We start from the raw sequence: 57,671 nt of genomic DNA on the forward strand, positions 1-57,671 counted from the left end.
CTCGAACCAGTGACCTTCGGGTTATGAGCCCGACGAGCTACCTACTGCTCTATCCCGCGATTTCTGGGTGCAAAAGTACAACCTTTTTTTTATATACCAAAATTTTTTAGGTATTATTTTTTACACTTTTCACTCTTCTATATATACTCTCTTGATTCTGTGCGCCATAGAGGTAATAAGTTCATACGAAATTGTCCCTGCCGATTCAGCTAATGTCTCAGCTGTATGGTCTTTATCAAATACAATTACCTCTCCTCCCTCTTCACAAGGGATATTAGTAACGTCTACCAATATCATATCCATACACACATTACCTATAATAGGCGCCTTCTTCCCATTGATAAATACAAAGCCTTTCCCCTTACCGTAAATACGGTTGATTCCATCAGCGTGACCTACTGGTATAGTGGCTGTTTTAGTAATATGGTCAGCAATGTAACCTCGATTATAGCCTAAACTATCACCTACTTGCAAAGTGTGTATTTGTGAGATAACACTTTTGAGAGTCATAATAGGCGTAAGATATTGTTGTAGCTGAGCGTCATTGGCAAAGCCGTACATTCCTATACCACAACGCACCATATCAAACTGAGCGTGGGCATAATTCAGTATACCTGAAGTATTACACTGGTGGTAAATTACTTTATGAGAGAAAGTTTTATTTATCTTTTCTTGAAAAGCAATAAAAGTCTTAATCTGATTTTCAGTAAACTCTTTCTCATTCATATCCTCTGAAGCCGCTAAATGAGAATAAGCCGTTTTCACTGTCACCGTAGTATTATTTTTTAACAAAGCAAGCTCTTGGTCTATTTCATTTAAATCAAATCCCAAGCGATTAAGCCCTGTGTTACATTTAAGATGCACAGGATATTTTACCAAATGGTGTTTCTCAGCATACTCCAAAAATAGCTTTGTAATACGCTGTGAATATAATGTCGGTTCTAATTTATATTTTACAATATCATCAAAATTAATAGGTTGTGGGTGTAACACCAATATAGGAAGTGTAATACCTGCTTCTCTCAAAGCTTTACCTTCGGAAGTGTAGGCAACTGCAAAGTAATTCGCCAATCCTTTCTTTTCCAAATGTAAAGCTATAGGCACCGAATTATTCCCATAAGAGAAAGCTTTTACCACTCCCAAAAACAAAGTTGTGGGTTTGAGTCGGCTTTTTAAGTAAAGAACGTTTTTTTCTAAGGCGGTAAGGTTGATTTGTAAAACGGTTTCTTCTGTTTTCATTTATTCTTCAATTTTTCTAACATTAATCTTGTTTGCTCTGAAAGTACTAATTTTCCTGAAATAGCTGCATTATTTATGAGCTCTTGTTCCCAATGCTCAGTGTGTTGCCAAGTGATGCGTTTCATTTCTGACAAAGCTACTGGGTTGGATTTCAGAAGCGTATCTATAAAATGGTCTATCGCTTCGTCCATATCTTTTGTATTTTCGAACACGCGAGCAATCAACCCTTTCTGTTGAGCCCAATAAGCACTTTTCCATTGGTCAGGAGCCATAAAAAGCTCGTTGAGCGTTGCTTGTCCAGCTTTACGTAAGATTGCAGGAGCAATCACAAAAGGACCTATGCCCAGTGAAAGTTCCGATAGCTTGATACTCGCTGTTTCGGTAGCAAACACATAGTCTAAGGTAGCGAGTAAGCCCACTCCTCCGCCAACAGCCTTGCCTTGAGCGCGCCCAATAATAAGTTTTTTACAGCGACGCATCGCCAAAAAAGATGCGCAAAGCCCTCAAAGAATCGTTTCCCTTCTTCTTCGTTGGTAACAGCTAAAAGCTCGTCAAAAGAAGCTCCTGCACAAAAAGCTCTATCACCTTCACTTTTGAGAAGTATAATGCTCACTTCTTCATTTTCAGAAAGCGCATCAATTTCTTTAGTAAGTCTGTTTAGCAACTCCAAAGGAAAGGAATTCGCATTAGGATGTCCAAAAGTAGTAACAGCCAGTTTTTTATCTATTTTCGTATACAACGAACCTTGCAATCTATCAGTCATTGTTATTATAAATTTATGGCAAAAGTATAACTTTTTTCGCAAATAGGTTTGGTAATTAGAAAAAATATTTTACCTTTGCGCTTGCAAACGGGGATGTAGCTCAGTTGGCTAGAGCGTTTGGCTGGCAGCCAAAAGGTCGTGGGTTCGAGCCCCATCTTCTCCACAAGCAAAAAAGATGATTAAAAGTAGAACTTTTAATCATCTTTTCTTTGTTTATTCTTCTTCTGTCTGCGAAGCTCACTCTGTTTATCTTTCGTCATTCCTTCGTTCATTGTTCATTTGCCCGTGTGGCTCGCACCGTCTTTTGTTCGTCTTTTGTTCGTCTTTTGTTCGTCTTTTGTTCGTCTTTTCTCTATCTGCCCGTGCGGCTCGCACCGTCTTTTATATAAGTTTTCTATAAGCTAAGCATACCTTATTCTGGCATTATTGACATTATCGACGTTATTAGTTTTTTCTCTCATTTCCTTATCAATACAAAAATCCGACTTATCGCTAAGTCGGATTTTTGTATAATGTAGGTAGTTATTAACCACCAAAGTCGTCGAAACGAATGTTTTCATCAGGCATACCAAAGTCTTGTCCCATTTTCTGAACGGCTTTGTTCATCATTGGAGGACCGCAGAAGTACAATTCTATATCTTCTGGAGCTTCGTGTTTGCTCAAATACTGTTCAATTACAGCGTTGTGAACAAATCCTAAGAAGCCATCGCCTTCAGGATCATTAATATCTTTCTTCACTTTCCAGTTGTCTTCAGGTAGTGGTTCAGAAAGTACAATAAAGAATCTAAAGTTAGGAAACTCGCGCTCCAATTCACGGAAATGTTCTACATAGAACAACTCGCGTTTTGAACGACCTCCGTACCAATAAGTAACTTTCCTATTAGTTTTTAAGGTTTTAAAAAGGTGATACAAGTGCGAACGCATAGGCGCCATACCAGCTCCTCCTCCTACATATAACATCTCAGCGTTAGAATCATTGATGAAGAACTCGCCATAAGGTCCTGAGATGGTTACCTTGTCACCTGGTTTACGTGAGAAGATATAAGAAGAAGCTACCCCAGGATTTACGTCCATCCATCCTCCTTTAGCTCTATCAAAAGGAGGCGTAGCGATACGCACATTCAACATTATACGGCGTCCCTCTGCTGGATAGGAAGCCATAGAGTAAGCACGCTCTGCCGGTTCTGGATTCTTCATTACAAGAGGCCATAACTTAAACTTATCCCACTCCATTCTGAACTTATCAGGCTCTCCTGGGTGTTCTTTAGGGTGTGCAGTGATGTCAATATCGGAATATTTCACTTCACAAGCAGGAATTTCAATCTGAATGTATCCTCCTGGTTTGTAGTCCATATCCTCTGGGAGTTCTACCACAAACTCTTTAATAAACGAAGCCACATTATAGTTGCTCACTACAGTAGCTTCCCATTTCTTGATACCAAACACTTGTTCTGGTACGCCTATTTGCATATCTTGTTTTACTTTCACTTGGCAAGCTAAACGCATACCTTCTTTGAGTTCCTTCTTTGTAAAGTGAGGCGTTTCTGTAGGAAGAGCCTCTCCTCCTCCCTCATACACGTGGCATTTACATTGTAAACAAGACCCCTTACCACCACAAGCTGATGGCAAGAAAATCTTCTCGTTACCCAAAGTAGAAAGCAATGAACCGCCGATAGGCACTTCAATTACTTTGTCTTTATTAATTGTAATTTTCACAGGTCCCGATGGGGTTAGTTTCTGTTTTACGTAAAGCAAAATAGCTACTAACAGCAGGATTATTACCAATAATCCTATTACCGTTACCGTAATAGTTGTTAATATTTCACTTGCTAATATCATTGCTTAAATCTTTTGTGTTATGAGCTAATTTATCAGTTTTAACTTCTTGTTGGATAGTAGTCTCTTGTTTAGGAGCTTCTTTAGCTTCCTTTTTGCTGCTACCACCTGTAAGCATACCTCCAAAACTCATAAAGCCGATAGCCATAAGCCCTGTAGTGATAAAGGTGATACCCAAGCCACGCAAGGGTGCAGGTACGTGTGAATAACGTATTTTCTCACGGATAGCTGCCAACGCTAAGATAGCGATAGCCCATCCCAATCCTGAACTGAACCCGTAGGCTACTGAAAGACCAAAAGAGTGAATAGTTTCCTCACGTGATTGCATAAAGAGTGACCCTCCCAAGATAGCACAGTTTACGGCTATCAAAGGCAAGAAAATACCCAACGAGTTATATAACGATGGAGAAAACTTCTCTACAATAATCTCTACCAACTGCACCATCGTAGCTACAGTGGCAATGAACAAGATATAGGTAAGGAAGCTCAAATCATAATTAGCATACTCTGGACCTAACCAAGCTAAAGCACCTTCTTTGAGGATATACTGGTTCAACAAGTAGTTCATAGGTACGGTAAGAGTCTGTACAAAAATAACAGCAGCTCCTAAGCCTATGGCAGTAGATACTTTTTTAGATACAGCCAAGTACGAACACATACCTAAGAAGGTAGCGAAAATCATATTCTCTACGAATACCGATTTAAAAATCAGTGTTAAATATTCTAACATTTTGTTTTCTTTTTAAATGATTAATGACTGTCTTCTATCAAAGCTTTATTACGTGAACGTTGTACCCACACTACTATACCGTAAGTTACTAATGCCATAGGCGCTAACAACATAAAACCGTTGTTTTCATAGCCCCAAGCATATACACCTGTTTTCTTAATAGGGTCTCCTAATACTTGGAAACCGAGCAAAGTGCCTGAACCTAATAGTTCACGGAAGAAGGCGACGATAAGCAAAGCGATAGAATAACCACCTGCATTACCAATAGCATCTAAGAACGATTTTCCTGGAGGATTTCCTAAGGCAAACGCCTCAAAGCGTCCCATCAAAATACAGTTAGTGATGATAAGCCCTACATATACCGATAGCTGTTTGCTAAGGTCGTACACATAGGCTTTCAGCACAAAGTCCACCACGATTACCAAAGCAGCTGCTACAATTAGCTGGGCGATGATACGGATTTTAGGTGGTATTACATTTCTAAGTAAAGAAATGGTTACGTTACCCATTACAAGTACAAAGGTAAAAGAAAGACTCATTACAATAGCGGCTCTCAATTGCGCTGTAATCGCTAAAGCTGAACAAATTCCTAATACTTGTACCGTTACGGGGTTGTTATCCCATAGAGGGTCGGTTACTAATTTTGTATCTTTTTTTGATAGTCCCATAGTCTCTTATTTGTTTAAACTTTTAATATAGGATATATAAGGCTCTATGCCATCGCGTATCATTGCTTGCACTCCATTACCAGTAAGGGTAGCACCTGCAATAGCATCTATTTTTCCATCTTCTTTACGTTTGTTTTCAGGGTCACCATTGCTTTTTGAAATTTGAATGCTTTGGAAATTACCAGCAGCATCTAAGAGGTGTTCCCCAATAAAGTCGTCCATAAAGAAACGTTCTTTGATATTAGCTCCCAAACCAGCAGTTTCTCCCTTGTGGTCAAAGAAAACGCCACGTACGATAAGGTCTTTATCTACGGCTATATATCCCCAAATAGCATCCCACAAACCACGTCCGTTTACGGGAATGATGTAGAGGGTAGTTCCATCTTTTTCACCTACATAAAGAGGCAAACCTTCGCGATGACCGTTAAAGTTGATAAGGTCGTTAGCACCTTCTACTTTTTCAGCGGTATTCCCTTTGATAAGGTATTGTTCTTTCACATAGTTAGGGAACTCTTTTTCAGCATCAGTTGTAGAAAGAAACTCTACTTTACCACCTCCGAGCTCACCTTGGTTGTGATTTACACCCATAGCATAGAGGATGTTCTGTTTCTTTTCTAACTTTTTATTGTTACTGATATCGCTGCTCAATGCTGACGAAATACCAGCGAGCAAAGCTCCTACGATTACCACCATTATAATGGCGAAAATCACTGTATACGAATTACTTTCTGTTTTTACTGCCATAATTTATGCGGTTTTAGTAACTGTTTTTAAACGTTTTTTACGACGAGATACATTAGCTTGTACTACGAAGTGGTCGATAGTAGGAGCCAATACGTTCATTAATAGGATAGCGAGCATTACCCCTTCAGGATAAGCAGGGTTGAAGCAACGGATAGCAATAGCAATGAAACCTGCTAAAAACCCGTAGATATACTTACCAGTATTCGTTTGTGCTGCTGTAACTGGGTCGGTAGCCATAAATACAGCTCCGAAAGCCAAACCTCCAATGAGCAAGTGTTGATAAGCTGGTACACTCCAAATAGTGTAGAACTGAGTACCTACCATACTTGGTGCTAAAGCATTGAAGATAGCGCCCATTACCCAAGCTCCTATAAACATACTAACCATCACACGCCAAGAAGCAATTTTAGTATAGATGAGGAATAAACCTGCTAAGAGGATAATGATAGTAGAAGTTTCACCTACTGAACCTGGGATAAACCCGAAAAGAAGGTCAGAATCGGTGTAGTGAATAGGGTGTCCTTGTGCCAAGTTACCCAAGATGGTTTCGCCTGAAACCGCATCTAAGTTTGCTCCAGAAGCAATTTCTTTAGAACGATCTAATACACCTGTTACCCATACTTTATCCCCTGTCATTGAAGTAGGATAAGCAAAGAATAAGAAGGCGCGAATGGTAAGTGCAGGGTTTAAGATATTCATACCTGTACCCCCGAATACCTCTTTACCGATGATTACTCCAAAAGCTACTGCTACAGCAAGCATCCAAAGAGGAATATCTACTGGAACGATAAGTGGCACCAACATACCGGTTACCAAGTATCCTTCCTCTACTTCGTGACCACGAATGGTAGCAAAGATAAACTCAATGCCCAACCCTACTACGTACGACACTACTACAAGAGGAAGTACTTTTATAAAACCAATACTAAAGTTTGTCCAATTCCAAAAATCTCCACTACAAAAAGCTAAGCCTTCAGCGGGGTGTGTTAAGTGACCAAAAGCCACTTCGTGCTGGTAACCTGTATTGAAAATACCAAAAATCAAACAAGGAATCAGTGCTAAAACCACCATAGTCATTGTTCGTTTTAAGTCGTCAACAGCCTTAATATGGGTACCTCCGTGGGTTACCTCATTAGGCGTATAGAGGAAAGTGTGGAGCGCGTTGAAAGTCGTCTCCATCTTCGTTCCTTTATACTTTTCTTTTAATGTATTTAATTTACTTTTTAAACTCATTTTCTTGATGATAAGTAATTATTCTTTTTTATTGATTTACGAATTAGTTTTAAAGCCCAATCGTAATGACTTGATGTTGCCGAAACTAAATAAGAACCTAACGAAGTCGTCTTTGTCCAAGGATATCTTTTCTTTGTAAAAAGTTCCTCATCAGTATGACTTTCTATAATATGAAAAACCTTACTATGTGAATCTTTAAACAGAGAAAACATTTTAGAAAACGGTACCTTTTGGCAACTCTTCCATATCTCTCGATTTAATTTAGGAGTGTCTTTCATAGTATAACCCTCTTTGGGTATTTTAGGTTTACCTCCTTTCATTCCTTCCTCATACCAAGATAAAAAAAGCAAATGCCAATGATATAAATGCCCGAGTACATCTCGGAGATTTCGATTCATTGTTCCCTTAGGAAACTCCTTTTCTCGTTTGTCTTCGGGAATAGTATCAATCAAAGAAATCAATTCATTGTAATTTCTTTCTGCTGATACTACAAGCCCTAATTTAGATTGCGGACGTGCCATAATGTTTAGATTTTACTTTTCAATAAGTCATAAACAGTTTTATCAATACTGAGATATTTTATAAAATCTTCGGTATCAAACTCTATCTTATCTTTCTTATTCTTTTTTGCTGTAGCGTTAGAAACTGAAAGATAATACTCATTAGCCGAGGTATACAAAGTAAAAACACTATGGTTAGTTCCTTTATCACCTCTTTGAATAACTGTAGAAAGTTGTTCCCAATTACCTTGTTCTGCTTGTTGTTTAAAGTCACTTACATTTTCTATATAAGAAAAAGCAGGTAATTCTTCTTCTTTAAACCACTCATCTGCAAGCTCGTTAAAAGGCTCTTTAGCTCTACCTACAGAGGCAACTATTCCCATAATCACAATTACTAAGAATTCAATTATCCAAATAATAGTAAGGAAAACTCCACTCACAGTATTCCCTTTTATAGCCCACGTCCCTTCTTCATTAATAAGTCCTATCAATCCAAAAAGGTCTGATGGATGCCCTAATAAGTACAGCAATTGTTCAATTTGCACATTACTTACGGCTACACCTATTTGCTTATTACCATACACTTCACTCGTATTAATAGCCAAATCAGCCCATACTACCCATTGAAGATAATAAGCAACAAGTGATGCTATGAGAGCAAACAAAATAGCTAAGCCATAATTACGTACTTTACCCAATCTAACTACTAAATAACCAACAGTAATGGCTATAGCAAAACCAAAACCAAATGTTACTAAGAAGTTAAGATATATAATTGGAATATACCATATTAAGTACGCATAGATGGTTGCTAATATAGGCAATGCTACTGTACATACTAATATGAAATACACAAATGATATAGGTGAAAACTTCCCTGAAGGTTTGTAATAATTAGACATATTTCAATTATTTAAAACTGTTTACTTACTTTTATATGAATTAACCTAATTCCGCCATCATTAAATCAAGTCCATCTCTGATAATTTGCTGATGTGGTTGTTTAGATACACATACAAATTCAGTAAGTGCAAAATCTTCTGGTGCTACTTCGTAAGCTCCTAAGTTTTCCAACTCGTCCAAATCCTTATACAAGCAGGCTTTGAGGAGTTGCATCGGATAAATATCCAACGGGAAAACCTCTTCGTACATACCTGTTACCACAAAAGCGCGTTGTTCACCATTGGTATTGGTATTGAGGTCGTACTTTTTCTTAGGGTTCAACCACGAGAAAGTAAGCGAACGTGTAAGCGAAATCTTGTTGGCTACTGGTTTTGCCCAACCGAACAAATCATAGTCATTTCCTTCCGGAATTGCTGTAATTTGGTCGTCGTAAAAACCTAAGAAGCCTGTTTCACTCACCTTAGTACCAGTAAGCACATCACCGCTGATAATACGAGTAGCAACCACGTCCTTTACTTGGTTACTTACTACCCCACTTATCTGAGCGCCAGCAAGGGCTGTAACGTAGTGAGGCTTCTCAATGCGTGAACCTGTAAGAGCTACTGTACGAGTGAGGTTTACTTTACCTGTTAAGAAAAGTTCTCCTATCACCACCAAGTCTTGAGGCGTTACTACCCATACCACTTCACCTTTGTTTATCGGACTGATTTGGGCAATTTGTGTGCTAACGTTCCCTGCTGGGTGAGGTCCTGACACATCGTGCACCACTATGCCCTTAAGGTTACGGAAAGGCGACAACGAGCTGTCTTTGAAAACAGACACGTGTATTTTCCCTGTGGTGAGTTTAGCTAAGGCAGTAAGAGCAGTTTGTAGTGCTTGCTCTTTTCCTTTGAGCACATAGTCGTAATCAGGAGCGAGCGGATTGGTTTTGCAAGCCGACACAAAGATAGCCTTAGGCTTCCCGTCGGGATTGGCAATCACGTCATAAGGGCGTTGTTTGATAAAAGGCCAGCAACCTGATGAAAGGAGGTGTGCCTTGATGTCTTCGCCCTGCATCTCTTCTACGTCTTTCTTCCCATAGTCTTTGAAGGTTTGTTCTTGACTGGGCGCAATGTGTATTTCCAACACTTTACGACGCTCACCTCGTACAATCTCCTTAATGGTACCACTTACCGGAGAAGGGAACAAAATACGCTCATCACTCTTTGAAAAGAATAGTGCTTCACCTGCTTTCACTTCATTACCCTCGCGCAGTAACAGCTTAGGAATAACACCATGAAAATCAATGGGTTTAATACCATACAAAGAGGTAAGCGGAAGCTGTTGTGTAGTCTTATCAGCTTCGCCTTCCAAGTGTATGTCTAACCCTTTTCGAATGCGGATGTCGTTTGACATATCTAAATAATATTAGTTAGTTTTATTAAATTAGGTGCAAATATACAAATTTATTTTTGATATAAAATAATCTACTCCTTTTTTTTAACTCAATATATCAAATTTACGTATAATATCTTTCTATTTCACAGCTAAAAAATAGTCCCTTATTTCATCTATAAACTTTTAAAATTCAATATTTAAACTACTATTCTTTACCTTTCTCTCTCCTAAAATCTTTATTCATAAAAAATACCCCTAAAAGTATCTAAACTTTTAGGGGTATTATATCTTTTTGATTAGTTATATAGCCGTTTGGCTTTCTCTACTTCTGCATTGCCGTAATAGCAGTGCAAACGTTCGCCAAAGGCGTTGTACAACCCTTACCTCCCATATTTAGGGTACATCTTCATTCGTGACATTTCAGGAGTAGGGGGATAAGGAACTATAAAATTTAAACGTACACAATCTTCATAACTTAAGTCATAACGCTTTAGTATTTTATAATCTCTACGCACCTCTTCCCAGCTATATTTATTTAAAGTATCTGAACTAAAAATAAATATAGAAAGGGTATCTTTAGGTAATTTCTTTAAAATTTCACCCCATTGAACCATACTTGTTTCGTAATGAGTTTTATTTAGTTTAGCCTCCTTTAATCTTTATATTTGTCTGTGGAAGTAGTGTATCAGGATAATATGTTTCTCCATCGGCAAAATAAATATTAATTGTTTTATCAGTGTTATTATGAATTTCTAAGTCATAAAATTTGTCGCATTGTAAATAGGTTAAAGATAATATTAGTGTAATTATTTTTTTCATAACATATTTCTCTATAAATTATTTTTTTCTTTTTCTTGGATATTTATTATCATCCCAAATTACTCTATTTCCATAATGTTTTCTAAAATACCTTTCAGCGTTTTTATTAGCATTCATCTCATACCAATCCTCTTTATGAGTTGAACTATTAGCCGTAGCGAGACTTGGTATCCCTACATTTATTAGATAGGTCAATCCCATTCTTTGGCTATCAATATAGTGTCCGTATTCGTGCATAAATAAGGGGTGAGTTAACACATATTCCGTAAAATCACCTTCTATTTTACCATTAATTCTCATTTTTATAAAACTTCCTATTGTAATTCCATAATCACTTCCTTCACTTTCTTCGTTAATAGAAAAAGTAGTGCCTCCTAAGTATTCTACTCTATCCACTTCGTTACTCATATTCATAAACTGAGAATAATTAGTGCCTATAGAAGTTTGTGGGTGCTCCCAAGTATGCCTGCTAATATCTTGTAAAAGCCCTCCCATAAAAGTTCGGTTTTCATCTATGTAGAAATTACCTAAATTTCTAATTGCCATCATATACTATTTGCCAGTTCATATCTCGAATATCTCTTAAACTTAGGACATATTTTCTATCATAAATATTATTCTGACTTAATTCCTGCCAAGAATATCGCTCAATAGTAGAAGCTTTCCAAATAAAAATCACATATTTATAATTTTTATTTAAGAAGTCACTCTGACGAATTTTTGTGCTATTCTCTGTATGATTAGGTCTCAAGTAGTTGTTCTTATAAACAGAAGCAAAATTTACTACATTTAATTCCTTATCTGTAGCCCTTATTTGTAGGTATATTCCTTCGGAAAAATTATTAACAATTAAAAGTTTTCCTAATACTTCTTTATCTATAGTATTTTCTACACACTCTATAAACAACAAAAGAATTAACCCAATTGAAAAAATTTTTTTTATAAACATTTTTTAATTTTAAGATTTTTCTATTCATACACAATTATCCAATTCATCTTGCGAAAGTCGTCTAGTGTCAAACTATATTTCTTATCATAGATATTATTTTGCTGTATTTCTTTCCAAGAGTAACGTTTTATAGTAGATTCCTTCCATATAAAAAATATAAATCTACAATTCTTTTCATCTTCATATACAGACACTTTATCTCCTCTAGATTTACTTTCTATAAATAATTCAGGATATAAATAAATTGAAGATGTTAAATATTCAGTATTACTTCCTTGAAAATATATCCGTTCAGAAGAATTATTAAATATGTAAAACTCTCCTAATTTATCATTCTTAAAGGGACAACCTAAAAATAGTATACATATAATTATTAACAATGTCTTTTCCATATCTAAAATACTAATTTTAATACTGTACTAATTACAATAGGGGTTAAAATAGGAACTGCTACATCCCAACCGGTAAAACGAGCTCCATCAATAGGATTCCCTTTACGTCCTTGGTAAGAAGATCCTAATCTTGGATTTATGTAGGGAGACCATTTTCCATTCACAAAAGATTCCTTATCAAAAAAGTCAGAACTTCCTTTCTTATATCCTTTTGCGCCAGAGCCATATAATCTATCAAAATGCTCTGCTCCCATTTTGCTGGCTTGTACCTCAAACCAACGTGTACTATGATCTGAACCTCCTATTTTTTGAGTACTTGCTAAACTTGTGGTGGCTATAATAGGCAAATATAAAGCACCAAAATATTGACTTTGTATATAATGTCCATATTCGTGCACAAATAAATGGTCTTTCCAATCAGCTTTAAAATTATCCGGTCCAAAAATATAGTTTCCAATAGTAAATGCTCTCCCTTCTGAATTTACGCCACTCAACGCTACAGCACCATCTAAATGAGTAACATTATCAACAAATCCCCAACGGTTAAGTTCTTGTCCTAAGAAGTTACCTGCAAGCGTATTTACAGCTCCCCAAGTCCACTTGTTCAATATCTGCCCAAAATCACCTGTAAACATACCTTTGTCTATTTCCCACGCTCTTTCCGTTTTTTCATAACTATAATGATGAAAATTAACTCCGTGAGTAAAAACATTTTCAACTGTTTCCCACATATGCGTAAAGATAGTTCCTAATAGAAACTCCCCATTCTCATCCACATACACCAGTGGGTTGTTCAAGCAATACCCATACCTATTAAAGTTTTGGGTATTAAAAGGGTCTTGTACATAGTTATCGGGTTGTAAGAAATGGTGTAACGCAGGGTCGTACAACCGTCCGTTCATATGGATAAGTCCTACCGTTTGTAGGTGTTCGTGTCCTGTAAAGCCACGGTCAACAGAGTGAGTTTGTCTAAGGTGTTGCCTGCGCTGTCTTCTACTTTTATGGGTTGTCCCCAAGCATCAAAGTGTCTTCTTTCAGCTATATTGCCGTCCTCATCGGTGAGCATTACTATAGAGCCTAAATAATCTCTATATAAGTAATAGAGTTTTTGGGTTTCACTATTTGAGATGAGTATAGCTTTTACCTCTCATATTTAGGATACATTTTCATTCGTGACATTGCAGGGGTAGGAGGATAATACACCTTATAATTCAAAAGTTCTAAATCTTGAATACTTAAATCATAACGTTTTAGTATTTTATAATCTCTACGCACCTCTTCCCAACTATATTTATTTAAAGTATCTGAACTAAAAATAAATATAGATAAGGTATCTTTAGGTAGCTCTTTAAAAATATCTCTCCATTTTCTCCGGCTATCTGTAGAAAAATATTTTTGAGGATCAATTCTTCTATTATATATATTACTATTAGGCAATAATGTATCTGGATAGAATGAGCCATATTTTCCTCCTGCTGTGATGTAATATGCTATATATTGATTATTAGTTTTATTATAAATATAAAGAGGATAAATAGTATCCATTGCAAGCTCACATCCTAAAAATAGAAGAACATAAGTCAAAATTAGTTTTTTAATATTATTTTTCTGTATCATTTTATCTTTTATATCTTGGATAATCTCTTTCATTCCAAATCACTCTATTTCCATAGTGCTTATTAAAATACCTTTCTACATTTTTATTAGCATTCATTTCATACCATCTAAAACTATGTGTATCTACTCCCTTCGGTTCTCCATCTATTTCTTCCGAAGTTCCCGCACTGATAAGACTTGGTAATCCTATATTTATTAGATAGGTCAATCCCATTCTTTGGCTATCAATATAGTGTCCGTATTCGTGCATACCTACCTGTTTTACTTCCCATATTTAGGGTACATCTTCATTTGTGACATTGCACGAGTAGGGGGATAAGGAACTATAAAATTTAAACGTACACAATCTTCATAACTTAAGTCATAACGTTTTAGTATTTTATAATCTCTCCGTACCTCTTCCCAGCTATATTTATTTAAGGTATCAGTACTAAAAATAAAAATTGATAAAGTATCTTTAGGGAGAAACTCTATTTCTTCTTTCCAATCAGCAGAAGCAAAATTAGTTGACTGGTTAAATTTTAATACTCTATGATTTTTCAATAAAGTAATTGATGTATCTGGATATACAAAATCAAAATCTCTTCTTGCTGGATAAATACTTATTGCACAATTGCTTTGATTTTTGATATACAAAGGATCTATTCTATCCATATAAGGCCACTCACAACTAAAGAGTAACAAAAATATAAATATAATATATACTGTTCTCATATTTTTTTCTTTTTAGGTTTTTTAGTTGGATATTTATCAAAAGGAGGTTCATATAAACTCCAATTTACTCTATTTCCATAATGTTTATTGAAATATTTATTAGCATTTTTATTAGCATTCATCTCATACCATCTATAGTTATGCTTATAAATTCCATCTTCTTTTTCATCACTCATTGCACTAAAAATACTTGGTATCCCTACATTTATTAGATAGGTCAACCCCATTCTTTGACTATCTATATAATGTCCGTATTCGTGCATAAATAAGGGGTGAGTTAGCACATATTCCGTAAAATCACCTTCTATTTTACCATTAATGTTTATATTTATAAAGTTTCCTATAGAAACTCCTTTTTCTTCTCCTTCTTTTTCAATAATACGAATGTTTTTGGGTTTTGTACCACATAAAGAAGTCGTATATAAGTAAACTACTTCTGATTTATACAATGCCATTGTATCTATTTTGCTATAATCAGTATTTTCAGGTAAAGGTCTTATTTTTCGTCTTGGTAAGCCATATTCACTTGTCTTCCCTATATACCAACAAGCAGTAGTAGAAAGAAATAAAATTAATAATATGATGATTTTTCTTACCATGATGTAAAAGGATTATAAGTTCTGTACTGATAAAAAGGTTTCCAATTTTGTATAAAAACTATTGTTGATTGTATTTTGCATTGATAGGAGTTAACCTTATACTCTTTTCGCACTCATTATTATTCCTAAAATAAAGAATACCATTATATTCTTCTAAAAGAATTTCTTTTGTTTTTCCTCCTCCTTGCGGAAATTTTATATACACATTTAAGATTAATCTCCCTTTCTGTACATAATAGTTTCCTCTACGATATTTTTTAGGAATATTCTTATACTTCCCATTATTGTCCAAGAAAAGGTATTGAATTGTCCCTGAAGAAGAGAATTTACAAAAAACACGATCGTACCCTGTTTTTATATAATTTATATTATAGATTTGAGTTGTATCTATCACTGAAAATATGTTTTCATTGATAACTATGTCATTACAATTTTTATCATAATTCATATTGTAATACCAACTCATCTTACAAGAAAAGAACCCTGCTAAAATAAACAAAAAAAATAATATGTATACTCTTCTTTTTACCATGATGTAAAAGGATTATAAGTTCTGTACTGATAAAAGGCTTCCTATTTTGGTGAAAAACTATTGTTGATTATATTTTGCAGTGATAGGAGTTAACCTTATACTCTTTTCGCACTCATCTTCATACCTAAAATATAGAACTCCATCACACACAGCTGTAAGGATTTTCTTCGTTCTTATTCCTCCTTGTGGGTATTTTACAAATGTTTTCAAGATTAAAAATCTATTTCCTATATAATAACTCCCTCTTTCATACTTTTTAGGAGTATTTTTATACCTATTTTCATTATCTAAGAAAAGAAATTGAATTTTTCCTGTGGAAGAAAATTTACAAAAACCACTATTATAACCAGTATTTAAATGCTCAATATTATAAATTTGAGTAGTATCTATCAAAGAAAAAATATTTTCTGTAATGATTATATCATTACAATTTTTATATCTACTTCTATTCATCATTTGGCAAGAAAAAGTATTTGCCAATACTGAGACGAAAAATAATATATAGAAAACCTTTCTTACCATGATCTAAATCCATTTCGTGTCCTATGCTGAAAATAACCTTTCCACTCCCAAGATTGCGTTTTAAATCCATTGTTGTAAATAAATCTATCTTATATATCGTGCCTCTTTTACATATTTATCATAGCTACCTCTTCCTTGTGCACTTGGTAAAGTGTGACTTAAAATTGTATCTCCTCTAATAGTTAATTCTTTTCTTGACCAAAAATTCCCTTGTGGGTGTTTATAGAAAATTTTCATTCTACATTGCCGCTTATTAATACAATATTTGCCTTCTGCCTTATCTTTGTGAGATAGATTATAAAGTAATACAACTCTACCTTCCTTATAAAATTTTAATGCAATTATATTTGAGCTTATATTATCAGTCTGTACGTAAATAGCTGTAGTGTCTATTATATGATATGTAGATTCATCACAACAATTTTTACCATAATTATTATGACCATCAAAAACAGAACAACTGTATATAGTTATCACAAATAAGCTATAAATTATCTTTTTTACCATGATGTAAACCCATTTTGTGTTCTATATTGGAAATAGTTATCCCATTTCCAAGAACAGTTTGTAAACCCAGCGTCTTTTATTATTCCGTGTATTGCCCTATCTTGTATAGCGTGCCTTACCTTTTCACTATTTACTCCTATATGATAATTACCATAGCCCAATGTTAAACTTCCTAATCTATATGATTCTCCTGTTTCAACAACAAATCCTCGTGGATATTTTCGTCCAAAAGAAGTCTTCCCCTCAACCCTAGGAAAATGCCCATTACTATCTGATAATCCGTGATCCTTTTCATATTGTAAATCTCTATATCCTGTAAACAAATTAAATCCAGCAGAAAATTCTCCAACAGATACATTCAAAGCTGCAGTTCTATAACTATCTCCTCGATCTCCTAATCTGAGATGTTTAATCCCTGCTCCCCCATCATTTTCATACATCATTCTAAAATCCCCACTTCTAAATCCTATCATCCCTGTTCTTTGTGAAAAATCACCTGACCAAGCATTAGTGCCTAAACTAACTCCGGTAGTACCATCATCCCAAGAGGCCATTATAGAATTGCGTACTTCTATAGCATTTTTGCCAAACCCATAATAATTATTATATGCCATTATTCCTACTCCTGCTGAAAAGCCCCAATTACCATCGTTATAGCCTACTGCAAAATTTGCTCCTATACCCGAAGCGTTGCCAAAAGCTACAGCCATAGATAAACTTATATTCCAATCTCCTATAGGAAAACTAACACTTGGTAACATTGAAGAGGCTGCTCCTGTAGCTATACCATTGGCAATAGATTCAGCCGTCAGCACTGCTGTTGATCCTAAAGCTCCCGTAATAGCACCTCCTACAGCACCTCCTAAAACCGATAGACCAAAATCTTTCCAAGACCAAGAATTATGAAAAGCAGCACTCATAGCATAACTAGAAGCACCTATAATAGCTCCAATAACAACAGCAGCCCAAAAGAACTCCCCATTCTCATCCACATACACCAGCGGGTTATTCAAGCAGTACCCATATCTATTAAAATTCTGGGTATTAAAAGGGTCTTGTACGTAGTTATCGGGTTGTAAGAAACGGTGTAGTGCAGGGTCGTACAACCGCCCGTTCATATGTATCAAGCCTACGGTTTGCAGGTGTTCGTGCCCTGTAAAGCCTCTATCTAATAGGGTGAGTTTGTCTAAGGAATTGCCTGCGCCGTCTTCTACTTTTATAGGTTGTCCCCAAGGGTCAAAATGGCGTCTTTCAGCTATATTGCCGTTCTCATCAGTGAGCATTACAATGCTTCCGAGATAGTCGCGGTGTAAGTAATAGAGTTTTTGGGCTTCACCATCCGAAATGAGTATCGCAGGGGCACTATAGGCATCACCGCCTAAGTAAAATACAAACTTGGTGCTGTTATCGGTCTTGTTACATACTATCTCTACACTACCGTCGTGGCTGTAGTGTTTTAGCATTGGGCGTTTGGCTTTTTCTACTTCGGCATTGCCATAATAGCAGTGTGAACGTTCGCCAAAAGCGTTATATTCATAGCTTATTCGCTCTTTATCCTTTACGTATATCTGCTCTGGGGCTTTGAAAGCGTTATACCTTACAGTGGGTAGCGGGTATTTTTCTAAATAGGTTTCGCCTGCTTCGTTGGTGGTGAGCTTTTGCTGTTGGTAGCCATTGCGCGTATATTCGTAGGTGCCCATCGCGCTATTTTCGGTAATGCGACCGCGTTCGTCGTATTGGTGGGTGGCATTGCCCCAGCGGGTGAGGCGGTCGGTGGGGTCATACGCAAATTCTTCCTTTTGGTTATAAAAACTATAAGTGCGATGATTCAGCAGTCCTCTTTGCGTATTAAAATCGTATTGCAATACATTTAGCGGAGTATCTTCCCGTTGTACAGTTTGCATTTTAGGGAAATGACTGTTGTACTGCAAATGCTCTTGGGTCTTCCCTTTGTAAAGGCTCAGCGGTTGTCCGTATTCGTTGCTTGCGCTCAGTTTCCAGAGGGTTGCTCCGCTTGGTGTTTTCATTTCTACCAAATCCCCATTCTCATAGCGGTATTGCACGGCACTGCTCACACGTTTGCCTGCCGTTTGGGCGGTAGTGGTTTCTTGTTGCACACGTCCAAAGCTGTCGTACGTGTAGTTTTTAGTAAATACCGCTTGGGGGTTGGTTTCGGTAGTTTGAACCAATTGTTTGAGTCCGTTATACTCATAGCGGTAACTGTCGTTATTGCCGTCTTTATTTTGGTTGTCTATTTGGGTAAGCAGTTTGTCAGCGTTATAGGTGTAGCGTATGCGCATATCGGTATACTCACCCGTAATATGTTTTTCACTCAGCCGGTCGGTACCTTGTGCATAGCTAAAGGTGGTCTTACCCTTAGGGGTCGTCTCTTCAGTGAGGTTGCCCCACGTGTCATATTGATAGGTGTAGCGCCCTGCTGAGGGGTCAGTGAGACTTGTTTTGCGTCCCCAGCCGTCTTGGGTTATCTTTTGTATGGCACCTCCATAGTCGGCTGTTTTTAGGCTACCGTTGGCAAAGTAGGTATAGCGCACAGTACCCCCCGTATCTTGGTGTTCTATAATATTACCTTGGGCATCGCGAGTGCTTATCACTTGTTGCTGTCCGTCATCAACGGTTGTTTTGAGTTTATCGTAGGTAAAGCGGGTTATTTTACCTTCGGGACTCGTAATAGTGGTAGGTCGCCCATACACATCGTATTCTGTCCTCTTCACCTTTTGAAAAGCACCTCCTGCAAGGTGAGGTGTGCTTACAGCTACTTGTTGCCCTATACCGTCGTACTCGTAGCTAACCGCATAGTGGTTGTTAAAAGCATCGTTACTTTCTTTTTCTAACAACCAGCCTAAAGTATTATAGCTCTCTGCACTGTAAGCGCCTTCTTCGTTTTCGGTAATGTTCTTAAAAATACCTCCGTCAAAGCTATAGCGCATCGTGGTTTTCTTGCCTAAGAAATTCGTGGTTTGGGTAGGTCTGCCCCAAAGGTCATAGGCATAAAGAGTACTTTGTCCCAGTGGTGTCGTTTCGCTTTCCAGCAGACCTCTATCGTTATAGCTAAACTTGGTTACCTGTCCTTCGTGATCGGTATGAGCCGTTACAAAACGGTGGCTTGGGTCATAGGTATAGCGTTCGGTGCGTTGTTGTCCGTCTTCAGCGGTGGCAGTTTGTTCAGTTACGTTGCCGTACTCGTCATAACCATAAGAAGTAGTGCGCCAACCCGTACCATTACCTTTGGTTTTATGGGTAGTGAGCAAGCCTTTGTCATAAGCAAAAGTTTCAGCGGTGCTAAAACTATCGCCTGCCAAGGTGGTGGTCGTCTCTTTCTGTTGAGGTAAGCCTGAAAAATACGGACTCTCACTCTTTGGCAAATAGCTTATGTGTGTACTTTGGCTATAGCCGTCCGTTTGGGTGCGTTGTTCCGTGAGGTTACCGTCCGCATCATAACTAAAATTATTGGTAGTGGTCAGTCCCGAAAGTTTATCTTCGGTAGTCTGCTGGGTAAGTTGTAGTTTAAAGACCTTGTTAGGACTGAGGGCATCAGTATATTGGTAGGTAGTTGTTTGGATATTATTACTATCTTTATCAGTAATAAAATCTCTACTTTCTTTGATATATTCTCTCAATATAGCCCCTCTTAAATGAGGATTCATTTCTTTATATGAAAAAAGTATTCTTTCAGCATCTTTATTAATCCAGTCTGTACTTTTTATTTCAGAAAATCCTAAAAACCCTAATCCCCCAAGATGAGTTATTGCATTAGAGTAACTAAAATATCGTTCTGTCTTTTTTACAATTCCTCTTCGTTCCAATTTAGAAACTAAATTTACAGAGCGCATATTAGTAATAGCTAAGAATGGATAAGTCTCACTTTCTTTTTTAGTTATATAAACAGAAGGTAAGTATTGGTCGTTAAGAAAAGAAGATGCAATAGGTTGATAAGAAATAACCTCTTTTATTCCTCCTTTATGAATTTTTCTTAATAACATATCTTCTCTATTATTTTCTTGTAACTGAAATGTTTCTATTCTATTAGTTGAAAATAAAGAGATATCCATTACTCTATTACGCTCATCTATATTTGAAAATATAAGATAACTATGTCTACTTTCCCCTAATTGTTTTGTCTGACTTTTATCAAAATAGAAATGTTGTTTGTTTTGTTGATTCGTATATAATGTTATGGAACGATCATTGTCAAAGAACCCCCATAATCTTGGTCAAGTTCTGAATAATACTCTACAATATCCGTTTTTCCATCATTATTAATATCTATTGGAATGTAAGTATAATTATAATGGAGTAAGTATTTTCCTCTATTTATAGTAATTGATTTCCTAAAAGTTATACCAATATCTTTGACAGTAGATTCAAAAAAATCTCCCTTCCCTTTATTATAAAGTATTTCAAAAACAGAACTTTCATCAGCTGTAGGAAGTAAAAAATCTATTTTACCATCTCCATTAAAATCACCCATTATAGGGCGTTGTGTATCTGTAAAAATATTAGTACTTCTATGTTTATATAATAACTGCAACTGATAAGAATCATTCATTTCATATACAAAAATACCCCCTTTCACTATGAAAATAAGATCTGTTTTCCCATTCCCATTTGTATCCGCAGTCCATACTAAATCACTTTTGGGAATATATAACTGCCCTACTCGCTTGATATAATCATTTTTTGTTTTATCTATATCAATCCAATATATCCCTCCCATTACCTCATCATAATTACAAGTACAAAGGGGGCCATCCCATCCGGGTTTTCTTTCTATACGAGAAGTACATAACTTAATAGGGTGTTCAATTACTATTATATCTGTAAGTCCATCTCCATTAAAATCACCTGATACAATTTTGTTCTCCTTATTTATAAGATCTTTCTTCGTAGGAGGAATATTAGGGCGCAAACGATTAAAATTATCACAAAATTGTTCTTCATTCCAATAAGTTGGAAGTTCCCATTCTTTTGAAAATAGAAAAGATATTTTCTTTTCCTCTTTCTTATATCTATAAATTTTGAAAATTACTTTATCCAATGTTTGCTGTGTAGTTATAAAGTCTTGTCCATTATGTAATGAACCACTTTCTGTGAGCAACTGTGCTGGAAAAAGTTCTCCAAATTGAGGAATATAAGCTTCCTGTCCATTTATAGTAGTGTTATTTTTTCTAAAATCATCAAAGAAGAAAAGTTTTTTATAAGCATCAGTACCCGTGGTGTGATAAGTGATAAAATCAGAGTAATTATCCCCATTAAGATCTAAAGTTACAACATTCCATGTTGTATTGATAATATTTTCTAAATTAGTAGTGTTATAACTCGAAGAAATCTCTGGAAAATCTTTACTTGAAACAGTATAGACAAACGCTAAAGGGGCATATTTCTCTCCATTTAAACTTTCTGTTATAAAAGCTAGGCGATCATAGTGTAAACTAGTAGTATTATATTTAAGTTCATAGTTTCTATAAGGAATATTATTATCAGTTACATTAATAGTTGATAATATTTTTCCATTTATAAATTTTAGACCTCCTACGTATGCTACTTCAGGACGTGTACGGTCGTCATAATTAAATTCAATCTTTGCATTATTACCGTATTCAATATGCTTAATACGAAGATAATTATTTTCTATTGTATAAAAATATTCTATCCTTACCCCTTGCGCATTCTCCCAAGAACTTATCGCATACTCCATAGGTGATTGGCTATTGTTTTCCTTGCCATAATACGCCTTAGAGCCATCAGGGTAAAGTACCTCAAAGTAATCAGGACCAAAAGCTGCGTTCTTGCTCTTGCCCACTGCCTTAATACGTACTTGCGAGAAAGTTTCAGTCTGGTACACCGCTCCACTCTCGCCGTGCTTGCCTTCTTTCAGTATCAATCGCTGTCCGTCCAAAGCAAACTGGTCTGTTTCCGTAAGGTTTACTTCGGTAATTTTACCATTGTGATACATCGTGCTTCCTACTCTGCTTATCACCGAAAGCCCCGCTAAGTGCCAACCGTAACCTGCAATGCCGTTACCACTCTGGCTGTTGTAGGTCAGTGCCAAGGTAGGAGCAACGCCCTTAATCCCTTGAGGCACCGCAATAGGCACGGTATACACTGCAGCTCCTGTGCCTGATACACTCAGTTCACCCGTAGTCAAGCCCACAGTATTACCTCCGCCATCTCGTGCTGCTATATTCCCCGAAGGAAGTGCCGTTTCAGTAGGAGGGTCAACAGGCTCTGCGTAAAATGAAGTGCGTTCAATAGCCTGCAAAGGATAACTCTCTTGAGCTACACTGCCAAGAGTATAACAAACAGATAGTAATAATAACAACTTTTTCATATGTCTAATCGTTTATAACTTAATATTAACCATTAATCATTAATCATTAACCATTAATCATTAACCATTAATCATTAACCATTAATCATTAACCATTAATCATTAACCATTAATATCATTGTTTCACCACCTTAAATACCTTCCTACTGCCGTCAGAAAACGTAGCTACCAAAAAGTAATACCCCACCGACCAAGTCGATACATTGATGTGAAAAGGCTCATTCGCAGGAATTTGATCTGTCCTATACATCATCTTGCCGTCTACCGAAAACACAACAAGTTGCGTCAGCACTCCATTTTCACTGTGATGCCAATACACCGCCAAGTTATCAGTTACAGGGTTAGGGGCTCCTTGCAGAGTAATTTTAGAAGAATTATCAGTCTCTGAAGATTTCAAAGCCTCAGGCAGTTCGTCAAAGAGCTCCTCATCGGTAGCGTCGTCTTTGCCGTTGAGGCACAAAAGCGCACTGCGCTGGTTACCCGCGCTGTCGTACTGAAAACAGTACTCTTTTTGAGCATAGATACTAAGGGTACCTAAAAAGAAGATAAGATACTTTAGCATTGTCCAACAGGTTTTGGTTATATGACCGCAAAGGTCAGAACTATTTTTGAATAATGCAAGTTTTTTTACGTTTTTTTTCACTTTGCATTCTAATAGTAACGTTTCCCCTAATATATTAATCCTTTTGGCTATCTCACCTCCAAAGATTCTCAACATCTCTCCGAGCCTCTCCTAGAACTCCAAGCAAACCCATACCCTCATTTCCCCATTTGCTCATTTTCCCATTTCCTCATTTCCCCATTTCCTCATTTCCCCATTTCCTCATTTCCCCATTTCCTCATTTCCCCATTTCCTCATTTCCTCATTTCCTAATTCTCTAATTTCCTCATTTCCAAATTCTCTAATTTTCCCCGCCCGTGCGGATCGCACCTAAAATCTTTATTCATAAAAAATACCCCTAAAAGTATCTAAACTTTTAGGGGTATTATATTTTTTTAATTAACATCTGCTCAATATAACAAATATTATTTTCTATTACCTGCCGTGCTACAGCGTTCTGAGGCACAACATCACCTCCTTACATCAAACTTACATTAGTTTAATGGAATCTCGTGTCTAATTTTATATATTCTAAGAACTCCTTTCTTACCTCAGGGTCTTTAAATTTACCACCAAACTCAGCAGTAACCGTACTGCTATCAATATCTTCTATACCGCGAGAGTTCACACATAGGTGTTTGGCATCTATAATACAAGCCACATCTTCGGTACCGAGAGCGCGTTGCATCTCTTGTACTATTTGCATCGTAAGGCGTTCCTGCACTTGTGGACGTTTCGCATAGTACTCTACAATACGATTCATCTTCGAAAGCCCTAACACTTTACCGTTAGAAATATAGCCCACGTGAGCACGCCCCACAATAGGTAACAAGTGGTGTTCACAAGTGGAATACACTACAATATTCTTCTCTACCAACATCTCACCATAATGGTAAGAGTTCTCGAAAGTAGACATCGAAGGTTTGTGCTCTGGTAATAAACCTCCAAAAATCTCTTTTACAAACATCTTAGCTACACGTCTGGGAGTGCCTTTCAAACTATCATCGGTTAAATCCATTCCCAAAGTATGCAAAATGGCACGTACGTGAGTTTCTATTTCTGCTATCTTTTCGGTTTCACTCATCTGAAAAGCATCTGCTCTAAGTGGTGTAACTGCCGAAGTTGCTATATGGTTATCTCCTAATATATCTTCTTCTTGATTCTTATTCATTGTTCTTTATCTTATGAAAGTGCAAAAGTACTAATTATTACTCAAAGGTTAAAACTTTTTTGTGCTTTACATCTTGGTTGGTAATTGCCAAACGTATCACTTCTTCCATATCCGTTACATAATGAAAAGTAAGTCCTTTAAGGTATTCTTGTTTGATTTCCAAGATGTCTTTCTCGTTGTCTTTGCACAAAATATATTCTTTAATACCTGCGCGTTTCCCTGCCAAAATCTTCTCTTTGAGTCCACCTACCGGTAGTACCTTTCCACGCAAAGTAATCTCTCCGGTCATTGCCAAGTGTTTTTTCACTCTCTTTTGAGTAAAGAGCGACATTAGTGAGGTAAGCATCGCAATACCCGCACTCGGACCATCTTTAGGGGTTGCCCCTTCGGGTACGTGTATATGCACATCGTAACTATCAAAGAGTTTCACATTGAGGTTATAGTGTTCAGCATTGGCTTTTAGGTATTCCAAAGCAATAGTAGCCGATTCTTTCATCACCTGACCTAAATTACCCGTGATATTAAGCACCCCCTTACCTTTCGATAAGGCAGATTCTATAAACAGAATATCTCCTCCTACACTCGTCCACGCCAATCCAGTAACTACGCCAGCTACCTCGTTATCTTCGTATTTATCGCGTTCTAAGCGGGCAGGTCCCAATATTTTTTCTATGGTCTCTATGGTAAGTTTAGGGTCATAGGCTTCTTCCATTGCTAAGTTTTTAGCTCCGTAGCGCACTACTTTCGCTATTTCTTTTTCCAAAGCGCGTACCCCCGATTCGCGAGTATAACCTTCCACAATACGTTCTATTTCCTTTTTGCCCAATTGCAAGTCGGTAGTTTTCATACCGTGTTCTTTGAGTTGCTTAGGTAATAAGTGGCGTTTAGCTATCTCGGTCTTTTCCTCTATGGTATAACCCGTTACGTTGATGAGTTCCATACGGTCTAGCAAAGCAGGCTGAACGGTCGAAAGGTCGTTCGCAGTAGCGATAAACATCACCTTAGAAAGGTCGTAACCCATCTCGAGGAAGTTGTCGTAAAACTCCTTGTTTTGTTCAGGGTCGAGCACTTCTAGCATAGCCGAAGAAGGATCGCCTTGGTAACTATTGTTTCCTAATTTATCTATCTCATCTAATACAAATACAGGATTAGAAGTCTTAGCTTTTTTAAGTTGTTGCAAAATACGCCCCGGCATCGCCCCGATATAGGTTTTGCGGTGACCGCGTATCTCTGCCTCATCGTGCAAACCTCCTAACGACATACGCACGTACTCACGGCTCAACGCTTTGGCAATAGAGCGCCCTAAGGAGGTCTTCCCTACCCCAGGAGGTCCATAAAAGCACAAGATAGGCGACTTCATATCATTGCGCAGTTTGAGTACCGCCAAATACTCTATAATACGGCGTTTCACCTCTTCTAATCCGTAGTGTTCCTTATCGAGAATTTTCTGAGCGCGTTTTAGGTCAAAGTTGTCTTTAGAATACTCATTCCAAGGCAATTCCAATAATACTTCTAAGTAATTACGCTGAATGCCATAATCTGGACTATTAGGATTGGTACGTTGCAATTTGCTCAGTTCCTTTTCAAAGAGCTCTTTTATCTTGTCGTCCCATTTCTTGGTTTTAGCTTTCTTTTTCAGCTCTTCCATCTCTTGCTCGTACGACACGCCTCCTAATTCTTCCTGAATGGTGCGCATCTGCTGGTGCAAGAAGTATTCACGCTGTTGCTGGTCGATATCAATACGCGTTTTCGACTGTACTTCGTTACGCAAGGTAAGGCGTTGCAAGTCGATATTCAAATATTTTAAGATAGCCGTAGCGCGCTCTTTTAGTTCGTCAATTTCCAATACGCCTTGCTTTTCCAAAACGGTAGCATTCATATTGGACGATATAAAGTTAATCAGGAACGATGTGCTCTCTATATTCCTAATAGCAAAAGCCGCTTCCGAAGGGATATTCGGATTTTCTTGTACAATCTTGATAGAGAGGTCTTTCACAGCTTCAATAGTCGCTTCAAACTCCTTATCGTTCGCATCGGGTTTCACATCCGGCATCTCTTTTATCATCGCTTTGATATACGGCTTTTCTTCTACAATACTCTCTATTTCGAAGCGCTTTTTACCCTGAATGATAATAGTTACATTGCCGTCGGGCATTTTCAACACTCTGAGAATACGGGCTACCGTACCAAAACGGAAGAGGTCTTTGCCCTCAGGTATTTCGGTCTTCTCGTCTAATTGAGCTACAACACCAATGGTCTTAGTAGTAGCATATGCCTCGTTGATAAGGTGAATAGACGCATCTCTCCCCGCACTGATAGGCACTACTACTCCTGGAAATAGCACAGTGTTTTTCAAGGGAAGAATAGGTAACACGTGTGGTATGCGTTCGCGTTCTATCTCTTCTTCGTCTTCCAAAGTAAGAAGCGGAATGAACTCTGTATCTTCGTCTATATGTTCAGCCAAAAGGCTGTCAAAATTTCCTATATTCATATTTAGATCGTTACTATATGCCATTTTGTCAGTAGTTGCTTGTCTATATAAATATTCTCATTATATCTATACAGTTTAAAATCAATTTCTTATATACTACAAAATGTACATTGCTTCCTATGTATTACAATAGGTGTGCCATAAAAATTGCCTCCTTCTTACTTTCTTCTTTACTCCGTTTTTACCGTCACACTGTCACGTCCTAAGATTCTACACCACCCCATTTTCTCATTTTCAAATTTGCTAATTCTCTAATTTCTCTCCCCCTTTTCCGTCCCTACATTCCCACTTTTCCGTCGCTCTCTACTCGTCACTACACCCCCTCTCCTTGGGAGAAGTCTCCGAATAGGAGAGTATGTGAACGGGGTGAGGATTCCTTTTCTTTCGCCTCGAAACTCCGTTTTTAACATTTTTTGCATTGTTGTATGATATTATGAATCAACTATTTATACACCCTTTCTATACCAATCGTCCAAGATTCGTATAAGCTTCCTATAAGCTCTCTATAAGCTAACCCACCCATCTAATAGCCTTTTTTCATCAAAATTCCTCTTAACCTTCTTCCGAATCTCTCCGTTTTCTTCCGAAAGTTCAGAACCTCTCTAAGATTCTCCGAAAACTCCAACTGACCTCTCTCCCCTTTTCACAAGGCGTAGCCTTGATTTTGTTTAAAATTTGTTTAATTTCTGAGGCACAGCCTCATTCCTCTAACTCAAGCTCGCGTCTCATTTCCTCATTTTCCAATTCTCTCATTTTCCAATTCTCTAATTACCCCCGCCTGTACGGCTCGTACTACCCTACTTCATCATAAAACTCCTCTCTAAGTTTTCACGGTGGTTAGGGTGCGCTATCGCAATCAATGCCTTAGCCCTTTCACATAAATTCTTGCCAAAGAGCTCAGCCACACCATATTCAGTAACGATATACTGTACGTGAGCACGAGTGGTTACCACACCTGCCCCTTGTTTGAGAAAAGGCACAATCTTGCTCTCTCCTTTGTTTGTGGTCGAAGGAAACGCAATGATTGATTTACCTCCTTCACTAAGCATTGCACCTCTTACAAAGTCTATCTGTCCGCCAAATCCTGAATAAATAGTCGTTCCAATAGAATCAGCACACACCTGCCCCGTAAGATCCACCTCTATTGCTGAATTGATAGATATCATTTTCGGGTTCTGACGTATCACTGACACCTCATTAGTGTACGAAGCTTCAGCTATTTCCACTGATGGATTTTTGTCAATAAAATCATACAACTCTTTTGTACCCATCACAAACGAAGCTATAATCTTGCCTTTGTCTATCTTCTTTTCATAACCATTAATCACGCCCTTTTTCACCAAATCAAGCACTCCTTCTGTGAGCAGTTCTGTATGAATACCTAAGTTTTTTAGGTGTCCCATCTCTCCCAAAGTAGCATTAGGAATGTTACCAATACCCAATTGCAATGTACTACCGTCCTCAATAAGAGGTACAATATGTCGGGCTATTTGTTTTTCAATAGTATCAGGTTCTGTAAGATGCAATGAGAAGATAGGAGCATCGTGTTCTACTAAGAAGTCTATTTCATCAATATGTAGAAGGGCATCACCGTAAGTACGAGGCATTTGCTTGTTTACTTTTGCAATCACATATTTTGCATTGCGTATCGCCGATTTACAAGCCTCTACACTCACGCCCATAGAACAAAAACCAAACTTATCAGGAGGCGATACTTGTATAAGCACTACATCCACTTTAACGTGCTTCCTATCAAATAATAAAGGCATATCACTTAAAAAAATAGGGGTATAGGAACCATTCCCATTTTTTATAATATCTCGCACATTCCTTGATAGAAAAAAAGAATTTACATAAAAGCTATCCTTGTATTTAGGGTCAGCATAAGGAGCGTCTCCCTCAATGTGAATGTGCCCTATACTTACATTGCGTAGTTCTGATGCACGCTCTACAAGAGCATCTACAAGTATTTCAGGTACAGCAGCGCCTCCGTGAATATAAACAAAGTCACCACTCTTTACAACCTTTAAGGCTTCTTGAGCAGTCGTAATTTTTGCCATTTAAAATAATATTAGTTAATGGCTCAAAAGTACTACATTAAATCCAATTGGCAAAATAATTAGTAATATAATTTTTTTTAGTACCTTTGTCCCCAATTTTAAAAACGAAGTATTATGTATCCACCTGAATTGGTAAAACCAATGATAGAAGAACTAACAGCGGTTGGTTTTGAAGAATTAAAAACAGCTGAGGCTGTAAGAGAAGCATTGAAAAGAGCAGGTACTACCCTCGTAGTAGTAAACTCTGTATGCGGTTGTGCTGCCCGTAATGCGCGCCCTGCAGTAATCTACAGCTTGCAAAACGCTAAGAAACCCGACCATCTTACCACTGTTTTTGCTGGGGTCGATAGAGAGGCTACTGAAGAAGCTCGTAACTTTATGCTTCCTTTTCCTCCCTCCTCTCCTAGTATAGCTCTGTTTAAAGATGGTGAATTAGTGCATATGTTGGAACGCCATCACATCGAAGGTAGAATGGCTGAAGCTATCGCTGAAAATCTCCAACAAGCCTATAATGAATTTTGTTAATCAATTTTTATTTCCAAAAAATCCTTTTGTGATACCAAAGATATCACAAAAGGATTTTTTAATACTGATTAGGAATACGCTCTGCCCCTTCAATAATAAAGTCGGTTAAGCGTTGTAAGTAGATATTAATTTGCGGGTCAGTTACATTAAACAGCAATACAATTACCACTTGCTCATTTGGGTATACTGATAGCCAACCGTAACCTCCCACTCCCATTCCTGTGTGACCAAAATAATCACGTCCATTCCAGTCTCGTTGGTTTTGCCAACCTATACCATAACTCACCTCAGTATCATCAAAAGTACATTGCTTTTTTAACATCTCGTTTTCTATAGGCTGAGAAAGAAAATTATGGCGCTCTATAGCAATTCCCATTTTAGCAATATCGTTAGAAGTAGAAAGAAAGCCTCCTCCTGCCAGCTTAAAGTAGTTATTCACATCAGGAGCTTTGATGAGTCCTCCTTTTTTAGACCTTGAATAAGGTGTAGCCTCATCTTTAATTATTTTCCCTCTATCAGGGAAAGTGCGCCACATATTCAAAGGCTTAAACACTTCCTCTTTAGCCACATTCTCAAACTTCTCATTCAAACACTTTTCTATAGCCAATGAAATCAAATTTATACCGTAGCTACTATACAAAAACTTTGTTCCTGGTGCCGACTGTAATATGTCATCTTTAAATAAATTCACTCCCTGTTCAATACTGTAAGCTTTATTTAAAGTATATTCATTAGCCCTATAAGTGCGTATGCCTGCTAAGTGTCCTGCAAGTTGTTTCACGGTAAAATCAAAAGGCTTTTGCGGGTAATCAGGTATATATTCATAAATTGAAGTATTCCAGTCAAACTTCTTTTGTTCTTGCAGTCTAGCCAATACCATTCCTGTAATAGCTTTCGACATACTCGCTACCCTAAATAGCGTATTCTTAGGGTCAATAGTTGTCTTTTTAGTAATATCAGCATATCCATAACCTCTTTGCCATATTATTTTTCCTTGTTTGGCTACAGTTACAGAGGCTCCTGGTATAATTTGTTCTTGTATTAGGTATTGTAATATTTTCTCAGCTTCAGTACGTGCATCGTCAAACGAGATTACTTCAGAAGGATTTCTTTTAAATACATCTACATCTTGAAGCTTCTTTTGTGCAAATAATGAATTAAAAAATGAAATAATAGTGCTAAACAAAACAATAAGTATTAGTTTTTTCATAAATTATTAACAAATGCTATTTTTTCATTATTTCAGCTACCTTCTCCCCTATTTTAGCAGGCGAATCTACTACGTGAACACCACATTCGCGTAAAATACGTTTTTTAGCTTCAGCAGTATCATCAGCACCTCCTACTATAGCCCCGGCGTGTCCCATTGTTCTTCCTTTGGGAGCTGTTTCACCTGCTATAAAACTAACCACAGGCTTTTTATTGCCATTGGCTTTTATCCATCGGGCTGCTTCTGGCTCTAACTGTCCTCCTATTTCACCTATCATCACAATACAATGAGTCTCTGGGTCATTCATCAATAATTCTACAGCCTCCTTAGTAGTAGTACCAATAATAGGGTCTCCTCCAATACCAATAGCTGTGGTAATCCCTAATCCTTGCCTTACAATTTGGTCAGCTGCCTCATAGGTAAGTGTCCCTGATTTCGAAACTATCCCCACGTGTCCTTTCTTAAAGATAAAACCTGGCATAATGCCTACTTTTGCTTCTTCAGGCGTAATCACTCCCGGACAGTTAGGACCTACCAAACGGCAATCTCTATTCTTTATGTAGGCTGCTACTTTCACCATATCAGCTACCGGAATCCCTTCTGTAATAGTAATAATTACTTTTATCCCTGCATCAGCAGCTTCCATAATAGCATCAGCAGCAAAAGCGGGTGGCACAAAAATAATAGATACATCAGCTCCTGTTGCCTTCACAGCATCGGCTACCGTATTAAACACTGGCTTTCCTAAATGTGTTTGACCTCCTTTATTAGGGGTAATTCCTCCTACCACATTAGTGCCGTATGCAATCATTTGTTCAGCGTGAAAAGTACCTTCGCTTCCTGTGAAACCTTGTACTATTACTTTTGAATTCTTATTAACTAATACACTCATTGCAATTATTTTTTTGTTTTCTTATAGCAAAGATAAATAAAACTTCTATACTTTCAAAATCTTTCGTAAAGAAATCGATTATTATTTTACCTTCTTCTTTTTATTACATTAATTATCAATCTATTGCATTATTACTTTTTTCATCTATTCCTATAACAAAAAAGGGCTACCCTCATAGGCAACCCTTTTGTAATATGCTGTCCTCAACACTCGTTATGCGAGCATTGTTACAGGATTCTCAATATAAGCTTTGAGTGTTTGTAAGAATTGAGCTCCAGTAGCCCCGTCGATAGTACGGTGGTCGCAAGCAAGAGTTACTTGCATAGTGTGACCTACTACTATTTGTCCGTTTTTCACTACAGGTTTCTCAACAATAGCTCCTACTGAAAGAATAGCAGAGTTAGGCTGATTGATGATAGAAGTAAATACATCTACCCCAAACATACCCAAGTTAGACACGGTGAAAGTGCTTCCTTCCATTTCGGCAGGAGTAAGTTTCTTGTTGCGTGCCTTACCAGCCAAGTCTTTTACCAAGGCGCCTATTTGAGTAAGCGTTAAAGTATCTGTAAACTTGATAACAGGCACTACCAAGCCATCTTCAATAGCTACAGCCACCCCTACATTCACGTGTTTGTTGTAAAGGGTTGTATCACCTTTCCAAGAAGTATTTACTTGAGGGTGTTTTTTAAGTGCCATTGCGCAGGCTTTCACTACCATATCGTTGAAAGATATTTTGGTGTCTGGCAAATTGTTGATTTGAGCGCGAGATTCCATCGCGTTATCCATATCAATTTCTATTGCCAAATAGTAGTGAGGTGCAGTGAATTTAGATTCTGCCAAACGTTTCGCAATCGTTTTGCGCATTTGTGAGTTTTTCACCTCTTCTGTTACTTCCACTCCCACAGGAATTACAGTTGGGATAGCTGCGCTAGCGGTTGCAGGTGTAGCCGTAGTAGCCGTAGCAACCTTAGCACTTGGTGTAAAGTTTTCTACGTCTTTCTTCACAATACGTCCGTTTTCACCTGTTCCTTTCACCTCAGTAAGGTTAATACCTTTATCTTGTGCTATTTTCTTAGCCAAAGGAGAAGCAAATACGCGGTCATTTGCATTAGCTACTGAAGTAGTAGCTGGTGTGGCTGTTTCAGCCGGTTTGCTTTCAGCCTTAGGAGTTGCAGGAGCCGAAGTTGAAGCTCCCCCAGCTTTTACGGCTGCCAAAACTGCGTTTACATCAGTCCCCGCAGGACCTATAATCGCCAATAATGAATCTACTGCTGCACTTTCTCCTTCTTTTAAACCTATATACAATAAAGTACCTGCATAGAATGATTCAAACTCCATTGTAGCCTTATCGGTTTCAATTTCAGCTAAGATATCACCTTCTTTTACAGTATCACCTACCTTTTTGAGCCAAGAAGCCACAGTACCTTCCGTCATTGTATCACTGAGTCGAGGCATTGTTACCACTTCTACTCCTGCTGGTATAGTAGCACCAGCAACAGGAGCCGTAGTTACCTCAGCAACAGGTTTTGCTTCTTCAGCTTTAGGAGTCGATGCTTGAGCTCCTCCAGCTATAAGTGCCGAAATATCTTCACCCTCTTTACCTATGATAGCCAATAAGGTATCTACTTTAGCACTTTCTCCTTCTTTTAAACCTATATACAATAAGGTTCCTGTATGGAATGATTCAAATTCCATCGTAGCTTTATCCGTCTCGATTTCTGCTAAGATATCGCCTTCATTTACTTTATCGCCTACTTTTTTAAGCCACTTTGCTACAACACCCTCTTCCATAGTGTCGCTCAAGCGTGGCATAGTAATAATTTCTGCCATTTATGTTGTTATATTTAATTAGTGTTTCCTTTTTATTATAATCTACTGGGCAAGAAAGGGTAATTTTCTTGGTCGTAAACCACATCATACATAATATGTGTTTCTGGATAAGGTGATTCTTCTGCAAATTTCTCACACTCAGCCACACGTTCTTTCACACGTTCGTCGATAGCTTCTAACTCAGCATCGGTAGCATATTTCTTCTCTTTGATAACCGCAAGTACATTGGTGATTGGGTCTTGTTTTTTGTACTCTTCCACCTCTTCTTTAGTACGGTAATGTTGCGCATCCGACATTGAGTGTCCACGATAACGATAAGTACGAATGTCAAGCAAAGTCGGTCCTTCTCCACGGCGAGCGCGTTCTACTGCTTCATACACCGCTTCGGCTACTGTTTCAGGGTGCATACCATCTACGGGTTGGCAAGGCATTTGGTAACCCAACCCGAGCTTCCAAATATCCACGTGGTTAGCAGTTCTTTCCACCGATGTACCCATTGCGTAATGATTGTTTTCTACAATAAAAACCACAGGCAATTTCCACAACATAGCCAAGTTCATTGTTTCGTGGAAAGCCCCTTGACGCACCGCACCATCACCCATAAAGGTAAGTGTAACTGCCTCTCTATTGAAGTACTTATCAGCGAAAGCCAAACCAGCCCCCAATGCAATCTGTCCTCCTACGATACCGTGACCACCATAGAAGTGGTGTTCTTTCGAAAAGATGTGCATAGAGCCTCCTAATCCAAGAGAAGTACCTGTACCTTTACCGTACAATTCAGCCATAATACGTTTAGGGTCTACACCCAAACCTATGGGATGTACGTGGCAACGGTAAGAAGTAATCATTTTGTCTTTGGTAGGGTCAATAGCGTGCAAACAACCTGCAGCCACCGCTTCTTGACCGTTGTATAGGTGCAAGAACCCCCTTACTTTTTGTTGAATATAAACTGCAGCGAGTTTATCTTCAAATTTCCTCCAAAAAAGCATATCCTCGTACCATTTTAGGTACACTTCTTTATCAAATTTTTTCATTGGTTTTTTGATGTATATAAAAGTCTATTAGTATTCTTACAATAGTATATTTTCTATTATGTTCCGCTATGAGTCCCTCTTAAATTGACTCTTCCTTCGTCTTTTCTTTATCTGCCCGTGCGGCTCGCACCGTCTTTTGTTCGTCTTTTGTTCGTCTTTCCTTCGTCTTTCCTTCGTCCTTTGTTCGCCTTTCCTTCGTCTTTTGTTCGTCCTTCCTTCGTCTTTTGTTCGTCCTTCCTTCGTCTTTTGTTCGTCCTTCCTTCGTCTTTTGTTCGTCTTTCCTTTATCTGCCTGTGTGGCTCGCACCGTCATTTGTCCGTCTTAGCTTCAAATAGCCTTCGATTTTCAAACTTATTCCCTTCTTATAAAAACTTTTTACACTTCATTTCTCATTTGCTAATTCTCAAATTTGCTAATTTGCTAATTACGACTGCCCTTGTGGCTCGCACCGTCATTAATTTGGTATTATTGGCATTTTTGGCATTATGGTATTAAACTTTTCAGCTTTTACCTCTTAGCTTTCTGAGCAGTTTTAAATCACTTTCTAAAAATATTTGCAAAGGTGCAAAAAAAATATCACCTAACCAAAAAATATTCAAAAAAAATTTTATACCTTTGTCCCATTAATTCAAATTTTAAATATAATGAAGATAAAATTAACTTCCGCACTTTTGTTATTGATAACGATTATTTCGTGTAAATCAACTACAAACAATCAAGGAGAGAGTACTACTAATTATGAGGTAATTCCACTACCCGAAATGATTACCACTCCCCAAGCTGATGCCGATAAACCTTTCGTACTTACGGCTGATACCAAAATCACCTATCCAGAAGGTGATGCTTCTTTACAGCAGTACGCTGGATTCTTGCAAGAGTATATCAAAAAACAAGCAGGAATTGAAGTGAATATCGCTCCTAATCAAAACAATGAGACCAACACTATTGCCTTGTTGCAAAATTACCAAAACAACAACAAAGAGGCTTACCAAGTAGTGGTGAATGCCAAGAACATTACTGTAAATGGAGCTTCTAAAGCGGGTACTTTCTATGGAGTACAACTCTTGAGAAAATCCATTCCGGTACAAAAAGTAGGCAAAGTCATCTTCCCTGCCAAAGAAATAACCGATAAACCCTATTTCGCTTATCGTGGTGCACATTTAGATAGTGCCCGTCACTTTTTTAATGCCGACTCTGTGCGCATTTATATCGATATGTTAGCACTCCACAATATCAATAAATTCCACTGGCATCTCACCGATGATCAAGGTTGGCGTTTTGAATCTAAAAAATACCCCGAACTTACTGTGGTAGGAAGCACTCGTAGCCAAACTATGGTAAACAAACAGTGGGACACCTTCGATGGTAAACCTCACGGAGGCTTCTATACTCAGCAAGAAATGAAAGACATTGTAAAATATGCCGCCGACCGCAATATTACCGTTATTCCTGAGATAGACCTCCCAGGTCATATGGTTGCTGCTTTGGCTACTTATCCACAATTAGGCTGTACAGGAGGCCCTTATAAAGTAAGAGAAACTTGGGGCATAGCCGAAGATGTACTTTGTGCTGGCAACCCCGAAACTTATGATTTCATTAAAAATATATTAGAAGAAGTAACTGAAGTATTCCCTTCAGAATATATCCATATAGGAGGTGACGAATGTCCTAAAGATAGCTGGAAGAAATGTCCTAAATGCCAAGCTAAGATAAAAGAGTTAGGTATTAAAGGTGATGCTAAACACACAGCCGAAGAATACTTACAAAGTCACATAATTACATTCGCCGAAGATGTATTAGCTAAAAAAGGTCGCAAAATCATTGGTTGGGACGAAATCCTTGAAGGAGGTTTAGCTCCTAATGCTACTGTAATGTCTTGGAGAGGTATCGGGGGCGCTATAGAAGCAGCCAAGTCTAATCACGATGCTATTATGACCCCTGTTTCTTATTGCTACTTCGATTATTATCAAACAGATAAAACCGATAAAGAACCTCTTGCTATTGGTGGTTATGTACCAGTAGAACGCGTTTACTCTTTCAATCCTTACCCCGATGCACTTAATAAAGAGCAACAAAAACACATCTTAGGAGTACAAGCCAATGTTTGGACAGAGTATATCAAGACTTTCAAACACGTACAATATATGGTATTGCCTCGTTTTGCAGCCTTAGCCGAAGTACAATGGGAAGACCCTGCAAAACCTAAAGACTACAATCAGTTTTTACAACGCTTAATGCGCTTACTTCCTATCTACCAGTTAGAAGGTTATAACTATGCTAAACACATATTCGATCTTCGTGCCGAAGTAAAACCTGAGGTAGGTGATATACAAGTAACACTCTCTTGTTTACAAGACACTCCTATCTATTACACTACCGATGGGAGTGAACCTACTAAAAGTTCTAACGTGTATAAAGAACCTTTAAAACTCACTCAAGATACACATCTAAAAGCTAAAGTATTCGGTCAGGAAACCGAAAGTAGCTTCGAACAACAGTTCCTTTTCAACAAAGCAACCGTACGCCCTATTGAGTTCCTCAGTAAACCTAGTCAAAACTATACTTTTGGGGGCGCTATTACCTTAGTTGATGGTAGAAAAGGGGGTACTAATTCACGCTCTGGAGAATGGTTAGGTTTTAGTGAAGCACCTTGTGAAGTGGTGATTACCCTAAAAGAAAACACTCCTGTAAAAGAAGTGCGCTTCAATGCTTTTATTGAAACAGGTGATTGGATTTACCCTCCAACCAGCTTTGAAGTATGGGGTTCTAAGGACGGTAAAAGCTATAATTTACTCGCTAAAGAAAACTATGCGCTTCCTAATAAAGCTCTCAAAGAAATAAAAACTTACTCTCTTTCTTTCCCTGAAAAAGAAGTAACCTATCTAAAAGTGAAGATAAATGGAGTAAACAAAATTCCTGCTTTCCATCAAGGAGCAGCTGGTAAACCTGGCTTCCTCTTCATCGATGAAATTCAAGTATTGTAATAGGCTTACATAACAATAAACAAAAAGCTATCTAATAGTTCTTATTAGATAGCTTTTTTATATCTCAATATGAGGGTATTTCTTTTTAAAAATCTCTATTTTCTGTCGTAATTGTATTTGAAACTGCTGATAACTCTCTGTTTTAGGGTTAAACGGATGATGTTGCAACCCTTTCTGTATGGCATCTATTTGTTTCATATCTGCCTGAGTAGCCTTATCTATATAGGTTTCTACTAAGCGTTCCCAAATATAGTCTATAGCCATTTCCGATGGGTGTACCATATCATTAGCGTAAAAGCGGTAATCGCGAAGTTCATCTAAAAGCAACTCATAGGCTGGAAAATAAATGCACTCCTCTGATGAAAGTACCGAATAAAGTGCTACCAACAAATGTGCTTTGCTCACTTGGTTTTCTAAAAAACCATCTTTCAAGTGTCGTACAGGCGAAATAGTAAAAACACATTGCAAGTCCTTATTCACCTTCTTCAACAGTGTTATAATATGGGTAAGGCTCTCCCCTATCTCTTCTACTGATAATAGTCGTTTTGAGAAGTGTTGTTGAGGCACTTTATGACAATTCGCCACTATCTTATCAGTACTGTTATAGATGTATACCCAAGCTGTACCAAGAGTGATAAAACAGAAATCGGCTTTTTGTAATGTGTTATAAAGTGCTGTTTGTTGTATATTGGCAAGATGAACAGCTTCCTCTAAGCTCGGTTTACTCATATCCGAATGAAAGTCGAAACTGTGCCAAAGTTCATTGTGCAAAAAGAAATCTTCATCCTCATAAGGAGTGTGTTCTATTCCTCTGTTAAGCACATTTTCAATAGCTAAGGGGTGAAAGAGTATCCCAAAAGGGTTTACCGTAACAGGAATTTTATAATAACTAAACTTCTGCGCCATATTCACAGCAAAGCAAGAACCTATACTCAGTATCTGTGAGTGATAAGTAATGCTTTTAGTAGTCTTGGGTATGGGCACAATAGTTCTAAATTCCATAACGATAAAATAATTAAACGTTACTCCTTTCTAAATCCAACAAAAATTGCTTCCTCTCGATTCCACTAGCATAGCCTGTAAGTGTCCCGTCTGAACCTATAACACGATGACAAGGAATAACGATTGAAATACGGTTTTTCCCATTGGCATTAGCAACCGCTCTCACACCTTTCGTATTCCCCACAGCCGTAGCCTGTTCTTTATACGAACGCACTTCCCCATACGGAATAGTTTGTAACACTTTCCATACTTCCTCTTGAAAAGAAGTCCCCACCAAAGCCAGTGGCAAACTAAACTCTTTACGCTTTTTGGCAAAGTACTCTTTCAATTGTTTCTCCAACTCCGATAACAACAAACTATCCTCATCTACTTGTGTTGCCCCGTAATGCTTTACGAGTATTTCTTGGTCTTTAAGCCAGTTTTTACTATCAACAAAGTCAAGCATACAAATTGCCTCATCAGTAGCTATGGCAAGCATCTCACCTATGGGGGTGTTAATTCTCTTTTTGTATAGTTTCACCATTTTGTTCTTCTTCATTGATAGCTTCTGTGTTATTAGGGTCGTATTCCGTTTCTTCTAAATCTTTAGACCTTTTGCCTAAACCTATTTTAGGGTTTTCTTGTGTTCCCGTTACTTTTATAGGAATTCCAATAATCCCCAAGGGTGGTAAGCCCAAACGCATCTTAAAGTTCAACCTACCGTCAAAGCTACTCTGCCCTTCTATACGTAGTCTAAACCCTGAAACCCTAAACTTAAACCGCTCTACCGTGATAAGATTATTCTTTATACTACTCTTGATGTCAATAGTCGAAAGATTAGCATCTCTCAGTCCGTCTGTCCCTGTTCTATCACTGATAACATTAAAAAGCTTAAACCCTTTTAGTTGCACGTTCTTCACCGATAGCACTCCTCCTCCTTTTATTGAAGGATAAATAGGTGACATCTCATCATTCAGCTTCCCTTCTACGGCGTAATCCAATGAAATAATACCTTTGGCGTCTTTTGCCATTGCCACCATTTCTCTGAACATCTTCACTTCTTTGTAGGCTCTTTGCACGTCAAAGTCTTTGGCTTTAATCTTAAAACTAAAATTAGCACGTTTAGGTGTTTCATCTGCGTATTTAGCTTTTATTTGTGTAGAAACTCCTATAATATTAAAACTGACGTTTTGCAGAGCTAAGGTTCCTCTATTAAGCTGAGTATTACCTCTCAAATTGTGAATAGTAAGCCCCTGTAAAGCTACATTTTTAAGATTGGCTTTCAAGTTAAAGTTAAAGAGCTTAGGTACAATCACCACCCCCTTTTCAGTTGGAGTATCATTGGTAACCGTCGCTTCCTTCGCTTCTTTTGTTTCTTGAGCAGGGGCAGAAGTATACATAAACTCATCTACATCAAGATAGTTAGAGCTTACCGTAAAGTTTCCTTTCAGCACTTGGTTGTTTGATAGGAAGAAGTTAATAGCGTTGCTCATCTGTCCGTTCATCAAAAAGTCCGATTTCCCATAGGTGGCACGGAAGTCAGTAAAGTGCATATTGTCTTGATTGAAGCGAAAGACTCCTTGCTGAATGATAAACGGTTTAGGCAAGTATTGTGTAGTGGTTTTGATATTACGCAGTTCTATCACTCCCTTATTGTGCAAAAGATGATAACGCCCGTTAGTAGCATCGCTCTGAGTGCCTTGTAAAGTAAGGTCGGCTTTGGCATAACCTTGTAATTCCAAGCCTTTTTGTGAGAATACTTTATAAATTTTGGCTATGTCTAACTCTCCTTTGGCTTGTATATCATATCGGATATCGTCGAAATTCTCCATCGATAAATTCACCGTAAAAGGCTTTCCTTCAAACAAGAACGTCGCAGGAGACAAATTTACTGCCAAAGTTTTCATCGAGCCATCAGTGTCCTCAATATTCCCTTTGAAGTGAATATCAGTAACCGGATTAGGGTAGTAAGGCGTCTTTACATAACCATCGGAGAACTCCAAAAGCCCTTTCGTGATAGGGAACAATCGTTGTTCAGGAGCATAAGTACCCTTACTCTTCACGTTTGCCAAGAGCATTCCTTTCAGTTGGAAGTCCTTCATATCCATCAAGTGCATCACATTCTCCACATTGATGTTTGCTCTCACCTTAGCATCAATTACAGGAGGTTTTATTCCATCAAGACTTACAATGCCGGAGAAGTTCTGCTTACCTATATCAAAGTAAACCGAATCGAGCTTTACTGCCACTTTATCTACGTTTAGCGAAGGCAATCTCGTTTCTATGTTCAAGTACACATTTTCAGCCGGAGCTGGTACTCCCTCATAGCCTACATAACCATCTCTTACCTTCATTTTTAGATAAATATCGGGACTCAAATTCTGTGAGGCTATATATTGCCCTTTCATCGAAAAGAATATATCGGTCTTTCCTTTAAGGGTGGCTTTCTTATGCCATTGTGTAAATTGGGGAGGCAAAGCGGTAAAGAAGTCGTCAAGATTGCTATCCTTAGATTGTATTTCTAAGTCAATATCATACCCATTGTTTAAAAAGTTCAGCTTCCCTTTAAAATCCACAGGCAATCGGTTTATCTTTAAGTTGTTTTGCTGAAAGATAAAAGCCAATGAATTAGTATTAATCTGGGTAATTAGCTCTGCGCTTACGTGTTTGTTCTTAAAGTAGGTTTCCCCTGCAAAAAGAAAATCCAATGATTGTATTTCTGCTTTGGTACGCAAATCGAATATAGAAGCCTCTAAGCCTCCTTTTCCTAAGTAATTAAAACCATTGGCTTGAAGGTAAATCTCTGTCGATTTATCATCGTATATCAGTCGGGTATTTCTCAGCTCAATATGCTGTAAATTCACCCGTGTATCATCACTCTCCGAGGTACTTTCTTCTCCCGACGATTTGTAAACGTTATAATTAGCCTCGCCTTGTTTGTTTTCTTTTATATGCACAAAAGCATTTTTAAGGTATATCTCCTTTATGTCTATCTTATTAGAGAACAACAAATCCTTTACATCTATCCCCAAAGAAATTTGCTTTACTGCCACAAGCGTATCATTCTCATAGGGTTTAGAGCCCTTCATCAAGAAGTTATCAAGGTTAAGCGTAAGCGATGGAAAATGGGTAAAGAAAGATAACTTAGCTTTAGAAAAGTTGATTTCTCCGTTCAGATTATCATTGGCGAGCTTCTTAACTTTCTCAGTTACGTATTCAGGGTACACCATTGGAAAAATGATAATGAATGCCAATAGCAATGCTATCAGCACACCCAATATCTTTAAGCTTTTGAGGATATACTTCTTCATCAAAACAATAAAATCCTAATCCGTTTAATCTATAAAACTTTGTAGTGCCAATTCATAGCTCTTCAAGCCAAAACCTACCACTACGCCCTTCACCACTGGCGATAAAAACGACTGATGCCTAAACGTTTCACGCGTAAAAGTATTAGAAATGTGCACTTCTACTACGGGCGTTGTAATGGCTGCCACCGCATCGGCAAGGGCTATGGAAGTATGTGTATAGGCTCCTGCATTCAGTATAATGCCATCATACTCAAAACCTATATGGTGTAACTTGTCTATCAGTGCCCCTTCGTAATTACTCTGGAAATAATACAATTCAATATCTGTATATTTCCTATGTAGTTCTTTCAGGTAATCCTCAAAGGTCTGATTGCCATAAACCGAAGGCTCTCGAATGCCCAACAGGTTCAAGTTGGGTCCATTGATAATGATGATTTTCTTCATATCTATGTTATTCTTCTATTTTAATACGCCCTATCCCTTTCACACTTTTCTTAAATACAGGCGGATTTCCTTTCACAGTAATGCCTCCTGCTCCTGCGATAGAAGCATCTACCTCTTGCGTTACATAAGCCGATATACCTCCTGCTCCCGCTATGCGCAAAGTAGCTTTTTCAGCTTTAAGCTCATCAGCATCTACATCGCCAGCACCTTTCACGTATATACTTAGGTTTTTGGTTTCTCCTGCAATGTCTATACCTCCTGCTCCAGCCACTTGTAAATCAAGTGAAGTAGCTGTTACCGATGCTTCAAGGTCACCACTACCCTCTAATTTTACTAACAAAGAACCCACTTGCAATTTCTTTTCTGTAGATATATCCACAGCCCCTTTCCCTATTACTCTCTTTAAACGTGTGTCGATAGGTACGTACACAGTAATAGAGGTTTTAAGTGAGTATTTCCTATCAATGCTTATATAAAGCACATTGTTGGAGACTTTGGTCTCTAAATACGAAAGTACCTCTTTCTGTCCTTTCACTTTTATTTTGCCTACCTCTCCTTCTGTAAGCACAAGGTTATAAGCTCCCGAAACTTCTATAGCGTCATAATTCGCTACTTTTCTGTTTTCGGTGATAACTTCTTTGTCTTTTTCTGTCTTCTTTTGGCTGTATCCTATGCCAACAACTAATGTTACAAGGATAAATGTAATAAATCTTTTCATATATTTCATCTGTTTTAATTATTTCTCTTCTGTTAAGTCACTTAGTATAGCTTCTGTCTTCGCTATAATCTCTTCAATCGTAATAGTCTCTATGGCTTTCTCATAACCTTTGGGGTATTTCTTCCCATATACCGAAGTAGGAATGAGTGGATACTGCTCTCTATCTGCCAAAAGAGCATTCTCCTTAGGCTGCAAATAAGGATAAAACCCCGCATAAGGGTGTGTCACTCCCCATAAGGTAAGCGTCGGAATTCCATACATCGCCGATAGGTGCGCATTCCCACTGTCCATTGCTATCATTATATCTAAGTGCGAAATGAGCTCCAACTCTTGTTTAAACGAGAGTTTCCCTACCATATTTTCAGCATTAGCTAAGTTTATTTTGCTCACCTGTTCTTCCTCTTCTTTTCCTCCTCCAAAGATGTAAATCTTGCCACTGTCATATCGTTGAGAAAGTGCCGTTATCACCTCGCACATCTTTTCAAATGGATACTGTTTACCTATGTACGACGCAAACGGAGCAACCCCTATACGCACTCCTTCACACAGCAATTTCTGTACCGTTTCACTCGGTTCTTCTGGCGGTAAAATATATGGTTCACTTAGGTCAATCGGGAAACCCAAAGAAGCAAACACATCTGCATACCGCTCATACGAAGGCTTTAAAGGCTCAAACACTTTACACTTATAGCTGGTAAGTGCTCTCTTTTCTCTACGCCCTTTGTCCATTTGCTTGAAAGGTATTTTGCTACCCTTAAAATAGAATTTCAGTACATTAGTGCGCAACACATTGTGAATGTCTGCCACACCGTCAATTCCCTTCGCCATCAATTCCTTATACAGTTTGTACAGTCCCGATAAACCACTGTGTTTCCCGTTAATTTCAGGAGTGAATACCTCCAAGTTAGGAATATGTGAAAACATCGGTGCAAATAACGGTCGCGTGAGGTAAGTGATTTTTACATCGGGATATTGCTCCGAAAAAGCTGTTACAACCGGCACACTAATGGCTACATCTCCCATCGCCGACATTCTAAAAATAGCTAAATGTTCCATTTTGTTTTGGTATTTAAAGTTTTATTAGTACCTTTGGCTTCTCAATAGAAAAGATACCTTTGATAAAGTTGTTTTTGCTAATTCATTTAGTGAAAACAGAATATTATTCTATCTTATCTTCGATTTATAGATAAGTAAGGTTCAAAATTGGTTCATTATGCCTTCGTCTATCTTCCAAGATTCGTATAAGCTTTGTATAAGGTACCTATAAGATAGTATATTTTTCTGTATGGTATCCCCCTTCTCTCTTGCCTTATTATTGAGATTGAAAATTGTTAATGGATATGCAAATGTAGTAAAATTTTATAATATGAAACACTTATTTTTAGTTTTTTTTATAGTACAGTCTGCTTTCGCTCAAAATAGTACCGTTTTCGATTGCTCCCGGAGCCTTAGAATCGACTTTAATCTATTAGCCAATGCCCAACGTATAGAGGTAATTTTTCAACAGCTCAAAAGTGAACCTCATTGGGGAGGCTCGCATACTCACCTTGTTTTTCCGAACTTAGGAAACCTGCGCCTTCAACTATTCGACGGCGAAACTCTTGTCTTCTCAAAAGGCTTCAACTCCCTCGCCGATGAGTGGATGGAAATTGAAGAAGCCAAGACTGAAAAACGACTCTTTTATCACGCTATGCAAATTCCTTTTCCTAAAAAGAAACTGTCTCTGCACATCGATAAACGAAACCGTGAAGGCGTTTTCGAAACTATTGCTTCTCGTGAGATTGACCCCAACGACTATTTTATAAAAGAAGAAAAGACCGTTGCCTTCCCTGTGAAGAAAATACTGTATAATGGTGAGGCTTCCAAAAAAGTAGATATAGCCATCTTAGCAGAAGGATACACCCAAGCCGAAACCGATAAATTCTATGCCGATGCGCAACGTATGACCGATTATATGTTCACCATTTCCCCTTTCGATAAGCTCAAAAACAATTTCAATGTATATGCCATAGCCGTACCTTCTCAAGAAAGTGGCACCGATGTACCTGGAAAGAACATTTTTAAAAACACTGCATTTAACTCTTCGTTCTACACTTTCAATCAAGAACGCTACCTCACCACCAACAGTATTTGTGAAATAGCCGATGCTGCCTCAGTAGTCCCTTACGACCAACTCTATATCTTAGTAAATACTGAAACTTATGGTGGCGGTGGTTTCTACAATCACCTAAATTTAGGTACTGCTGATAACGACCTTTCTGAAAAGGTATACATACACGAGTTCGGACACGGTTTTGTAGGTCTCGCCGATGAATATTACTACGATTGGGATCCCACTTTTCAAGAGATGTACAATACTAAAATTGAACCTTGGGAAGAAAACATTACCTCATTGGTGAATTTTGAGAGCAAATGGAAGGATATGGTAAAAAAGAAGACTCCTATCCCTACCCCTCGCACTCCTAAATATAAAAATGTTGTAGGTGCTTTCGAAGGAGGAGGTTACACCAGTAAAGGCATTTACAGTCCTGCACAAGACTGCCGTATGAAATCTAACGAACCAAAAGGCTTCTGCCCCGTGTGTGAACGTGCTATTCGTAAAATAGTAGACTTTTACACAAAATAAAGAGGAAGCCATAAAACACACTCTCAATGCTCAGCCTCTTGATATATAAATAAAAAAGACGCACTAAGAAAATCTTAGTGCGTCTTTTTCTTTTATTGAGCTCTTTTAATAAATATTATATGTTTTGTTCTTTTCTGTTCTGAACGTTATCACTTTATCTTTATTACTTCCTTTTACAATCATCTTTCCTTTACTATAAACATTCTTATTGGCAGGTAATAACACACTGCATTCTCCTCCATTTAGCGAAGTAATTTCAGCTTTCTCCAATTTGTATTTTTGCCATTCAAAATTTACTTCAAAACCATTGCGAGCTCTCATACCTTTCATAACGCCGTTTTCCCAATCGGGGTGAGAAGGAAGAGCAGGTAAAAAGCGAATAACATTACCCTTCCCGTGACTCTGTAAGAGCATTTCAGCTATGCCCGCTGTACCCCCAAAGTTCCCATCTATTTGAAACGGAGGGTGCGCACAAAACAAATTAGGATAAGTGCCTCCTCCTTGTCCGTCAGTTATATTAGGGTTTACAGGGTGTAATAATTGGCGCAACAAAAGCAATGCGTGATTGCCGTCTTGTAGTCGTGCCCAAAAGTTTATCTTCCACGCACGTGACCACCCTGTACCTGCATCTCCGCGTATTTCTAATGTCTTTTTAGCAGCTTTGGCTAAATCTGGTGTATCCCAAGGAGTAATCTCATCATATGGGTATAAGCCGTAAAGATGAGAAACGTGCCTATGTTGTGGTTCAGCATCTTCCCAATCGTCAAGCCATTCGTTAAGGTCTCCTTCTTTACCTATGCGATTAGGAACTGTATTTCTACTGATACGTTCCCATTCTGTGCGTTTCTTACTGTCTAAACCTAATATCTTAGCTGCATCACTTGTATTAGTAAATAGTTCTCGCACTATTTGCATATCCATAGTAGGAGCCACACAAGTAGTTCCTATTTGTTTTTTACCGTCTTTCAGTTCTGGTAATACATAAGCATTTTCAGGAGAGTTTGAAGGGGCTGTTACCCAATAACCCGTCTTGGGGTCTTTAATAAGCAGACTCTCAAAGAAGGTTGTAGCTTCTTTAAGCACAGGGTAGTACTCTCTTAAGAAGTTAATATCTTTAGTGAAGAGATAATGTTGCCAAATATGTTCGCATAACCAAGCGCCTCCCGTAAGAGTAGAACCCCACGTCGCCGATTCACCTGGGGAAGTATAAAACCAAGGATTGCTAATAACGTGAGCCACCCATCCATTAGCATTGTAATAGGCTTTCGCTGTTTTGCTTCCATTGGGTACTAAGTTTTTAGTAAACCTTTGTAAAGGTTCGGTAAGCTGCGACAAATTGGTAGGCTCAGCAAGCCAATAATTCATCTGTATATTGATGTTTAAATGGTAATCGCCATTCCAAGGCGTTTGATACTCTTCAGCCCATAAACCTTGCAAATTGGCAGGCAAAAGCCCTTCACGTGAAGAGGAAATAAGCAAATAACGTCCAAAGTTATAATACAAAATAGGTAATAAAGCATCTTGGTCACCTTTATAAAAGCGTCCTAATCGCTCAAAAGTAGTAAGACCTTCCGTATTGGCATTTGCTTTTCCATACCAGCGATTGCGGTTAAACAATCGCTGAAAAACAATACTACTCTCAGCTTTCGCTTTATCAAAACTCATAGGGGCTTTTTGCAAGTACTCATTAGCTTTTTTAGTTACTGAAATATCCAAAAGCCCTCCCTTGCTAAAGTTATAATTAGTTACAGCACTTATCCTTAAAGTAATTTCTTTTGCCGACTGTATAGCTATAGCTTTATGGGTACTCTCTATTTTTCCATCAGTTTGTACATCAACTACCGATGCAAAGTGCATTCCTTCTTTACCACCGTTGGGTAACACACCATTAAGACTGATTTTATTATTCTGATAGGTAATTGTAGCATTCTCTTTGCGGAAGAGTGAAATATCTAAATTAAGTGGCGAGGTAGCTTTTATTTTCACCCATATCACATCGTTTTTAAAGTCAGCAAAAGCTGTTTGTTCTATTGAGTTATTATCTCGTTTAAACGAAGTAACAGCTGTTGCTTCATCAAGGCGTAATACTCGTTTGTAATCTTGAATCGGTGACGTGGTTTTCCAATCTAAAAGCAGTTCTGCCAATACTTGATAACAACCATAGCTACAGTTAGCTCCTTGTCCCAAACAAGAGCCTTTCCTTTTGGCTACAAAATGCTGTTGTAAGAGTGCTTGTGCTTCTAAGTTTTTCCCTTGTAAAAGTAATTTCTGAATTTCTTTCAGATAGTTGTGTGCATTAGGGTCATCAGCTTCTTGTGTCCCTCCTGACCACAACGAGATTTCATTGAGTACAATTCTATCTATATCAGTCTTTCCAAAGAGCATTGCTCCTAAACGTCCATTTCCAATAGGGATACTTTCAGTAAAATGATTTGCTGGTTTGTGAAACACTACTGATACATCTTGAGGTTGTGCTTTAAGTAGTGTTCCTAAAAATAATAACATAATTAATAAGTTGGTTCTCATAAGATTGGTATATTTTTTATTAAGATGTCGCAAAAGTACAAAACAAGTAGCGTACTTCCAAATATTGTTCAAAAAAAAACAGCTCCATACTATTTATGGAACTGTTTTTATTTTTTATATTAAGAAACTGCTATTTCAATAATAAATTTGCTGAACCTACTTCGTTGAGGCGGTCATCATAAACAGTTACTTTATAAGTGCCTTTATCAAACTCTTTTCCTGTTCTGCTGATAAAGTCACACACATCCACATTCTTATTGTCGTAGATGAAGTGAGTAGCTGTACTATAATTCACTGTGTTTTCTCCTTCTGAGGTAGAGTCATTAGCTCCTAAGGTAACTCCCGATGGTGAAACTACTTTCACATAGAAGTATCTTGAGCCTGATTTTGCTATTCTGTTAGCTCCTACAGTAAAGCAAACTCTTAATTTCTCAGCTGCACGACCTCTTTCGGTAATTTTGTTCTTAGTGCCTTTTACAGCTTCTATTGTAAGTTTGCTAATTTGAAGTGCAGAACCGGCTTCTACCACTTTCTTTAAGCTATTAGCTTGGCGAGCAAGTGAATCGGCTTTAGCACTTGTGTCGTCTAATTTTACTGACACACTGTCTAAATCCTTTCTGATAGCAGTGTTGGCACGTGCCAATGAGTCGTTCTTTCTGATTAAGAAATCACGCTCTTTGGCAAGAGCAAACGCTTGGTTTTTAAAACGAGCCAATGCCGAAACATTAAGTTTCATATTCTGCAATGAATCGATGTACTTGCCAATCTTGTCACGCGCATCAAGCAAATCCTGATTCACGTTTTTGTTATCGTCCACTACTTTGTCGTAGCTTCCTTTCAAAGCGTTCAAATCTTTAAGCACTTGCTCTTTCTGAGAGTTAAGATCTGCTTCCGTTGCCTCTTTGTTTTTGTTAAGAGAATAGGTATAATAACCTAAGCCTCCTGCTACCAAAGCCAAAATAGCAATTAAAATTTTCGATAAAACACCACCTCTCGGTCTGTCATCATCATTGGGGTATGAAGGATACGATTGCCCTCCATCTGTTCCATTGGACGCTGAGTCCATAAAAATAGGTTTGTCGTAATTATTACTCATAACTTATGATTTTTACTCCGCAAATGTAGGTAAAAAAATATATAACAAGCAAATTTTTATATTTTTTTTAACACTATTAAAAAAAGAAATAGTACTTTTGCAACCGTTTTTTAAGTACAAAATTATTATGTTAATACGTTATTTTGCAATCGTTTTCGGCTGTTTAGGCTTAGGAGAACTCATCGTTGCTCTCACACACATTCCTTTTCCTTCAAGTATCATAGGAATGCTCTTTCTCACCCTATTTTTAGAGCTTGGTTGGGTGAAATTACAGTCTATAAAAGCTCTTTCAGATTTATTAATTTCTAATTTAGGATTATTTTTCGTACCCCCAAGTATTGGCATTATGGCATACTTTAAACAGATAGGTGAAAACTTTTTAGCTATCTTCCTTTCTATTATTATCAGTACCGTAGTAGTGATTGTTATAACTGGTCACGTATATCAATTCTTCCGTAAAAAATTAAAATAATGAAACCTTTTGTAGAAAACGAAGCCTTCCTTTTGGCTATTACTTTTATCCTCTATTACGGGGTGTTACTTTTGCAACGCAAATATAATTCGGTTTTTTTAAATCCCGTATTAATCACTGTTTTAGTGCTTATTTCTTATCTAATAATCTTTGGTATTTCTCCTCAAAAATATGAAGAAGCCGGTAAGTATATCGATTTTTGGCTCAAACCTTCTATTGTAGCCTTAGGGGTACCTCTCTATTTACAGCTCTCTAAGATAAGAAAACAGCTGATACCCTTAGTGCTCTCTCAGTTTGTAGGTAGTTTAGTAGGGGTACTTACAGTTTGTTTGGTAGCCAAATGGTTAGGGCTCGAAGACGATATCGCCATTTCATTAGCCCCAAAATCAGTTACTACTCCTATCGCGTTGGAAGTATCGCGTATGCTCAATGGTATTGAACCTATTACAGTAATGGCGGTAATGACCACTGGTTTCTTAGGGAATCTTTTTGGTATTACCTTCCTGAATTGGTTTCGCATCAAAAGCCCTATGGCTAAAGGCATTTCATTAGGTACCGCTTCTCACGCTTTGGGTATTATGGCGGCGTTCAACCTAAGTGAAAAATACGCAGTATATGCTAGTTTAGGAATGATTTTTAACGGCATCTTTACTGCTGTATTAGCACCCCCAGTAGTACATTTGCTTTTTTAAGTAACTTATCACATCTCATTAGCATATTACAAAATTTTTCTTTTACAGGTATCTTGCTAATTCAAAAAAAAGTACTACCTTTGCCCCCGATTTGGAGTAACCTCTGGCGAGAGTCGTGAATGTTGCCCATTGATAACATAATTATTTATATTTTTTATGGAACCATTATTAAAGTACGTACAAGACAACTTTATCGAAAAAAAAGACTTCCCCGATTTCTCAGCTGGTGATACTATCACTGTGTATTACGAGATTAAAGAGGGTGATAAAAAACGTACTCAGTTTTTTAAAGGCGTTGTTATTCAACGCAAAGGTCACGGCGTAACCGCTACTTTTACTATTCGTAAAATGTCAGGAACCGTAGGTGTAGAACGTATCTTCCCTATCAATATGCCTGCTCTTCAAAAAATTGAAGTAAACAAAAAAGGTAAAGTAAGACGTGCTCGCATTTACTATTTTAGAGGACTTACTGGTAAAAAAGCCCGTATTAAAGAAGTTCGCTAATCAGTTAAACAAACTTATAAAAGCAAAGAGTAAGACCTTCCTTCCTCTTTGCTTTTTTCTTTTCTAATACCTAATCCATAAAACCTAACACCTAAGCATTTGTACGCAATACTCGACATAGAAACCACAGGAGGTAAATACAACGAAGAGGGCATTACCGATATCGCTATCTATCAGTTCAACGGGCACGAAGTAACCGACCAGTTCATCTCTCTGATAAATCCCGAACGCCCCATTCAAGAGTTCGTTACTAAACTTACAGGCATCAACAACAAAATGTTGCGCAATGCCCCTAAATTCTATGAGGTTGCCAAACGCATTGTTGAAATTACTACCGATTGCATTATCGTAGGTCATAATGCCGCCTTCGATTATCGCATCTTGCAAACTGAATTTCGCCGCTTAGGATACGACTTTGTCCGTACAACGCTCTGCACCGTAGAACTCTCCGAGCGACTCATTCCCAATAAAGAATCATATAGTTTAGGTAAGTTAGTGCGCTCCTTAGGTATTCCTGTAAGCGACCGGCATCGCGCTTCTGGTGATGCCTTGGCTACCCTAAAACTCTTTAAATACCTACTCGAAAAGGACACCAAAAAGGATATCATTACTACCTCTGTCAAGCAGGATATTCGTTTAGAAATGGCTTCTCGTCATCTGAAAATACTCGACACTCTCCCTGAAACATTAGGAATTTTTTATATGCATAACGAAGAAGGTAAAGTCATTTACATTGGGAAACACAAAAATATCAAACAACAAGTAAACAGGCTCTTCACTTCTCCGTCCAAACGCGATAGATACTTGCAACGCCATACTTATCGAGTTACTTATCAAGAAACAGGCAATGAACTCATCGCTGCTTTAAAAAGGTTAGAAGAAATACACCTCAACCTCCCAAAATGTAATAGGCGAAATCCTGAAAAAGAAATAAATATCACTTATACACTCACTTCTCACTTTAATACTAAGGGATATCTTTGTTTTTCAATAGAATTATTATCCACTCAAAACGAAATTATCACTACTTTTGAAACCAAAGAACAAGCCCAGCACTTTTTAAATCAAATCACTGAAGAGTACCATTTAAACGAAGTAGATTTCAATAACGAAACCGTTGAGGAGTATAACACACGCGCCTCTGAGGTACTTTCAAAATACGGACTTGTGCACCGAAATGTAGCTATTGTAGATAAAGGTAGAGTAATAGGCGAGAAAAGCATTATTTTAGTAGTCGATGGCAATATTCAAGGCTATGCCTTCTTTAATCTGAATTTCCAGCTTACTCAATTAGAGATGTTACAAAACCTCATCACTCCTTTACCCAATTCATTAACAAACCGTCACCTTTTGCACGCTTACTTGCGACGAAAACCCAAAGTAAAAGTGCTAAATCTAAGCGAACAAAAACCTTATCATAATGAATAAACGAATTTTTATTACGCTTTTAGGAGCCTTTGCCCTTTTAGCCGGTTGCAACCAAACAGATAGCAATGCAAATGTTACAGCGATGAAAGAATCAGCTGAGAAGATTTCCAAACTCACCGATTCTATCAAGAAACTCGATGAACAACGCGTCGAAGCACTTAACTTCAGCCTCGAAACAAACGAGTTAGCACAACAGTATTTCGAAGATTTGAAAATTGACAATCCTTCACAAATTGTTATCAATGCTTTAATGGAGATGAACGTAAAGGACACTAAAAACCCTTACATCAAATCTGAAAGCAATGGGAAGTTCTTGTTTAATAAAATAAGAATACTGAATGAAAAATGGGTGATTTGTGAATTTACTGATGGTGAATTGTGGGGTGACCTACTTTTGGAATACCATATCGACGGGAATCTAAACCCTACCTTCAAACCACTAAGTGAGGTTATCCACCCTAAATAAATCCGAAGCTATACCATCTGAGAGGAATCTGCCTTTGCGCGTTACTTTCAGATGGTTTTCTTCTATAACTAAAAGCTCATCGGCAAGGTACTTCTGTGCTTGTTGTAACAAATATTGGCGGTAACCTTCCCCAAATACTGTTCTCACTTCTTCTAAATCAATCCCTACCATCGTGCGTATACGGGTGATGATGAGTTCGTTATATCGGTTATTAAGGGTAAGTTCTTCTTTTTCCTGTGGCAAAATCCCCTGCTGTATTTGTTGTATATACTTAATGTTATGAGCGATATTCCAACTACGCTCCTTCCCGTTAAAACTGTGGGCTGAAGGACCTATTCCCATATAGGGCTTGCCAAACCAATAAGCCGTGTTATTCCTGCTAAAATACCCTTCTTTGCCAAAGTTTGAAAATTCGTATTGTATAAACCCCTCTGCTTCCAGAGTATCTATCAACATTTGAAAGTGAGTGTAAGCCTGCTCATCGCTTATTGGTGCGATTTTACCTGTAGCAATAAACTTGTGCAAAGCTGTTTTTTCTTCTACCGTAAGCGCATAGGCTGAGATATGCGGAATATCGAAAGACAGTGCCTTATTAACATTCTCCTGCCAGCGTTCCTCACTCATTTGGGGAATGCCGTAAATCAAATCAATCGTGATATTATTAAAATACTGTGGAGCTATCTGTAATAAAGTCTCTACTTGGCTTACCGTATGCACTCTGTTCATCAATCGCAAGTCCTCTTCAAAAAACGACTGCACTCCTAAACTGAGCCTATTGATACCCAAGGAGCGTAATTGTTTCAAAAATTGCTCGGGAGAAGTAGCTCTAAAAAAGTCATCAGGATTGGCTTCTAAGGTAATTTCAGCTGTGGTATTTACCTTGTAATGTGTGAAGATAGTGCGGAAAAGTTGTTGTAATTCCTCATACGAAAGGATACTGGGCGTCCCTCCTCCTAAGTAGATAGTCTGTAACTCACTACCTACGGCTTCCCCTTTGCGCAAAATGAGTTCCTCACAAAGGACATTTACCATTTCTCCTTTTCTTTTCAGAGTAGTCGAAAAATGGAAATCACAATAATGACAAGCACGCCTACAAAAGGGAATATGAATGTATAAGCTATACAAAATGAAGTATTTTTTAACCTATACGGTCTTGATTTTGTTTTACAAAAGCGTCCCAACCACTATAACTTTGTTGTTTTTGCGACTTGCCACCGTTAAAAAAGTGACAGACAGCCACCGCCAGACCGTCGGTTGCGTCAAAGTGTTTGGGGAGTTCTTTTATATTCAGAAGTTGCTGAAGCATTTTGGCTACTTGTTCCTTGGAGGCACTACCATTACCCGTAATAGCCATTTTCACCTTTTTAGGTTCGTATTCAGTAATAGGAATTTCACGCGATAGCCCCGCTGCCATCGCCACTCCCTGCGCTCTTCCAAGTTTCAACATCGATTGTACATTCTTGCCAAAGAAGGGCGCCTCAATAGCCAATTCATCAGGCTTATAGGTATCTATCAGCTCCAAAGTACGATTAAAAATCACACTTAGTTTTAAGTAGTGATTGCCGTATTTACTAAGTTGAAGCTCATTCAGCTGTAAGAGCTTCATAGTATCTCTTTCCACCTGAATAAGCCCAAACCCCATAATAGTAGTGCCTGGGTCGATACCTAAAATAATGCGTTCCAAAAGCTACGACCAATTATTTAACGTTAATTTCAATAGGCAAATTAAATTGCGTACTCACGTTCAGTCCGTTCTTGGTAGCTGGTACGATAGCATCTTGCTCTGAGAGTGCCGATAAATTAGCGCGTAATGAGTCTTCAAAGGTTTCACTATCAGTACTTAGTAATTCTTTTGTCTTATCATTGGCTTCTATATCTATAAGCACTATTTTACCTGTATTATCCACTTTTATATTCAGTAATACACGGTCGGTAACAGGCTCTGTTACTTCATAAGGGGCTTTTTTCAAACGCTCTTGAAAAAGGGTTGTAAAAGTCCTCTCAAAACATTCTTTCTGTCCTATCTTCGTCGTTGCTGTATCACATACCCCTCTAAAAATAGGATAAGAGTCTACGTCTTCCTTCACTATTTCCGAGAATTTTATTTCAGCTATCGAGTCCAACTTATGTTGCAATTTTGCTTCTTTCTGCTCAGGAGTGAGTTGGTTACCATTGTCGTTACACGCTACAAGTGCCAATGATAAGGCTAAAAAACAAAAGTAAAATTTCATAATTAAATGTTTAATAAGTGTTTTTACGGCTCAAAAGTATTACAAAAAATTGATTTACAAAAATAAATAACACTTTTTCTTCGTAAAAATATTCCCTTCTAATCTTCTTTTTCGTTAAACCTCTTATATAACAACCTGATTATAAGAGTAGTAAATTCCTTCCATTGCCTACAACAAAATTTCCGTACTTTCGTAAGGTTCTTGCCCTTTTAGGAAGATTCTAGCCGTCAAATCGCCTTTAAGGCTAACCTTCTCATCTTCCACACGTAGCCAACTACCTTCGCGCAAACCTATCACAGGTGTATCGTTAAAAACGTGGAATTCCTTAATTCGCGTTTCGCGAGTTTCTCCCTTGTGTTTACTTTGGGGGTCTGGGTCAAGATAATGAGGGTTGATATTAAAAGGCACAAGCCCTAAGGTTTTAAACGAAGGCGGGTAAACAATAGGCATATCATTAGTAGTCTGCATTGTCTGTCCAGCGATATTGCTCCCTGCGCTTGTTCCCATATAAAGCGTCCCATTTTCTACTGCTTCACGCAATACGTCCATCACTTCCAATCCGTACAACCGATTCACCAGCACAAAGGTATTACCTCCGCCTGTAAAAATCGCTTTTGCCTGCCTAATAGCCTTTTTAGGGTCAGCGAATGTGTGCAAGCCTACTATACTCTTCCCTATCCTATTGAAAAACTGTTGCGCAATCTGAGTATATTCATCGTGCGTAATGCCACTGGGGCGTGCATAAGGCACAAACAATATTTCTTCAATTCCTGTAAAGAAATCAATCAATTCATCTTGTAAATAAGAAAGATAAGTACCCCCATATACAGTAGAAGTACTCGCTAATAATATTCTTTTCATCACTGTTTTATTTAGTTATAGCACGCAAAGATAATAAAAAATCCAATACCCTGTATCCCTTCCTCTTTTATTTTACCTCCACTTTACCTTTACTTTTCTCTCGCCACATTCCCCCTCTCTGAGGTAGCCAGCAATAGCTGGATATGTGCACCGCGAGAGCGGAGTATGTGAGAAGGGGGAGGTTTCTTCCGCTTTTCCGTCACCACACTCCTCTTTTACTGTCGCTACCCTCTCCCTCTCCTTGGGAGAAGTCTCCGAATAGGAGAGTATGTGAACGGGGTGAGGATTCCTTTTCTTTCGCCTCGAAACTCTGTTTTTAACATTTTTAGCCCTGTTGTATGATATTATGAATCAACTATTTATATACCCTTTCTATACCAATCGTCCAAGATTCGTATAAGCTTCCTATAAGCTCTCTATAAGCTAACCCCACCCTCCTAACACCCTTTTTTCATCAAAAACCCTCTTAGTCTCCTTCTGAAAATTTTCGTTTCCTTCCGAAAACCCTAACCTCTCCTCTAACCTGTCCGACCCGTCTGAAAAGTCCGACCCGTCCATTCCCCTTGGTGGTATTATTGGCATTTCTGGTATTATTAGCATTTACCCCATTTCCTCATTCTCTAATTCTCTCATTCCCTCATTTTCCACTGGCAAAGTTAATTATCGGTATTTCTGGCATTATTAGTATTATTGGCATTAAATACACTTTTTTACCTTTTGCTTTTTTCTTTCCAACTTTTTTCGTATCTTTGCACTCAATATTACATTTCATATAATTAAGCAAATATTACAATGAAAACAGAACAAGAATTAGCCGAATTTTACGAGCGCTTAAAGAATGAACTCATCGAGACTTCGCTCTTCCCCACTCGTTATCTCTATAAATTCGTAATACCTACTGATGAAGCCAAACTCAATCAGCTCAAAGAGGTATTCAAAAATACCGATGCCGAAATCACCACACGCCCATCGTCTAACGATAAGTACACAGGTGTTTCGGTAAGCCTTATGGTGAAAAACCCCGATGAGGTAATTGCCTATTACAAAGAAGCTGGTAAAGTAAAAGGAATATTATCATTATGACGACCTTAGAATATAACACCGAACGCCCTCACTTAATCATCCCTGAATACGGGCGACACATTCAAAAAATGATAGAAAAAGCGGTACTCCTTAAAGACCGCGATACACGTAATAAAACGGCTCGAAGTATCGTCGCCGTAATGGGAAACTTATTCCCTCACTTGCGCGACGTCCCTGATTTTCAACATAAACTTTGGGACCAGCTCTTTATAATGTCCGATTTTCAGTTAGACGTCGATTCTCCTTATGAAAAACCCACGCCTTCCACACTTCATAAACATCCCGAAAGACTTAGATACCCTCAAGCACATCCCCGCTACCGCTTCTACGGCAACGTAATTATTCGTATGATTAATACTTGCGTAAATTGGGAAAAAGGCGACCTACGTGAAGCTTTAGAGTATTCTATCGCTAACCATATGAAGAAATGCTTCCTCACTT

At 38.0% G+C, this 57,671-nt stretch carries 54 protein-coding genes, 1 tRNA gene and 2 pseudogenes (1 of these 57 running past the window's edge); 11 read left to right on the forward strand and 46 right to left on the reverse strand.

Annotated features, from left to right (window positions below; genetic code table 11):
• Positions 1-129 precede the first annotated feature (129 nt).
• Together alr and HW279_RS00035 are read right to left on the reverse strand one after the other, a co-directional pair.
• Positions 130-1,239: an alanine racemase gene (gene alr / locus HW279_RS00030; RefSeq protein WP_178957496.1), complete on the reverse strand. Its 1,110-nt coding sequence runs from the start codon at positions 1,237-1,239 to the stop codon at positions 130-132.
• Positions 1,236-2,002, reverse strand: a pseudogene (locus HW279_RS00035) (enoyl-CoA hydratase/isomerase family protein). Before HW279_RS00035 ends, alr begins: the two are co-directional and overlap by 4 nt.
• A gap of 89 nt (positions 2,003-2,091) precedes the next feature.
• Between HW279_RS00035 and HW279_RS00040 the strand changes: the two are divergent.
• A tRNA-Ala gene (locus tag HW279_RS00040) sits at positions 2,092-2,165 on the forward strand.
• A gap of 83 nt (positions 2,166-2,248) precedes the next feature.
• Here HW279_RS00040 and HW279_RS10895 read toward each other — a convergent pair.
• From HW279_RS10895 to HW279_RS00165, 27 genes and pseudogenes are all read right to left on the reverse strand, one after another.
• On the reverse strand, positions 2,249-2,377 hold the full coding sequence (locus HW279_RS10895; protein WP_255495735.1) for a hypothetical protein: 129 nt from the start codon (positions 2,375-2,377) through the stop codon (positions 2,249-2,251).
• Between the two features lie 150 nt (positions 2,378-2,527).
• On the reverse strand, positions 2,528-3,841 hold the full coding sequence (nqrF, locus tag HW279_RS00045) for an NADH:ubiquinone reductase (Na(+)-transporting) subunit F (protein WP_009410222.1): 1,314 nt from the start codon (positions 3,839-3,841) through the stop codon (positions 2,528-2,530).
• Complete coding sequence (gene nqrE, locus HW279_RS00050) at positions 3,825-4,568, reverse strand: NADH:ubiquinone reductase (Na(+)-transporting) subunit E (RefSeq protein WP_009410221.1); 744 nt, start codon at positions 4,566-4,568, stop codon at positions 3,825-3,827. The genes nqrF and nqrE overlap by 17 nt, the downstream gene beginning before the upstream one ends.
• 20 nt (positions 4,569-4,588) lie before the next feature.
• On the reverse strand, positions 4,589-5,236 hold the full coding sequence (locus HW279_RS00055) for an NADH:ubiquinone reductase (Na(+)-transporting) subunit D (protein WP_009410220.1): 648 nt from the start codon (positions 5,234-5,236) through the stop codon (positions 4,589-4,591).
• 6 nt (positions 5,237-5,242) lie between these two features.
• The gene (locus HW279_RS00060) at positions 5,243-5,980 is read right to left on the reverse strand and encodes a Na(+)-translocating NADH-quinone reductase subunit C (protein ID WP_009420361.1); all 738 of its coding nucleotides are present in this window, start codon (positions 5,978-5,980) and stop codon (positions 5,243-5,245) included.
• Between the two features lie 3 nt (positions 5,981-5,983).
• Positions 5,984-7,213 carry an NADH:ubiquinone reductase (Na(+)-transporting) subunit B gene (locus tag HW279_RS00065; protein WP_178957497.1) on the reverse strand — a complete coding sequence of 410 codons (1,230 nt, stop codon included), beginning with the start codon at positions 7,211-7,213 and terminating at the stop codon, positions 5,984-5,986.
• The gene (locus tag HW279_RS00070; protein ID WP_009410217.1) at positions 7,210-7,734 is read right to left on the reverse strand and encodes a ClbS/DfsB family four-helix bundle protein; all 525 of its coding nucleotides are present in this window, start codon (positions 7,732-7,734) and stop codon (positions 7,210-7,212) included. The genes HW279_RS00065 and HW279_RS00070 overlap by 4 nt, the downstream gene beginning before the upstream one ends.
• Positions 7,735-7,739: 5 nt before the next feature.
• Entirely contained in the window at positions 7,740-8,615 is an 876-nt protein-coding gene (locus HW279_RS00075) for a hypothetical protein (protein WP_178957498.1), read from the reverse strand.
• A 40-nt stretch (positions 8,616-8,655) separates the two neighbouring features.
• The gene (locus HW279_RS00080; protein WP_178957499.1) at positions 8,656-10,011 is read right to left on the reverse strand and encodes a Na(+)-translocating NADH-quinone reductase subunit A; all 1,356 of its coding nucleotides are present in this window, start codon (positions 10,009-10,011) and stop codon (positions 8,656-8,658) included.
• A gap of 362 nt (positions 10,012-10,373) precedes the next feature.
• On the reverse strand, positions 10,374-10,607 hold the full coding sequence (locus HW279_RS00085) for a hypothetical protein (RefSeq protein WP_178957500.1): 234 nt from the start codon (positions 10,605-10,607) through the stop codon (positions 10,374-10,376).
• A gap of 223 nt (positions 10,608-10,830) precedes the next feature.
• Positions 10,831-11,361 (reverse strand): hypothetical protein, encoded by a 531-nt coding sequence (locus tag HW279_RS00090; RefSeq protein WP_255495736.1) that lies wholly within the window; start codon positions 11,359-11,361, stop codon positions 10,831-10,833.
• Positions 11,348-11,761, reverse strand: a complete 414-nt coding sequence (locus HW279_RS00095; RefSeq protein ID WP_178957501.1) for a hypothetical protein — start codon at positions 11,759-11,761, stop codon at positions 11,348-11,350. The genes HW279_RS00090 and HW279_RS00095 overlap by 14 nt, the downstream gene beginning before the upstream one ends.
• 20 nt (positions 11,762-11,781) lie before the next feature.
• Positions 11,782-12,153 (reverse strand): hypothetical protein, encoded by a 372-nt coding sequence (locus tag HW279_RS00100; protein WP_178957502.1) that lies wholly within the window; start codon positions 12,151-12,153, stop codon positions 11,782-11,784.
• A gap of 2 nt (positions 12,154-12,155) precedes the next feature.
• A pseudogene (locus HW279_RS00105) lies at positions 12,156-13,291 on the reverse strand (RHS repeat domain-containing protein); the annotation flags it as partial.
• 2 nt (positions 13,292-13,293) lie between these two features.
• Positions 13,294-13,803, reverse strand: a complete 510-nt coding sequence (locus tag HW279_RS00110) for a hypothetical protein (protein ID WP_255495739.1) — start codon at positions 13,801-13,803, stop codon at positions 13,294-13,296.
• The gene (locus HW279_RS00115) at positions 13,772-14,020 is read right to left on the reverse strand and encodes a hypothetical protein (RefSeq protein WP_178957503.1); all 249 of its coding nucleotides are present in this window, start codon (positions 14,018-14,020) and stop codon (positions 13,772-13,774) included. The genes HW279_RS00110 and HW279_RS00115 overlap by 32 nt, the downstream gene beginning before the upstream one ends.
• Positions 14,021-14,031: 11 nt before the next feature.
• A complete protein-coding gene (locus HW279_RS00120) occupies positions 14,032-14,484 on the reverse strand; it encodes a hypothetical protein (RefSeq protein WP_178957504.1) in 453 nt (150 codons plus the stop codon).
• Entirely contained in the window at positions 14,481-15,083 is a 603-nt protein-coding gene (locus HW279_RS10905; RefSeq protein WP_255495740.1) for a hypothetical protein, read from the reverse strand. Before HW279_RS10905 ends, HW279_RS00120 begins: the two co-directional genes overlap by 4 nt.
• Positions 15,084-15,141: 58 nt before the next feature.
• Positions 15,142-15,531 carry a hypothetical protein gene (locus tag HW279_RS00130; protein ID WP_178957505.1) on the reverse strand — a complete coding sequence of 130 codons (390 nt, stop codon included), beginning with the start codon at positions 15,529-15,531 and terminating at the stop codon, positions 15,142-15,144.
• A gap of 141 nt (positions 15,532-15,672) precedes the next feature.
• Positions 15,673-16,071 carry a hypothetical protein gene (locus tag HW279_RS00135; protein ID WP_178957506.1) on the reverse strand — a complete coding sequence of 133 codons (399 nt, stop codon included), beginning with the start codon at positions 16,069-16,071 and terminating at the stop codon, positions 15,673-15,675.
• 150 nt (positions 16,072-16,221) lie between these two features.
• Entirely contained in the window at positions 16,222-16,644 is a 423-nt protein-coding gene (locus HW279_RS00140; RefSeq protein WP_178957507.1) for a hypothetical protein, read from the reverse strand.
• Positions 16,638-20,645, reverse strand: coding sequence for a polymorphic toxin type 23 domain-containing protein (locus HW279_RS10850; RefSeq protein ID WP_218975862.1), 4,008 nt, complete (start codon positions 20,643-20,645; stop codon positions 16,638-16,640). Before HW279_RS10850 ends, HW279_RS00140 begins: the two co-directional genes overlap by 7 nt.
• Before the next feature lie 191 nt (positions 20,646-20,836).
• Complete coding sequence (locus HW279_RS10855) at positions 20,837-22,993, reverse strand: FG-GAP repeat domain-containing protein (RefSeq protein WP_218975863.1); 2,157 nt, start codon at positions 22,991-22,993, stop codon at positions 20,837-20,839.
• Between the two features lie 115 nt (positions 22,994-23,108).
• Positions 23,109-23,555, reverse strand: a complete 447-nt coding sequence (locus HW279_RS00150) for a T9SS type A sorting domain-containing protein (RefSeq protein ID WP_041546880.1) — start codon at positions 23,553-23,555, stop codon at positions 23,109-23,111.
• Positions 23,556-24,093: 538 nt separating this feature from the next.
• Positions 24,094-24,765: a GTP cyclohydrolase I FolE gene (gene folE, locus HW279_RS00155; protein ID WP_002672777.1), complete on the reverse strand. Its 672-nt coding sequence runs from the start codon at positions 24,763-24,765 to the stop codon at positions 24,094-24,096.
• A gap of 37 nt (positions 24,766-24,802) precedes the next feature.
• A complete protein-coding gene (gene lon, locus HW279_RS00160) occupies positions 24,803-27,256 on the reverse strand; it encodes an endopeptidase La (protein ID WP_178957508.1) in 2,454 nt (817 codons plus the stop codon).
• 797 nt (positions 27,257-28,053) lie between these two features.
• Complete coding sequence (locus tag HW279_RS00165; RefSeq protein WP_178957509.1) at positions 28,054-29,316, reverse strand: acetyl-CoA hydrolase/transferase family protein; 1,263 nt, start codon at positions 29,314-29,316, stop codon at positions 28,054-28,056.
• Positions 29,317-29,430: 114 nt separating this feature from the next.
• Between HW279_RS00165 and HW279_RS00170 the strand changes: the two genes are divergently transcribed.
• Positions 29,431-29,841, forward strand: a complete 411-nt coding sequence (locus HW279_RS00170) for a BrxA/BrxB family bacilliredoxin (protein ID WP_009410210.1) — start codon at positions 29,431-29,433, stop codon at positions 29,839-29,841.
• Positions 29,842-29,899: 58 nt separating this feature from the next.
• Here HW279_RS00170 and HW279_RS00175 read toward each other — a convergent pair whose 3' ends face one another.
• From HW279_RS00175 to HW279_RS00195, 5 genes are all read right to left on the reverse strand, one after another.
• On the reverse strand, positions 29,900-31,051 hold the full coding sequence (locus HW279_RS00175) for a serine hydrolase domain-containing protein (protein ID WP_178957510.1): 1,152 nt from the start codon (positions 31,049-31,051) through the stop codon (positions 29,900-29,902).
• A 16-nt stretch (positions 31,052-31,067) separates the two neighbouring features.
• Entirely contained in the window at positions 31,068-31,943 is an 876-nt protein-coding gene (gene sucD / locus HW279_RS00180; protein ID WP_002672787.1) for a succinate--CoA ligase subunit alpha, read from the reverse strand.
• A gap of 213 nt (positions 31,944-32,156) precedes the next feature.
• Positions 32,157-33,773: a pyruvate dehydrogenase complex dihydrolipoamide acetyltransferase gene (locus HW279_RS00185; RefSeq protein ID WP_178957511.1), complete on the reverse strand. Its 1,617-nt coding sequence runs from the start codon at positions 33,771-33,773 to the stop codon at positions 32,157-32,159.
• 35 nt (positions 33,774-33,808) lie between these two features.
• The gene (gene pdhA / locus HW279_RS00190; protein ID WP_178957512.1) at positions 33,809-34,807 is read right to left on the reverse strand and encodes a pyruvate dehydrogenase (acetyl-transferring) E1 component subunit alpha; all 999 of its coding nucleotides are present in this window, start codon (positions 34,805-34,807) and stop codon (positions 33,809-33,811) included.
• 66 nt (positions 34,808-34,873) lie between these two features.
• Positions 34,874-35,119 (reverse strand): hypothetical protein, encoded by a 246-nt coding sequence (locus tag HW279_RS00195; RefSeq protein WP_178957513.1) that lies wholly within the window; start codon positions 35,117-35,119, stop codon positions 34,874-34,876.
• A gap of 332 nt (positions 35,120-35,451) precedes the next feature.
• Between HW279_RS00195 and HW279_RS00200 the strand changes: the two genes are divergently transcribed.
• Positions 35,452-37,791: a beta-N-acetylhexosaminidase gene (locus HW279_RS00200; RefSeq protein WP_178957514.1), complete on the forward strand. Its 2,340-nt coding sequence runs from the start codon at positions 35,452-35,454 to the stop codon at positions 37,789-37,791.
• 57 nt (positions 37,792-37,848) lie between these two features.
• Here HW279_RS00200 and HW279_RS00205 read toward each other — a convergent pair whose 3' ends face one another.
• The 6 genes from HW279_RS00205 to HW279_RS00230 are packed head-to-tail and all read right to left on the reverse strand — an operon-like array spanning position 37,849 to position 44,301.
• Positions 37,849-38,793, reverse strand: coding sequence for a GSCFA domain-containing protein (locus HW279_RS00205; protein ID WP_178957515.1), 945 nt, complete (start codon positions 38,791-38,793; stop codon positions 37,849-37,851).
• Between the two features lie 13 nt (positions 38,794-38,806).
• Positions 38,807-39,331 carry a methylated-DNA--[protein]-cysteine S-methyltransferase gene (locus tag HW279_RS00210; protein ID WP_178957516.1) on the reverse strand — a complete coding sequence of 175 codons (525 nt, stop codon included), beginning with the start codon at positions 39,329-39,331 and terminating at the stop codon, positions 38,807-38,809.
• Positions 39,288-42,083, reverse strand: coding sequence for an AsmA family protein (locus HW279_RS00215; protein ID WP_178957517.1), 2,796 nt, complete (start codon positions 42,081-42,083; stop codon positions 39,288-39,290). Before HW279_RS00215 ends, HW279_RS00210 begins: the two co-directional genes overlap by 44 nt.
• A 24-nt stretch (positions 42,084-42,107) precedes the next feature.
• On the reverse strand, positions 42,108-42,527 hold the full coding sequence (gene aroQ, locus HW279_RS00220; RefSeq protein ID WP_178957518.1) for a type II 3-dehydroquinate dehydratase: 420 nt from the start codon (positions 42,525-42,527) through the stop codon (positions 42,108-42,110).
• Positions 42,528-42,534: 7 nt separating this feature from the next.
• Entirely contained in the window at positions 42,535-43,254 is a 720-nt protein-coding gene (locus tag HW279_RS00225; protein ID WP_128091880.1) for a head GIN domain-containing protein, read from the reverse strand.
• 9 nt (positions 43,255-43,263) lie between these two features.
• Positions 43,264-44,301: a glycosyltransferase family 9 protein gene (locus tag HW279_RS00230; protein WP_178957519.1), complete on the reverse strand. Its 1,038-nt coding sequence runs from the start codon at positions 44,299-44,301 to the stop codon at positions 43,264-43,266.
• A gap of 310 nt (positions 44,302-44,611) precedes the next feature.
• Here HW279_RS00230 and HW279_RS00235 point away from each other — a divergent pair, with 310 nt between their 5' ends.
• Positions 44,612-45,871 carry a M64 family metallopeptidase gene (locus HW279_RS00235; RefSeq protein WP_178957520.1) on the forward strand — a complete coding sequence of 420 codons (1,260 nt, stop codon included), beginning with the start codon at positions 44,612-44,614 and terminating at the stop codon, positions 45,869-45,871.
• A gap of 105 nt (positions 45,872-45,976) precedes the next feature.
• On the opposite strand, the gene HW279_RS00240 is transcribed toward HW279_RS00235, so the two are convergent.
• The gene (locus HW279_RS00240; RefSeq protein WP_410493741.1) at positions 45,977-48,397 is read right to left on the reverse strand and encodes a glycosyl hydrolase family 95 catalytic domain-containing protein; all 2,421 of its coding nucleotides are present in this window, start codon (positions 48,395-48,397) and stop codon (positions 45,977-45,979) included.
• A gap of 130 nt (positions 48,398-48,527) precedes the next feature.
• Positions 48,528-49,493 carry a hypothetical protein gene (locus HW279_RS00245; protein ID WP_002672807.1) on the reverse strand — a complete coding sequence of 322 codons (966 nt, stop codon included), beginning with the start codon at positions 49,491-49,493 and terminating at the stop codon, positions 48,528-48,530.
• 127 nt (positions 49,494-49,620) lie between these two features.
• Between HW279_RS00245 and HW279_RS00250 the strand changes: the two genes are divergently transcribed.
• The 5 genes from HW279_RS00250 to HW279_RS00270 all read left to right on the forward strand — a co-directional run bounded on the left by HW279_RS00250 (position 49,621) and on the right by HW279_RS00270 (position 53,055).
• Positions 49,621-49,965, forward strand: coding sequence for a CidA/LrgA family protein (locus HW279_RS00250; protein ID WP_009410752.1), 345 nt, complete (start codon positions 49,621-49,623; stop codon positions 49,963-49,965).
• Positions 49,965-50,657, forward strand: a complete 693-nt coding sequence (locus HW279_RS00255) for an LrgB family protein (protein ID WP_002672811.1) — start codon at positions 49,965-49,967, stop codon at positions 50,655-50,657. Before HW279_RS00250 ends, HW279_RS00255 begins: the two co-directional genes overlap by 1 nt.
• Positions 50,658-50,813: 156 nt before the next feature.
• Positions 50,814-51,161, forward strand: a complete 348-nt coding sequence (rplS, locus tag HW279_RS00260; RefSeq protein ID WP_002672812.1) for a 50S ribosomal protein L19 — start codon at positions 50,814-50,816, stop codon at positions 51,159-51,161.
• Between the two features lie 99 nt (positions 51,162-51,260).
• Entirely contained in the window at positions 51,261-52,589 is a 1,329-nt protein-coding gene (locus HW279_RS00265) for an exonuclease domain-containing protein (protein ID WP_178957521.1), read from the forward strand.
• On the forward strand, positions 52,582-53,055 hold the full coding sequence (locus HW279_RS00270; RefSeq protein WP_178957522.1) for a hypothetical protein: 474 nt from the start codon (positions 52,582-52,584) through the stop codon (positions 53,053-53,055). The genes HW279_RS00265 and HW279_RS00270 overlap by 8 nt, the downstream gene beginning before the upstream one ends.
• Here HW279_RS00270 and hemW read toward each other — a convergent pair.
• From hemW to pepE, 4 genes are all read right to left on the reverse strand, one after another.
• Positions 53,029-54,180, reverse strand: coding sequence for a radical SAM family heme chaperone HemW (gene hemW, locus HW279_RS00275; protein ID WP_178957523.1), 1,152 nt, complete (start codon positions 54,178-54,180; stop codon positions 53,029-53,031). The two genes, HW279_RS00270 and hemW, sit on opposite strands and share 27 nt — an antisense overlap.
• Before the next feature lie 13 nt (positions 54,181-54,193).
• On the reverse strand, positions 54,194-54,739 hold the full coding sequence (gene ruvC / locus HW279_RS00280) for a crossover junction endodeoxyribonuclease RuvC (protein ID WP_178957524.1): 546 nt from the start codon (positions 54,737-54,739) through the stop codon (positions 54,194-54,196).
• A 13-nt stretch (positions 54,740-54,752) separates the two neighbouring features.
• Positions 54,753-55,286, reverse strand: coding sequence for a hypothetical protein (locus HW279_RS00285; protein ID WP_002672833.1), 534 nt, complete (start codon positions 55,284-55,286; stop codon positions 54,753-54,755).
• A gap of 168 nt (positions 55,287-55,454) precedes the next feature.
• Entirely contained in the window at positions 55,455-56,147 is a 693-nt protein-coding gene (pepE, locus tag HW279_RS00290) for a dipeptidase PepE (RefSeq protein ID WP_178957525.1), read from the reverse strand.
• A gap of 792 nt (positions 56,148-56,939) precedes the next feature.
• Between pepE and HW279_RS00295 the strand changes: the two genes are divergently transcribed.
• Both HW279_RS00295 and HW279_RS00300 read left to right on the forward strand, forming a co-directional pair.
• The gene (locus tag HW279_RS00295; RefSeq protein ID WP_178957526.1) at positions 56,940-57,230 is read left to right on the forward strand and encodes a DUF493 family protein; all 291 of its coding nucleotides are present in this window, start codon (positions 56,940-56,942) and stop codon (positions 57,228-57,230) included.
• Positions 57,227-57,671, forward strand: partial view of a DUF4290 domain-containing protein gene (locus HW279_RS00300; protein WP_002672843.1) — the 5' portion only. The gene runs 218 nt beyond the window's last position; only the first 445 of its 663 coding nucleotides appear in the window; it begins with the start codon at positions 57,227-57,229; its stop codon lies off the right edge, out of view. Before HW279_RS00295 ends, HW279_RS00300 begins: the two co-directional genes overlap by 4 nt.

This window comes from Capnocytophaga sp. oral taxon 903 (assembly GCF_013394785.1).
Classification (GTDB): Bacteria; Bacteroidota; Bacteroidia; order Flavobacteriales; family Flavobacteriaceae; genus Capnocytophaga; species Capnocytophaga ochracea.

Bases quoted from the DNA above. Each gene is read 5' to 3' on its own strand.
- alr (WP_178957496.1), bottom strand. From the start codon at position 1,239: ATGAAAACAGAAGAAACCGTTTTACAAATCAACCTTACCGCCTTAGAA.
- nqrF (WP_009410222.1), bottom strand. From the start codon at position 3,841: ATGATATTAGCAAGTGAAATATTAACAACTATTACGGTAACGGTAATA.
- nqrE (WP_009410221.1), bottom strand. From the start codon at position 4,568: ATGTTAGAATATTTAACACTGATTTTTAAATCGGTATTCGTAGAGAAT.
- HW279_RS00055 (WP_009410220.1), bottom strand. From the start codon at position 5,236: ATGGGACTATCAAAAAAAGATACAAAATTAGTAACCGACCCTCTATGG.
- HW279_RS00060 (WP_009420361.1), bottom strand. From the start codon at position 5,980: ATGGCAGTAAAAACAGAAAGTAATTCGTATACAGTGATTTTCGCCATT.
- HW279_RS00065 (WP_178957497.1), bottom strand. From the start codon at position 7,213: ATGAGTTTAAAAAGTAAATTAAATACATTAAAAGAAAAGTATAAAGGA.
- HW279_RS00070 (WP_009410217.1), bottom strand. From the start codon at position 7,734: ATGGCACGTCCGCAATCTAAATTAGGGCTTGTAGTATCAGCAGAAAGA.
- HW279_RS00075 (WP_178957498.1), bottom strand. From the start codon at position 8,615: ATGTCTAATTATTACAAACCTTCAGGGAAGTTTTCACCTATATCATTT.
- HW279_RS00080 (WP_178957499.1), bottom strand. From the start codon at position 10,011: ATGTCAAACGACATCCGCATTCGAAAAGGGTTAGACATACACTTGGAA.
- HW279_RS00085 (WP_178957500.1), bottom strand. From the start codon at position 10,607: ATGGTTCAATGGGGTGAAATTTTAAAGAAATTACCTAAAGATACCCTT.
- HW279_RS00090 (WP_255495736.1), bottom strand. From the start codon at position 11,361: ATGATGGCAATTAGAAATTTAGGTAATTTCTACATAGATGAAAACCGA.
- HW279_RS00095 (WP_178957501.1), bottom strand. From the start codon at position 11,761: ATGTTTATAAAAAAAATTTTTTCAATTGGGTTAATTCTTTTGTTGTTT.
- HW279_RS00100 (WP_178957502.1), bottom strand. From the start codon at position 12,153: ATGGAAAAGACATTGTTAATAATTATATGTATACTATTTTTAGGTTGT.
- HW279_RS00110 (WP_255495739.1), bottom strand. From the start codon at position 13,803: ATGAAAGAGATTATCCAAGATATAAAAGATAAAATGATACAGAAAAAT.
- HW279_RS00115 (WP_178957503.1), bottom strand. From the start codon at position 14,020: ATGCACGAATACGGACACTATATTGATAGCCAAAGAATGGGATTGACC.
- HW279_RS00120 (WP_178957504.1), bottom strand. From the start codon at position 14,484: ATGAGAACAGTATATATTATATTTATATTTTTGTTACTCTTTAGTTGT.
- HW279_RS10905 (WP_255495740.1), bottom strand. From the start codon at position 15,083: ATGGTAAGAAAAATCATCATATTATTAATTTTATTTCTTTCTACTACT.
- HW279_RS00130 (WP_178957505.1), bottom strand. From the start codon at position 15,531: ATGAATTATGATAAAAATTGTAATGACATAGTTATCAATGAAAACATA.
- HW279_RS00135 (WP_178957506.1), bottom strand. From the start codon at position 16,071: ATGATGAATAGAAGTAGATATAAAAATTGTAATGATATAATCATTACA.
- HW279_RS00140 (WP_178957507.1), bottom strand. From the start codon at position 16,644: ATGGTAAAAAAGATAATTTATAGCTTATTTGTGATAACTATATACAGT.
- HW279_RS10850 (WP_218975862.1), bottom strand. From the start codon at position 20,645: ATGTTATTAAGAAAAATTCATAAAGGAGGAATAAAAGAGGTTATTTCT.
- HW279_RS10855 (WP_218975863.1), bottom strand. From the start codon at position 22,993: ATGAAAAAGTTGTTATTATTACTATCTGTTTGTTATACTCTTGGCAGT.
- HW279_RS00150 (WP_041546880.1), bottom strand. From the start codon at position 23,555: ATGCTAAAGTATCTTATCTTCTTTTTAGGTACCCTTAGTATCTATGCT.
- folE (WP_002672777.1), bottom strand. From the start codon at position 24,765: ATGAATAAGAATCAAGAAGAAGATATATTAGGAGATAACCATATAGCA.
- lon (WP_178957508.1), bottom strand. From the start codon at position 27,256: ATGAATATAGGAAATTTTGACAGCCTTTTGGCTGAACATATAGACGAA.
- HW279_RS00165 (WP_178957509.1), bottom strand. From the start codon at position 29,316: ATGGCAAAAATTACGACTGCTCAAGAAGCCTTAAAGGTTGTAAAGAGT.
- HW279_RS00170 (WP_009410210.1), top strand. From the start codon at position 29,431: ATGTATCCACCTGAATTGGTAAAACCAATGATAGAAGAACTAACAGCG.
- HW279_RS00175 (WP_178957510.1), bottom strand. From the start codon at position 31,051: ATGAAAAAACTAATACTTATTGTTTTGTTTAGCACTATTATTTCATTT.
- sucD (WP_002672787.1), bottom strand. From the start codon at position 31,943: ATGAGTGTATTAGTTAATAAGAATTCAAAAGTAATAGTACAAGGTTTC.
- HW279_RS00185 (WP_178957511.1), bottom strand. From the start codon at position 33,773: ATGGCAGAAATTATTACTATGCCACGCTTGAGCGACACTATGGAAGAG.
- pdhA (WP_178957512.1), bottom strand. From the start codon at position 34,807: ATGAAAAAATTTGATAAAGAAGTGTACCTAAAATGGTACGAGGATATG.
- HW279_RS00195 (WP_178957513.1), bottom strand. From the start codon at position 35,119: ATGACGGTGCGAGCCACACAGGCAGATAAAGGAAAGACGAACAAAAGA.
- HW279_RS00200 (WP_178957514.1), top strand. From the start codon at position 35,452: ATGAAGATAAAATTAACTTCCGCACTTTTGTTATTGATAACGATTATT.
- HW279_RS00205 (WP_178957515.1), bottom strand. From the start codon at position 38,793: ATGGAATTTAGAACTATTGTGCCCATACCCAAGACTACTAAAAGCATT.
- HW279_RS00210 (WP_178957516.1), bottom strand. From the start codon at position 39,331: ATGAAGAAGAACAAAATGGTGAAACTATACAAAAAGAGAATTAACACC.
- HW279_RS00215 (WP_178957517.1), bottom strand. From the start codon at position 42,083: ATGAAGAAGTATATCCTCAAAAGCTTAAAGATATTGGGTGTGCTGATA.
- aroQ (WP_178957518.1), bottom strand. From the start codon at position 42,527: ATGAAGAAAATCATCATTATCAATGGACCCAACTTGAACCTGTTGGGC.
- HW279_RS00225 (WP_128091880.1), bottom strand. From the start codon at position 43,254: ATGAAATATATGAAAAGATTTATTACATTTATCCTTGTAACATTAGTT.
- HW279_RS00230 (WP_178957519.1), bottom strand. From the start codon at position 44,301: ATGGAACATTTAGCTATTTTTAGAATGTCGGCGATGGGAGATGTAGCC.
- HW279_RS00235 (WP_178957520.1), top strand. From the start codon at position 44,612: ATGAAACACTTATTTTTAGTTTTTTTTATAGTACAGTCTGCTTTCGCT.
- HW279_RS00240 (WP_410493741.1), bottom strand. From the start codon at position 48,397: ATGAGAACCAACTTATTAATTATGTTATTATTTTTAGGAACACTACTT.
- HW279_RS00245 (WP_002672807.1), bottom strand. From the start codon at position 49,493: ATGAGTAATAATTACGACAAACCTATTTTTATGGACTCAGCGTCCAAT.
- HW279_RS00250 (WP_009410752.1), top strand. From the start codon at position 49,621: ATGTTAATACGTTATTTTGCAATCGTTTTCGGCTGTTTAGGCTTAGGA.
- HW279_RS00255 (WP_002672811.1), top strand. From the start codon at position 49,965: ATGAAACCTTTTGTAGAAAACGAAGCCTTCCTTTTGGCTATTACTTTT.
- rplS (WP_002672812.1), top strand. From the start codon at position 50,814: ATGGAACCATTATTAAAGTACGTACAAGACAACTTTATCGAAAAAAAA.
- HW279_RS00270 (WP_178957522.1), top strand. From the start codon at position 52,582: ATGAATAAACGAATTTTTATTACGCTTTTAGGAGCCTTTGCCCTTTTA.
- HW279_RS00285 (WP_002672833.1), bottom strand. From the start codon at position 55,286: ATGAAATTTTACTTTTGTTTTTTAGCCTTATCATTGGCACTTGTAGCG.
- pepE (WP_178957525.1), bottom strand. From the start codon at position 56,147: ATGAAAAGAATATTATTAGCGAGTACTTCTACTGTATATGGGGGTACT.
- HW279_RS00295 (WP_178957526.1), top strand. From the start codon at position 56,940: ATGAAAACAGAACAAGAATTAGCCGAATTTTACGAGCGCTTAAAGAAT.